The organism is Ideonella alba, from assembly GCF_018069845.1.
Classification (GTDB): Bacteria; Pseudomonadota; Gammaproteobacteria; order Burkholderiales; family Burkholderiaceae_C; genus Ideonella; species Ideonella alba.
Genome location: NZ_JAGQDD010000001.1, coordinates 736,678 through 792,430, shown reverse-complemented (window position 1 = coordinate 792,430; position 55,753 = coordinate 736,678). Strand labels below are relative to the sequence as shown.

General features: G+C 71.6%; 51 protein-coding genes (2 of these 51 running past the window's edge). 33 read left to right on the top strand and 18 right to left on the bottom strand.

Annotated features, from left to right (window positions below):
* On the bottom strand, positions 1–129 hold the 5' portion of the coding sequence (locus KAK03_RS03460; RefSeq protein ID WP_210851769.1) for a DUF1653 domain-containing protein. 102 nt of this gene lie to the left of the window's left edge; only the first 129 of its 231 coding nucleotides appear in the window; its start codon is at positions 127–129; the stop codon falls past the left edge of the window.
* A 110-nt stretch (positions 130–239) separates the two neighbouring features.
* Here KAK03_RS03460 and KAK03_RS03455 point away from each other — a divergent pair, with 110 nt between their 5' ends.
* From KAK03_RS03455 to mobA, 6 genes are all read left to right on the top strand, one after another.
* Positions 240–593: a carboxymuconolactone decarboxylase family protein gene (locus tag KAK03_RS03455; protein WP_210851768.1), complete on the top strand. Its 354-nt coding sequence runs from the start codon at positions 240–242 to the stop codon at positions 591–593.
* A 147-nt stretch (positions 594–740) separates the two neighbouring features.
* Positions 741–1,247 carry a DUF3305 domain-containing protein gene (locus KAK03_RS03450; RefSeq protein WP_210851767.1) on the top strand — a complete coding sequence of 169 codons (507 nt, stop codon included), beginning with the start codon at positions 741–743 and terminating at the stop codon, positions 1,245–1,247.
* A 6-nt stretch (positions 1,248–1,253) separates the two neighbouring features.
* The gene (locus tag KAK03_RS03445; protein WP_210851766.1) at positions 1,254–1,850 is read left to right on the top strand and encodes a DUF3306 domain-containing protein; all 597 of its coding nucleotides are present in this window, start codon (positions 1,254–1,256) and stop codon (positions 1,848–1,850) included.
* Positions 1,756–3,918 carry a 4Fe-4S dicluster domain-containing protein gene (locus KAK03_RS03440; protein WP_210851765.1) on the top strand — a complete coding sequence of 721 codons (2,163 nt, stop codon included), beginning with the start codon at positions 1,756–1,758 and terminating at the stop codon, positions 3,916–3,918. The genes KAK03_RS03445 and KAK03_RS03440 overlap by 95 nt, the downstream gene beginning before the upstream one ends.
* Positions 3,915–4,544 (top strand): TorD/DmsD family molecular chaperone, encoded by a 630-nt coding sequence (locus KAK03_RS03435; protein ID WP_210851764.1) that lies wholly within the window; start codon positions 3,915–3,917, stop codon positions 4,542–4,544. Before KAK03_RS03440 ends, KAK03_RS03435 begins: the two co-directional genes overlap by 4 nt.
* Positions 4,545–4,548: 4 nt before the next feature.
* Positions 4,549–5,151: a molybdenum cofactor guanylyltransferase MobA gene (gene mobA / locus KAK03_RS03430; RefSeq protein WP_210851763.1), complete on the top strand. Its 603-nt coding sequence runs from the start codon at positions 4,549–4,551 to the stop codon at positions 5,149–5,151.
* Between the two features lie 16 nt (positions 5,152–5,167).
* On the opposite strand, the gene KAK03_RS03425 is transcribed toward mobA, so the two are convergent.
* The 4 genes from KAK03_RS03425 to KAK03_RS03410 form a co-directional block, all read right to left on the bottom strand.
* Positions 5,168–5,788: a hypothetical protein gene (locus KAK03_RS03425; RefSeq protein ID WP_210851762.1), complete on the bottom strand. Its 621-nt coding sequence runs from the start codon at positions 5,786–5,788 to the stop codon at positions 5,168–5,170.
* 272 nt (positions 5,789–6,060) lie between these two features.
* Entirely contained in the window at positions 6,061–6,717 is a 657-nt protein-coding gene (locus KAK03_RS03420) for a hypothetical protein (RefSeq protein WP_210851761.1), read from the bottom strand.
* A gap of 277 nt (positions 6,718–6,994) precedes the next feature.
* Positions 6,995–8,272 carry a hypothetical protein gene (locus tag KAK03_RS03415; RefSeq protein WP_210851760.1) on the bottom strand — a complete coding sequence of 426 codons (1,278 nt, stop codon included), beginning with the start codon at positions 8,270–8,272 and terminating at the stop codon, positions 6,995–6,997.
* Between the two features lie 188 nt (positions 8,273–8,460).
* Positions 8,461–9,402 carry a LysR family transcriptional regulator gene (locus tag KAK03_RS03410; RefSeq protein WP_210851759.1) on the bottom strand — a complete coding sequence of 314 codons (942 nt, stop codon included), beginning with the start codon at positions 9,400–9,402 and terminating at the stop codon, positions 8,461–8,463.
* Positions 9,403–9,605: 203 nt separating this feature from the next.
* On the opposite strand from KAK03_RS03410, the gene KAK03_RS03405 reads away from it, so the two are divergent.
* The 14 genes from KAK03_RS03405 to KAK03_RS03340 all read left to right on the top strand — a co-directional run bounded on the left by KAK03_RS03405 (position 9,606) and on the right by KAK03_RS03340 (position 25,017).
* Positions 9,606–10,721 (top strand): FAD-dependent monooxygenase, encoded by a 1,116-nt coding sequence (locus tag KAK03_RS03405; RefSeq protein WP_210851758.1) that lies wholly within the window; start codon positions 9,606–9,608, stop codon positions 10,719–10,721.
* A 31-nt stretch (positions 10,722–10,752) separates the two neighbouring features.
* Positions 10,753–12,474, top strand: a complete 1,722-nt coding sequence (locus KAK03_RS03400; protein ID WP_210851757.1) for a DUF1302 domain-containing protein — start codon at positions 10,753–10,755, stop codon at positions 12,472–12,474.
* 17 nt (positions 12,475–12,491) lie between these two features.
* Positions 12,492–13,838 carry a DUF1329 domain-containing protein gene (locus tag KAK03_RS03395; protein WP_210851756.1) on the top strand — a complete coding sequence of 449 codons (1,347 nt, stop codon included), beginning with the start codon at positions 12,492–12,494 and terminating at the stop codon, positions 13,836–13,838.
* Positions 13,839–13,869: 31 nt separating this feature from the next.
* Positions 13,870–14,904 carry a WD40/YVTN/BNR-like repeat-containing protein gene (locus tag KAK03_RS03390; protein ID WP_210851755.1) on the top strand — a complete coding sequence of 345 codons (1,035 nt, stop codon included), beginning with the start codon at positions 13,870–13,872 and terminating at the stop codon, positions 14,902–14,904.
* A complete protein-coding gene (locus KAK03_RS03385; protein ID WP_375140966.1) occupies positions 14,901–17,330 on the top strand; it encodes an efflux RND transporter permease subunit in 2,430 nt (809 codons plus the stop codon). The genes KAK03_RS03390 and KAK03_RS03385 overlap by 4 nt, the downstream gene beginning before the upstream one ends.
* The gene (locus KAK03_RS03380; RefSeq protein ID WP_210851753.1) at positions 17,330–17,821 is read left to right on the top strand and encodes a nuclear transport factor 2 family protein; all 492 of its coding nucleotides are present in this window, start codon (positions 17,330–17,332) and stop codon (positions 17,819–17,821) included. Before KAK03_RS03385 ends, KAK03_RS03380 begins: the two co-directional genes overlap by 1 nt.
* A gap of 11 nt (positions 17,822–17,832) precedes the next feature.
* Entirely contained in the window at positions 17,833–18,990 is a 1,158-nt protein-coding gene (locus KAK03_RS03375; RefSeq protein ID WP_210851752.1) for an alpha/beta hydrolase family protein, read from the top strand.
* A gap of 41 nt (positions 18,991–19,031) precedes the next feature.
* Positions 19,032–19,973 (top strand): VOC family protein, encoded by a 942-nt coding sequence (locus KAK03_RS03370; protein ID WP_210851751.1) that lies wholly within the window; start codon positions 19,032–19,034, stop codon positions 19,971–19,973.
* Positions 19,966–20,337, top strand: a complete 372-nt coding sequence (locus tag KAK03_RS03365) for a Rieske (2Fe-2S) protein (RefSeq protein WP_210851750.1) — start codon at positions 19,966–19,968, stop codon at positions 20,335–20,337. The genes KAK03_RS03370 and KAK03_RS03365 overlap by 8 nt, the downstream gene beginning before the upstream one ends.
* A 19-nt stretch (positions 20,338–20,356) precedes the next feature.
* Complete coding sequence (locus KAK03_RS03360; protein ID WP_210851749.1) at positions 20,357–21,487, top strand: FAD-dependent oxidoreductase; 1,131 nt, start codon at positions 20,357–20,359, stop codon at positions 21,485–21,487.
* Positions 21,488–21,500: 13 nt separating this feature from the next.
* Positions 21,501–22,658 (top strand): MFS transporter, encoded by a 1,158-nt coding sequence (locus KAK03_RS03355; protein WP_210851748.1) that lies wholly within the window; start codon positions 21,501–21,503, stop codon positions 22,656–22,658.
* Positions 22,655–23,242, top strand: a complete 588-nt coding sequence (locus KAK03_RS03350; RefSeq protein WP_210851747.1) for a cupin domain-containing protein — start codon at positions 22,655–22,657, stop codon at positions 23,240–23,242. Before KAK03_RS03355 ends, KAK03_RS03350 begins: the two co-directional genes overlap by 4 nt.
* Positions 23,239–24,006 (top strand): SDR family NAD(P)-dependent oxidoreductase, encoded by a 768-nt coding sequence (locus tag KAK03_RS03345; protein ID WP_210851746.1) that lies wholly within the window; start codon positions 23,239–23,241, stop codon positions 24,004–24,006. Before KAK03_RS03350 ends, KAK03_RS03345 begins: the two co-directional genes overlap by 4 nt.
* A 66-nt stretch (positions 24,007–24,072) precedes the next feature.
* Positions 24,073–25,017, top strand: a complete 945-nt coding sequence (locus KAK03_RS03340) for an NAD-dependent epimerase/dehydratase family protein (RefSeq protein WP_210851745.1) — start codon at positions 24,073–24,075, stop codon at positions 25,015–25,017.
* A 10-nt stretch (positions 25,018–25,027) separates the two neighbouring features.
* On the opposite strand, the gene KAK03_RS03335 is transcribed toward KAK03_RS03340, so the two are convergent.
* Complete coding sequence (locus KAK03_RS03335; protein ID WP_210851744.1) at positions 25,028–25,459, bottom strand: Cd(II)/Pb(II)-responsive transcriptional regulator; 432 nt, start codon at positions 25,457–25,459, stop codon at positions 25,028–25,030.
* Positions 25,460–25,533: 74 nt separating this feature from the next.
* Between KAK03_RS03335 and KAK03_RS03330 the strand changes: the two genes are divergently transcribed.
* The 6 genes from KAK03_RS03330 to KAK03_RS03305 all read left to right on the top strand — a co-directional run bounded on the left by KAK03_RS03330 (position 25,534) and on the right by KAK03_RS03305 (position 31,232).
* Positions 25,534–26,166, top strand: coding sequence for a cation efflux transmembrane domain-containing protein (locus KAK03_RS03330; protein ID WP_210851743.1), 633 nt, complete (start codon positions 25,534–25,536; stop codon positions 26,164–26,166).
* Positions 26,167–26,260: 94 nt separating this feature from the next.
* Positions 26,261–26,830 (top strand): TetR/AcrR family transcriptional regulator, encoded by a 570-nt coding sequence (locus tag KAK03_RS03325; RefSeq protein ID WP_310738451.1) that lies wholly within the window; start codon positions 26,261–26,263, stop codon positions 26,828–26,830.
* A gap of 72 nt (positions 26,831–26,902) precedes the next feature.
* Positions 26,903–27,607, top strand: coding sequence for an SDR family oxidoreductase (locus KAK03_RS03320; protein ID WP_210851741.1), 705 nt, complete (start codon positions 26,903–26,905; stop codon positions 27,605–27,607).
* The gene (locus tag KAK03_RS03315; RefSeq protein ID WP_310738450.1) at positions 27,604–29,016 is read left to right on the top strand and encodes an MFS transporter; all 1,413 of its coding nucleotides are present in this window, start codon (positions 27,604–27,606) and stop codon (positions 29,014–29,016) included. Before KAK03_RS03320 ends, KAK03_RS03315 begins: the two co-directional genes overlap by 4 nt.
* 31 nt (positions 29,017–29,047) lie before the next feature.
* Positions 29,048–29,614, top strand: coding sequence for a PaaI family thioesterase (locus KAK03_RS03310; RefSeq protein ID WP_210851740.1), 567 nt, complete (start codon positions 29,048–29,050; stop codon positions 29,612–29,614).
* A 133-nt stretch (positions 29,615–29,747) separates the two neighbouring features.
* Positions 29,748–31,232, top strand: coding sequence for a hypothetical protein (locus KAK03_RS03305; protein ID WP_210851739.1), 1,485 nt, complete (start codon positions 29,748–29,750; stop codon positions 31,230–31,232).
* Positions 31,233–31,252: 20 nt separating this feature from the next.
* On the opposite strand, the gene KAK03_RS03300 is transcribed toward KAK03_RS03305, so the two are convergent.
* Positions 31,253–32,527 (bottom strand): hypothetical protein, encoded by a 1,275-nt coding sequence (locus tag KAK03_RS03300; RefSeq protein ID WP_210851738.1) that lies wholly within the window; start codon positions 32,525–32,527, stop codon positions 31,253–31,255.
* Positions 32,528–32,715: 188 nt separating this feature from the next.
* On the opposite strand from KAK03_RS03300, the gene KAK03_RS03295 reads away from it, so the two are divergent.
* Positions 32,716–33,195 (top strand): hypothetical protein, encoded by a 480-nt coding sequence (locus KAK03_RS03295; protein WP_210851737.1) that lies wholly within the window; start codon positions 32,716–32,718, stop codon positions 33,193–33,195.
* Positions 33,196–33,217: 22 nt separating this feature from the next.
* Here KAK03_RS03295 and KAK03_RS03290 read toward each other — a convergent pair whose 3' ends face one another.
* On the bottom strand, positions 33,218–34,030 hold the full coding sequence (locus KAK03_RS03290) for a mechanosensitive ion channel family protein (protein ID WP_210851736.1): 813 nt from the start codon (positions 34,028–34,030) through the stop codon (positions 33,218–33,220).
* A gap of 243 nt (positions 34,031–34,273) precedes the next feature.
* Here KAK03_RS03290 and KAK03_RS03285 point away from each other — a divergent pair, with 243 nt between their 5' ends.
* Both KAK03_RS03285 and KAK03_RS03280 read left to right on the top strand, forming a co-directional pair.
* Positions 34,274–35,974 (top strand): PQQ-dependent dehydrogenase, methanol/ethanol family, encoded by a 1,701-nt coding sequence (locus KAK03_RS03285; RefSeq protein WP_210851735.1) that lies wholly within the window; start codon positions 34,274–34,276, stop codon positions 35,972–35,974.
* Positions 35,971–36,315: a c-type cytochrome gene (locus KAK03_RS03280; protein ID WP_210851734.1), complete on the top strand. Its 345-nt coding sequence runs from the start codon at positions 35,971–35,973 to the stop codon at positions 36,313–36,315. The genes KAK03_RS03285 and KAK03_RS03280 overlap by 4 nt, the downstream gene beginning before the upstream one ends.
* Here the strand turns inward: KAK03_RS03280 and KAK03_RS03275 are convergent.
* The 5 genes from KAK03_RS03275 to KAK03_RS03255 all read right to left on the bottom strand — a co-directional run bounded on the left by KAK03_RS03275 (position 36,302) and on the right by KAK03_RS03255 (position 42,729).
* Complete coding sequence (locus KAK03_RS03275) at positions 36,302–37,504, bottom strand: helix-turn-helix domain-containing protein (RefSeq protein WP_210851733.1); 1,203 nt, start codon at positions 37,502–37,504, stop codon at positions 36,302–36,304. The genes KAK03_RS03280 and KAK03_RS03275 overlap by 14 nt on opposite strands.
* Before the next feature lie 82 nt (positions 37,505–37,586).
* Entirely contained in the window at positions 37,587–38,438 is an 852-nt protein-coding gene (locus KAK03_RS03270; protein ID WP_210851732.1) for an ion transporter, read from the bottom strand.
* 70 nt (positions 38,439–38,508) lie between these two features.
* Positions 38,509–40,392 carry a potassium transporter Kup gene (locus KAK03_RS03265; RefSeq protein ID WP_210851731.1) on the bottom strand — a complete coding sequence of 628 codons (1,884 nt, stop codon included), beginning with the start codon at positions 40,390–40,392 and terminating at the stop codon, positions 38,509–38,511.
* A gap of 47 nt (positions 40,393–40,439) precedes the next feature.
* Positions 40,440–41,141, bottom strand: a complete 702-nt coding sequence (locus tag KAK03_RS03260; protein ID WP_210851730.1) for a winged helix-turn-helix domain-containing protein — start codon at positions 41,139–41,141, stop codon at positions 40,440–40,442.
* Complete coding sequence (locus KAK03_RS03255; RefSeq protein WP_210851729.1) at positions 41,116–42,729, bottom strand: sensor histidine kinase; 1,614 nt, start codon at positions 42,727–42,729, stop codon at positions 41,116–41,118. The genes KAK03_RS03260 and KAK03_RS03255 overlap by 26 nt, the downstream gene beginning before the upstream one ends.
* A gap of 57 nt (positions 42,730–42,786) precedes the next feature.
* Here KAK03_RS03255 and KAK03_RS03250 point away from each other — a divergent pair, with 57 nt between their 5' ends.
* Positions 42,787–43,287, top strand: coding sequence for a DUF2478 domain-containing protein (locus KAK03_RS03250; RefSeq protein WP_210851728.1), 501 nt, complete (start codon positions 42,787–42,789; stop codon positions 43,285–43,287).
* Between the two features lie 69 nt (positions 43,288–43,356).
* On the opposite strand, the gene KAK03_RS03245 is transcribed toward KAK03_RS03250, so the two are convergent.
* The 3 genes from KAK03_RS03245 to KAK03_RS03235 form a co-directional block, all read right to left on the bottom strand.
* On the bottom strand, positions 43,357–45,081 hold the full coding sequence (locus KAK03_RS03245; RefSeq protein WP_210851727.1) for a methyl-accepting chemotaxis protein: 1,725 nt from the start codon (positions 45,079–45,081) through the stop codon (positions 43,357–43,359).
* Positions 45,082–45,276: 195 nt separating this feature from the next.
* A complete protein-coding gene (locus tag KAK03_RS03240; protein ID WP_210851726.1) occupies positions 45,277–45,750 on the bottom strand; it encodes a cyanophycin metabolism-associated DUF1854 family protein in 474 nt (157 codons plus the stop codon).
* A gap of 6 nt (positions 45,751–45,756) precedes the next feature.
* Positions 45,757–48,063: a cyanophycin metabolism-associated ABC transporter gene (locus tag KAK03_RS03235; RefSeq protein WP_210851725.1), complete on the bottom strand. Its 2,307-nt coding sequence runs from the start codon at positions 48,061–48,063 to the stop codon at positions 45,757–45,759.
* Between the two features lie 152 nt (positions 48,064–48,215).
* Between KAK03_RS03235 and KAK03_RS03230 the strand changes: the two genes are divergently transcribed.
* The gene (locus KAK03_RS03230; protein ID WP_210851724.1) at positions 48,216–50,417 is read left to right on the top strand and encodes a cyanophycin synthetase; all 2,202 of its coding nucleotides are present in this window, start codon (positions 48,216–48,218) and stop codon (positions 50,415–50,417) included.
* A 33-nt stretch (positions 50,418–50,450) separates the two neighbouring features.
* Positions 50,451–53,015: a cyanophycin synthetase gene (gene cphA / locus KAK03_RS03225; RefSeq protein WP_210851723.1), complete on the top strand. Its 2,565-nt coding sequence runs from the start codon at positions 50,451–50,453 to the stop codon at positions 53,013–53,015.
* 74 nt (positions 53,016–53,089) lie between these two features.
* Here cphA and KAK03_RS03220 read toward each other — a convergent pair whose 3' ends face one another.
* Entirely contained in the window at positions 53,090–53,596 is a 507-nt protein-coding gene (locus KAK03_RS03220) for a hypothetical protein (protein ID WP_210851722.1), read from the bottom strand.
* A 272-nt stretch (positions 53,597–53,868) separates the two neighbouring features.
* On the opposite strand from KAK03_RS03220, the gene KAK03_RS03215 reads away from it, so the two are divergent.
* On the top strand, positions 53,869–55,635 hold the full coding sequence (locus KAK03_RS03215) for a CocE/NonD family hydrolase (protein WP_210851721.1): 1,767 nt from the start codon (positions 53,869–53,871) through the stop codon (positions 55,633–55,635).
* A 95-nt stretch (positions 55,636–55,730) separates the two neighbouring features.
* On the opposite strand, the gene KAK03_RS03210 is transcribed toward KAK03_RS03215, so the two are convergent.
* Positions 55,731–55,753 carry the end of a hypothetical protein gene (locus tag KAK03_RS03210; RefSeq protein WP_210851720.1) on the bottom strand. The gene runs 469 nt beyond the window's last position, so only the last 23 of its 492 coding nucleotides appear in the window; its start codon lies beyond the right edge, outside the window; the stop codon is at positions 55,731–55,733.

Below are 55,753 nucleotides of genomic sequence, written 5' to 3'. Positions count from 1 at the left end.
GCGGTAGACCACCAGCGGCTGCAGTGTCTCGGAGTGGCGGGCCACCCCGATCACCTCGTATTCGCCGCCCTTGTAGTGGCGGTAGCGGCCCAGCGGGGTGGCGGGCAGCGGGGGCAGGTCGTCGTCCATGGCGGGTGGGTCGCAAAGCCGCGCATCGTACGCGGACTCTGCGCCGGCGCAATATACCCACCGTGGTATTTGATAAGCTCAGGGTTATCGCTGAATCCTGAGGATCCCCCATGGCCGCCATGCCCGACTACACCCAGCTCACCGCCGCCGTGGCGTCGAACCTGCAGCCACTGCGCAAGGACATCGCGCCGGTGATGAAGGCCTTCTCCGAGATCGGCAAGGCCGCGCTCGCGCCCGGCGCGCTGGACGAGAAGACCAAGGAGCTGATCGCGCTGGGCATCTCGGTGGCGGCACGCTGTGACGACTGCATCGGTTTCCATGTGCGCACCCTGGCCCGCCTGGGCGCCAGCACCGCCGAGATCGAGGAAACCCTGGGCGTGGCCATCTACATGGGCGGCGGCCCGTCGGCCATGTACGCGGCCCATGTGATGGCCGCCTGGCAGCAGTTCAGCACGCCGACCTGAGGACCCCCAGGCTGGCCGCTGCGCGGCAGCTCTGACCGTCTTGGACGGCCCGGCGACGGTCAGACGCCGAGGACTTACCCGCAGGCGCCGTCGCCCCTTGACCCTGGCGACAGTTTGTCGGGGCCCGGGCAGCTAGACTGCCCCGCCATGTCCGACACCCCGCCGCCCGAGATCGCCCGCACGCTGACGCTGCGCGTCGCCGTGACGATGCGCCGCGAGCGTGCGCCCAACGCCTGGGAAGACTGGCGACACACGCCGCACGACGTGGCGCTGGACGACGGCACGCTGGGCCACACCCCGCGCCTGCTGCGCGACGACGGCCGCGAGCGGCTGACCTTGCACCCGGGCCTGTCGCTGCTGCTGCACGCCGACGAGGGCGAGGGCTACCACCTCAACCTCAGCAGCGGCGCGCCGGTGTGGTTTGTCATGTGGCGCGGCGCCGAGGACGACCCGTCCGAGGCTGCGCCCGAATTCGTCACCCTGTCCTACAACGAGGCCGGCCGCCTGCTCGATGCGCAGGAGCGCGTGGACAACGTGCCGCTGCCCGCCGAGCTGGTGCAGATGCTGCAGGCCTTCACCAGCGCGCACTACCGCCCCGAGCCCAAGCAGCGCCGCCGCCCGGCGTCGTTCCAGCGCCCGGGCGACCGGCGCTGACACGCCATGGCCAGCAACGACGACGGCTTCCTGTCGCGCTGGTCGCGCCGCAAGGCGCTGGCCCGCGAGGGCGTGGCGCTGCCCGAGCCGCCACCCCCCGCCCCACCGCCGCCGCCCGCCCCGGCACCGCTGACCCCGGTCGTGGCCGCACCACCGGCCGACGAGCCGCCCGCAGAACCCGCCCCGCCGCCCCCGCCCACGCTGGACGACGTGGCCACCCTCACCCCCGAGGCCGACTTCAGCCGCTTCGTCGCCCCCGAAGTCACGCCCGAGGTGCGCAACGCCGCGCTGAAAAAACTCTTCGCCGACCCGCACTACAACGTGATGGACGGCCTGGACATCTACATCGACGACTACGGTCGCCCCGACCCGCTGCCCGCCGGCATGCTGCGCCAGATGGTGCAGTCGGCCGCGCTGGGCCTGTTCGCCGACGAGCCGGCCGACCCGCCGCCGCCCGCCGCCCCTTCCCCGACCGCGCCGGCGGCCTCCCCCGCCGCGCCCCCCGACCATGAAGACCCTGATCTGCGACTGCAACCGGACGATGCCGCTGGACGCCCCGGCCCTGAGCCGGGCGCTGCAGACGAGCCCGACCGCCCGCACTGACGGCCTGGAGACGCTGCACCACACGCTGTGCCGCCGCGAGGCCGGCGCCTTCCAGCGCGCCGCGCGCGACGAGGGCGAGACCCTCATCGTGGCCTGCACGCAGGAGCAGCGCCTGTTCGCCGAGCTGGCCGACGCCACCGAGGGCGCGCGCCCGCTGGCCGAGCGGCCGATCCGCTTCGTCAACCTGCGCGAGCGCGGCGGCTGGTCGAAGGACGCGGCCCAGGCCACGCCCAAGCTGGCCGCGCTGCTGGCGCTGGCCCAGCTGCCCGACCCGGCGCCGGTGCCGCAGGTCACCTACCGCAGCGCCGGCCGCACGCTGGTGATCGGCCCGGCCGAGGCCGCGGTGGCCGCCGCCGAGGTGCTGGCCGCGTCGCTGGACGTGACGGTGCTGGTCAGCGGGCCCGGCGCGCTGCCGCAGAGCCGCGCCTTTGCCACCCACGCCGGCCGCCTGACGCGCCTGAGCGGCTGGCTGGGCGCCTTCCAGGCCGAGTGGGTGCAGGACAACCCGATCGACCTGGAGCTGTGCACCCGCTGCAATGCCTGCATCGCCGCCTGCCCCGAGGGCGCGATCGATTTCTCGTACCAGGTGGACCTGTCGCGCTGCACCAGCCACCGCGACTGCGTGCGCGCCTGCGAGGCCGCCGGCGCGATCGACTTCCAGCGCGACCCGCTCACCGTCAGCGAGCGCTTCGACCTGGTGCTGGACCTGCGCGCCACGCCCGCCTTCAGCCAGCACCAGCCGCCGCAGGGCTATGTGCATGCCGGCCCCGACGAGCGCCGCCTGAGCCGCGCGCTGCGCGAGCTGCCCACGCTGGTGGGCACCTTCGACAAGCCCACCTTCTTCCGCTACCAGCAGCGCCTGTGCGCCCACACCCGCAACGAGCGCACCGGCTGCAGCGCCTGCATCGATGTGTGCTCCACCTCGGCCATCCGCAGTGATGCGTCGCTCAAGGGCAAGGCGCCGGGGCAGACCGGCGGCATCATCGTCGAGCCGCACCTGTGCGCCGGCTGCGGCGCCTGCACCACCGTCTGCCCCAGCGGCGCGCTGAGCTTCCAGACCCCCGGCCCTGCCGACCAGGGCCAGCGCCTGCGCACCCTGCTGGGCACCTACGCCAGCGCCGGCGGCCGCGACGCCGCGCTGCTGCTGCACAGCGAAGGCGCCGGCGCGCGCTGGCTGGACGAGCTGGGCCGCGCCGCCCGCGTGGACCCGCAGATCCACGGCCTGCCCGCGCGCGTGCTGCCGCTGCCGCTGTGGCACAGCGCCAGCACCGGCGTGGACCTGTGGCTGTCGGCCATCGCCCACGGCGCCAGCCAGGTCTGGGTGCTGCTGACCGACGAGGAAGCGCCCGAGTACCGCAGCGCATTGCAGGAACAGATGGCCGTGGCGCAGGCCGTGCTGAACGGCCTGGGCTACGCCGGCACCCACCTGGGCCTGCTGCAGGTGCGCGACGCCCGCGATCTGGCCGCGCTGGACACCGCGGTGCAGGCCCCGCCCGCGCAGACCGTGCGCGAGCGCGCCCGCTTCGGCCTGATGGCCGACAAGCGCACCACGCTGGACGCCGCGCTGGACCACCTGCTGGCCCAGGCCCCCGCCGCCGTGCCCGAGGCCATCGCCTTGCCCGCCGCCGGCAGCCCCTGGGGCACGCTGGCGGTGGACAGCCAGCGCTGCACGCTGTGCCTGGCCTGCGTGGGCGCCTGCCCGTCGGGCGCGCTGAAGGACAACGCCGACGCGCCGCAGCTGCGCTTCACCGAATCGGCCTGCGTGCAGTGCGGCCTGTGCGCCGGCACCTGCCCCGAGCAGGCCATCACGCTGCAGCCGCGCCTGTGGCTGGCCGATGCCGGCCGCGCCCGCCGCCAGACGCGCGTGCTCAACCAGGCCCAGCCCTTCGCCTGCGTGCGCTGCGGCAAGCCCTTCGGCACGCTGCAGGCGATTGAAGCCATGATCACCCGCCTGGGCGCCCACCCGGCCTTCCAGGGCGCCGCCGCCGAGCGCCTGAAAATGTGCGGCGACTGCCGCGTCATCGACCTGCACAGCAACCCGAACGAACAACGGATCACCGACCGATGAGCCCCACCGACCAGCCGATCGCCATCGCCGGCAGCCCCGACGCCGAAGAGGTGGCGCGCGCCGAGCTCTACGGCCTGCTGGCCCGCCTGTGGCTGGCGCCGCCCGATGAGGCCCTGCTGCGCGAATTCGCCGTGGCCGTGACCGAGGCACCGCAGGAAGGCGGCTTCCTGGAGAGCCCCTGGCAGGACCTGGTGGGCGCGCTGCGCAGCGTGAACGTGGCGCAGGCCACCGAGACCTTCGACGCGCTGTTCGGCGGCGTGGGCAAGCCCGAGGTCTTCGTCTACGGCAGCTTCTACCAGGCCGGCTTCCTGAACGAGACCCCGCTGGTGCGCCTGCGCGAGGACCTGGCCCGCCTGGGCCTGACCCGCACCACCGACACCACCGAGACCGAGGACCACATCGCCTACGGCTTCGAGGTGATGCGCTACCTGATCGGCGGCGACGATGCCGCGGTGTGCAACCTCGAGCAGCAGCGCCGGTTCTTTCGCGCCCACCTGCAGCCCTGGGTGGCACAGCTGTGCGACACCGTGCAGGCCCACCCCGGCGCCGGCTGGCTGGCCGCGCTGGCCGGCATGACCCGCGCCTTCATCGAGGTCGAGACCCAGGCCTTCGACATGGTGGAGTGAGGACATGAGCAGCATTGCCCCCGAGGACATCACCGGCCTGATCCTGGCCGGCGGCCGAGGCAGCCGCATGGGCGGCGTCGACAAGGGCCTGCAGAACCACCGCGGCCTGCCGCTGGCCATGCACGCGCTGCTGCGCCTGCAGCCACAAGTGGGCGCAGTGCTGATCAACGCCAACCGCAACCTGTCGGCCTATGAATCCATGGGTGCCGAGGTCTGGCCCGACGCCGTGCCCGACTACCCCGGCCCGCTGGCCGGCTTCCTGGCCGGCCTGGAGCACTGCGACACGCCCTGGCTGCTGACCGTGCCCTGCGACACGCCCCACTTCCCCACCGACCTGGCCGCCCGCCTGGCCCAGGCCGCCCACGCCGCCAACGCCGACGTGGCCATGGCCGCCACCCGCGACCCCGACGGCACCCTGCAGCGCCAACCCGTCTTCTGTCTGCTGCGCGCCAGCCTGCTGGAAAGCCTGGTGCAGTTCATCCAGAGCGGCCAGCGCAAGATCGACCGCTGGACCGACCAGCACCGACATGTGGAGGTGGTGTTCGAGGACGCCGCGGCGTTTGACAACGCCAACACGCCGGAGGAACTGCGGCGGCTGCAGGGCTGACCCGCCGGCCGCGCGATCAGCCCCGCCGGCCCAGGTCCTCCAGGTTCCTGGACCGCTCGCGATCCAGCTCATCGGACAGCGCATCCCAGCTGCCGCGGTGCAGCGCGCCCTTCAGCACACTGCCCCCCAGCGCCCAGCACAGCGCCCACACCGCCAGCAGCACGCCCCACGAGATCAGCGTGCCCAACGGCCGGTAGTCGCCCCCCTGCCAGGCCAGCTCACCCCGCCGCCACAGCCACCCGCCCAGTACCGCCGGCGCCACCAGCAGCACGCCGGCCAGCGCCTTGCCCCAGGCCGGATACAGCTTGCCCAGCGGCGCCAGCACCGTGGGCAGCATGATCGCCAGGAACAGGAAAAAGCCCTCAGCCGGCATCACGAACCACAGCACCAGCAGCAGCACCGCGGCACCGGCCGCGACCATCAGCAGCTCGTTGCGCGGTGAGCGGCTGCGGCCCGCCTGGGTGGCCACCGCGGCAGACTGGCGCGCCTGTTCGCGCCGCTGCAGTTCCGCCTGCGCCACCTCGCGCGCCTGCGGCAGCAGGTCGGGGTCACTGAGGCGGCGTTGCAGTTGGGCGGTGGAGGCTTGGCGGTAGAGGGCTTCGAGTTGGGTTTGGCGGGGGTCTGGGGGTGGGGGCATGGGGGGACGCTAGCACCGATGGCGGAGGTAGGGCTGGGGTGGTTCAGGCGCGGTGTGGCTCGGTGTGCTCGGCGCCGCGGAGATGTTGGTGGCGCGTTGAACAGCCGCTTCAGACTGCGTGCAGCCGGTCGCTGAGGGCGGACGCATCCAGCTGCGTTCGAACTTGCAGTCCTACGAATTCGCGCCCAGCCTGCCCAATAGCGGCCGCTCGAAGCTGAAGCCGAGTACCCAGATGAAGGAGATAGGTTCGCAGCACACTCGTGCGCCTGTGGCTACCTTCCTGACGACGAACGAACCAACGCGGAACGAAACCCCTCGTCAGCGGCGAGATTTCGCAGGCTAGCGCCAAAGGCGTTGATGGCGAGGGTGTCGAAACCACCTGCTACGGTCTCTTGTGCCTCGAACGCCCCCTGAGTGGTCGCACTGAAGACAACGCGGCGTTCCGTGTTGCTGAACACCTCCCACTTGACCTCCACAAAGACGGATCCCTTGGCCACAGTCGGGTCGCCCACCTTCAGACTCGGGTGACCAACGAAGGGAAAGCACACGTTCGAGTGCACCTTCAGAACAGACGCGCCAAGCGTGTAATCCGGCTGTTCTTCCGTGAACACAGACTCTGGTGCCTTCTGAAGGCGATAACGAAGAGGTTCTAGCACCCCAGTAAAGCTACGCACGAGATTCAATCGCGAGAAGGGCAATACATCCGTAGCCAGTTGGCGCGGAGGAGCCTCTTTACACCACCAACCGTACTGCACGTTCGCAATGGAATCGGCTTGCTGCATCTTCGGTACCACTGGCCCGAGAGCAAGCACCCCAGTTTCAGTACCGACCGGAACGGCCAAGGGAACAAGAATCGCAGGGCGTTGAACCGGGGGGACAGCGCAGCCGACAAGGCTGAGAGCCAACAGGACGATCTGACCGAGTTTCATGATTGCCTTGACGAGCCTGACTTGAGTGTATGGGGATCCCATGACGACTTCTCTTGAGCATTTGAGCATGTGTCCGGGCCGCGAACAGGGTTGGCAATGCCTGGGACCAGATACGCGTCAACGGCCGCTCTGATCGCGACCGCGGGCCTATCGCGCCGCCACGCTGACTGGCTCGGCAATGCTTGGTCGGCGCTATTCGACCCATCTGCGACATTCGCTGTCGTGATCGCAGCGTCCGAGAGCGGACGGCCGACCGGCCGTCGTCTAACACCACCGCTCAGTCGTACGCATCAGCGCTACCGCCCACCTCAGCGATCAGGTCCTCCCAGGGCCACTTCACAGTGGCAAAGCGCCGATAGAGCAGGAGTTGTCGGTCGACAAGGCTGATCTTCTCGTTCTGCCCGTCGTAGGCCAGTACAAGCGAACGACCATCTTGGTCAACCTGGAGCGCTGCAAACTTCGCCAGCACTGAGCGCAGATTGGGAAGCTGCACTCGCGGCTCTGCGGCGTGCGCCTTGCGGTAGATATCTTTGGCTGGAATGCCGGCAAGTAGCTCTCCGTCGGTCGCTTCCATGATCACCTTCAGCGCGTGCGCATAAATGCCAGTAGCATTTTTTCGCTGCCGCACGCCTTCGCAGACCCTCTTAGCGAAGCTCTGATAGAGCTGGTTTAGCTGTTCAGCAGTATGCATGGCCGCGTCGGAAATCTTGTCGACGTTGTCCAATTCGATTTCCATACCGCTCGGGGCAGCATCATAGATTTTCAGCTCGTCGAGATACCGCAGGGCCAGCTTCTGAAGCAAGCCCACGCTTTGGTAGGCGATCTCAGCAAGTTGGGTCGAGACGGCGTCCGTAGGGCGAATGCTGAGGGCGGCACATCCCTTCGTGAACACCTGCTTGAGTTCAGCTTCACTCCAGGTGACGGGCAGTTCCTCAATCCGATCGGCCAAGTCCGAGTTCAGAGTGATCAGCATGTTGTCGTCGATCCACACGCCGACCACAACTACCAGGGTCTTGTAGTCCCACAGGGTCTTCAAGTCGAACGCAAACTTCTGCTGCTCAGTGATCGGCAGGTAGTGGAAGTCCTCGATGACCAGCTTTCGCCCAGACTCCCGAATCGTGTCCGATATGAACCTAAGGTCGGTAACATTGCGACCGACCACTGCCTCCTTCGTCGAAGTGTCGTTGCCGTACGTGCCCTCGGTCGACGCAGAGGCCTTCGCAAAGAGCGCGAAACCGCCCTCAACGGAGCCGCCAACTTTGCCACCCAGTTTGCTCGTGACCGTGCGGTCAACCTCCAAGCGGACGCCGAGGGCAGCCAGTGCGTCTCGGTATACGTCAGTTGTTGTGTACGACAAACGGCACTGCACTACGATGGGGTTGTCGAGCACCTTCTTGCGGAGCCATGACTTGCCGCACTTGGATGCACCACGAATCGCGATGTGCATCTGCCCACGATCGACGAGAGTTCGGAACTCCGAGTCGAGCGCGCCGCGGTCGATATACGAAGCGTCAACCACGTCCGACTGAATACCAAATACTTGGTGCGTTTTCATTGGCAGGATCCTATCGAAGTCCGTATGGTATTGCGGGCATGCATCCGGACATCAGTCGTTCGCGACCTGCCGCTACTGGCGGTCAGCAGCCAGCCCAATTGAGCGCGCGACAGTCGGCAACCGCTGCAGAGCCGCCCGTTGATCCCGCCGTGTCCTCGGCCACCCACAACCGGCCAACCCCAGCCGTACTAGGCAGCCACTGCGACCCCGTCTGCCCTCTCCCCATCCATCCTCCCCACCGCCCTCCTGAACGCATCCCTCAACCACACCAACCCCGGATCCTGCGTCTTGTACTTGTGCCACTGCATCGCCTGCTGCATGCCCTCGATGGGCAGCGGGGGTTGGCGGATGGCCAGGGGCCAGGTGGTGGCGAAGCAGTGGGCCAGGCGGGCGTGCACGGTGGCGACCAGGTCGGTGCCGCAGACCAGGGCGGGCATGGCGGCGAAGCCGTAGGACATGACGGCCACGCGGCGGGTGATGCCGTAGCGCTTGACGAACCACGATTCGAACGAGTCGCCGGTGCCGCCGGGGGGCTGCATGATGATGTGGCCGGCGGCCAGGTAGCGCTCGAAGGTGAACTCGCCCTGGGCCAGCGGACTGTGGGCCCACAGCAGGCAGACGAAGTGCTCCTCCACCAGCAGTTCCTCGGGGTGGTCGGGTGACATGAAGCCGCGGGGGATGACCAGCAGGTCGGCCTCGCCGCGCTCCAGGGTGCGCTGCGGGTTCATCACCTGCGGCAGGAACTCGAAGCGCACGCTGCAGCGCTCCTGCGCGCACAGCGCCAGCAGGTGCGGCGCGATCACCATCTGCGTGTAGTCGGACAGGCAGATGCGGAACAGCCGGTCCGACGCGGTGGGGTCGAAGCGCGGGCGGCTGGCAATGGTGCTGTCGATGCGCACCAGCACGTCGCGCACGGCGTCGTGCAGCGCCTCGGCGCGCGGCGTGGGCTCCATCTTGCGGCCCACCTGCACCAGCAACTCATCTTCAAAGTAATCACGCAGCCGCGACAGCGCGCTGCTCAGCGCCGATGGCGTGAGGTGCAGCCGCTCGGCGGCGCGCGTGATGCTGCGCTCGGTCAGCAGCGCATCCAGCGCCACCAGCAGGTTCAGGTCCAGTCGGTTCAAGCGCATGGCGTGCCGGGATAACCCTTGATCGTTAGATGCCGTTGAAACGTCGCTTGCATCGAAGTCATTTTTCATGATGGTCGCCAGTCCCTAACCTCTCGCTTACCCGCTTTCCTACAACGACTGGAGACAACGAATGGCCCTGGGCCAGGCGATGGGCGAACTCGCGCCCACAAACACCAACGCACTGCGGCGCAGGGCCTGAGACCATGGCCACGCTGCGTCGCATCGGCATTGCGGGCGCCGGCCTGTCGGGCCTGGCAGCGGCCCTGGCCGCGGCCCGCGCCGGGGCGCAGGTCGAGGTGTTCGAGGCCGCTGCGCGGCTGGCCGCACCGCCGGCCTCGATCGACGTGGTGCCGAACATGCTGCGTGACCTGGCGGCGCTGGGCGTGGCCGAGGCCTGCGTGCGCAAGGGCTTTGCGTACACCTCGATGGTCTGCGTCGATGCCGCCGGCCGCACCCAGTTCGAGATCCCGGCGCCGTCGCTGGCCGGTGCGGCCTGCCCGGCGGCCATGGGCATGGGCTACGCCGACCTGCTGGCCACGCTGCACGAGGCCTGCGTGGCGCAGGGCGTGCGCCTGCACTGGGGCGCCCGGGTCGAGCGCAGCAGCACCCACGCCGGCCAGGCCCGGCTGTCCGGTGCGGCGGGGCTGCTGTGGCAGGGCGACCTGGCCATCGTGGCCGGCGCCGCGTCGATGCTGCAGTCCGAGCCCCCGCTGGGCGCCACCAGCCAGCGCTTGCCGCAGCGCTGGGACCATGTGCTGGTGGCGCGCCCGCGCGGCATCGACCGCCTGACCTGGTGCGTGGGCACCAGCGGCCTGAAGGTGCTGGTGGTGCCCACCGGCGTGGCCCAGGCCGGCCTGGCGGTGCTGTGCGACGACACGCCCGGCGCCCGCCCCGCCGCCACGCCGGCCGCGCTGCGCCAGCGCCTGCAGCAGATGGGCGGCGCGCCCGCGGCCATGGCCGCGCTGGTGCGTGACGACGCCACCGTCATCAGCCGCCCGGTGCAGACCGGCCTGCTGAGCGGCCCCTGGCACCGCGGCGCGGTGCTGCGCATTGGCGCCAGCGCGCACCTGCTGCCGCCGCACTTTGGCCAGGCGGCGGCGCAGTCCATTGAAGACGCGGCCGTGCTGGGCAGCCTGCTGCCCACCGCCCCCGACCGGCGCCGTCTGCTGGCGCAGTTCCATGCGCGCCGCACGGCACGGGCCGCGCAGGTCCACGCCATCACCACCCAGGCCGCGCTGTGGGACCTGCACCCCGAGCCGGCCACTGATTTCCCGGCGCTGGCCCAGCAGCTGGCGCCCATCGTCGAGCACGCGGCCTGACCGCCCCCACCACACCGCCACCGAGGAGACCATGAAGAAGACCCTTTCACACCCCCCGACGCTGCGGCTCGGAACCCTGGCGCTGGCCGCGGCCCTGGCCACGCAGGCCCACGCCATCGAGATCGACACCGGCGACGCCGACTGGTCGGTCCGCTGGGACAACACGCTGCGCCTGAGCACCAAGCTGCGCACCGGCGCGGCCGACCCGGCGCTGACCGAGTCCTTCCGCCAGATCCCCACCGGCGCGCCGCCGCCGGCACCGGCCACCTTCAGCTTTCCGCAGGCGCTGAACTTCAACGCCGGCGACCAGAACTTCCAGAAACGCGGCCTGGTGTCGGCGCGGCTGGATGTGCTGTCGGAGTTCGACGCGATCTGGCGCCGTGATTTTGGTGTGCGCCTCAGCGCCGCCGGCTGGTACGACGATCGCCTGCACCGCGCCACGCAGGCCGACAACGACCCCACGCTGGGCCAGACGCCGCCCAACGCCTTCCCCGCGCGCACCCGCCGCATCGCCGGGGGCGATGGCGAACTGCTGGATGCCTTCGTCTTCGGCGGCTGGACGCTGGACAACGGCATGAAGCTCACCGCCCGCCTGGGCCAGCATGCGCTGCAGTACGGCGAGAGCCTGTTCTTTGGCGACAACGGCATCGCGCGGGCCCAGGGGCCGGTGGACATCGACAAGCTGCTGGCCTCGCCGAACGCGCAGTTCAAGGAGATCGTGCGGCCGGTGCCGCAGCTCTCGGCCCAGCTGCAGCTATCGCCCGCGATGACGCTGGGCGCCTATGTCCAGTTCCGCTGGGACTCTGACCGCGTGCCGCCGGCTGGCAGCTACTTCTCCACCGCCAACATCCCCTGGGGCTCGCAGCAGCCGGAGTTCGTCAACATCCCCAACGTGGGCAACTTCGTGCTGACCCCGGGCACCGACACCCAGCCCGGCCATGGCGGCCAGTTCGGCCTGCAGCTCAAGTGGCGCCTGGACGAGACCGACCTGGGCTTCTACGCCGCCCGGTTCCACGACAAGAGCGGCCAGCTCTACGGCAACATCAACCCGGCCGGCACGCCCAGTCCCTTCGGCACGCTGCCGGGCACCTGGTTCTACGCCTTCCCGAAGAACGTCAAGACGGTGGGTGCCAGCTTCTCGCGCACCGTGGGCGACTTCAACCTGGCGGGCGAGGCGTCGCTGCGCGACGACATGCCGCTGTGGAGCCAGAACATGATCTACGCCGGTGGCGTGGGCCAGCCGCAGCCGCGGCCGGCGCTGGGCCGCACCGCGCACCTGAACCTGTCCACGCTGGCCAGCTTCGGCCCCAACGCGCTGGCCCAGGAGTCGACCTTCGTGGCCGAGCTGGCCTGGAACCGCGTGCTGTCCAAGACCGACCCCGACCATTCGCTGGACGAGGGCCGCACGCGTGACGCCACCGCGCTGCAGTTCATCTACACGCCCAGCTACCGCCAGGTGCTGCCGGGTCTGGACCTGAACCTGCCGCTGGGCCTGCGCTATGTGGTGGACGGGAACTCGGCCGTCACCGGCGCCGGCTGGGGCGCCCGGGGCACCGGCAACGCCACCGTGGGCCTGGAGGGCACCTACCTGGGCCTGTGGCAGTTCGCGCTGAACTACACGCACTTCATCGGCCCGGCCGTGCCTTTTGTGGATCTCTCGCCGCTGCTGAGCGGTGGCCATGCGATCTACGGCCTGGGCAACCCGCTGGCCGACCGCCACTTCGTCGCGCTGTCCGTGCGCCGCACCTTCTGATCCAACGGAGCCTTTGCATGAAGTTCCACCACATCGCCCTGGCTGCCGTGCTGGCTGGCCACGCCGGCCTGACGCTGGCCGCCGCCACGCCTGACGAGGCCGCCAAGCTCAAGACCACGCTGACCCCCTTGGGCGCCGAGCGCGCCGGCAACGCCGACGGCAGCATCCCCGCCTGGAGCGGCGGCTACACCACGCCGGTGGCCGGCTTCAAGAACGGCGGCCGCCGCGGCGACCCCTTCGCCGCCGAGAAGCCGCTGTACTCGATCACCGCCGACAACCTGGCCCAGCACGCCGCCAAGCTCAGCGATGGCACGCAGGCGCTGCTCAAGAAGTACCCCAAGACCTTCCGTGTGGACGTCTACAAGACCCACCGCACCGCGGCCGCGCCGCAGTGGGTCTATGACGCCACGTTCAAGAACGCCACCAGCGCGAAGCTGGACGGCGAGGTGGTCAAGGGCGCCTATGGCGGCATCCCCTTCCCCATCCCCAAGAGCGCCAAGGAGATCGTCGCCAACAACGAGCTGCACTGGCGCGGCGAGGCCTGGCAGTCCGACTTCCGCGGCTACCTGACCACCGCCAGCGGGCAGCGCGTGCTGTCGGTCGAAGGCGTGGGCGACTTCCAGATGCCCTATTACGCCCAAGGGCAGGAGGACAAGTTCGGCGGCGACTACTGGCTGATCCGCCTGGTCAACAGCGGCCCGCCGGTGCGCGCCGGCGAGGCCATCACCGGCCGCCAGAACCTGGACCAGGACAAGACCCAGGTCTGGGTCTACCTGACCGGCCAGCGCCGCGTGCGCAAGCTGCCCAACGCCTGCTGCGACACGCCCACACCGGCCACCAGCGGCGTGGCCAGCTTCGACGAGGTGGACGTGCTCTCGGGCCGCACCGACCGCTTCGACTGGAAGATCGTCGGCAAGCAGGAGATGCTGATCCCCTACAACAGCAACCGCCTGCACACGCCCGCCAAGGACAGCGACGTGCTGCTGGCCAACCACCTGAACCCCGACCACGTGCGCTGGGAGCTGCACCGGGTGTGGGTGATCGAGTCGACGCTCAAGCCGGGCCAGCGCCACCAGGCGCCCAAGAGCCGCTACTACGTGGACGAGGACACCTGGGTGGCCGTGCTGGGCGACCGCTGGGATGCCAACGGCCAGCTGTGGAAGACGCTGTGGTCGCACCCGGTGGTGATGCCCGACCTGCCCGCCACCACGCCGCAGCAGCAGTGGGGCTTCAACGACCTGGTCTCGGGCGCCTGGTACGCCAGCGGCGTGGTCAACGAGAAGCCCGTGCACTACAAGGCCGTGCCGCGCAAGCCCGACAGCTACTTCACCGGCGACGCGCTCGCGGGCGAAGGCGTGCGCTGAAAGGCCGGTCGTGAATCTGCTTGTGAGGGCTGTGGTCCGACTGATCCTGGCGCTGGCCCTGACCCCGCCGGCCCTGGCTGCCCAGGCACCGGTGGTCGAGGCGCTGCAACGCCCCGCGCTGACGGTGCGCCAGCCCGAGCGGGCGGTGCTGCTGTCGGTGGCCCGCGCCGGTGAGCGCCTGGTGGCCGTGGGTGAGCGCGGCATCGTCGTGCTCAGCGACGACGCCGGCGCCCGCTGGCGCCAGGTGCCCTGCCCGGTCAGCGTGACCCTGACCATGGTGCGCTTTGCCGATGCCCGCCACGGCGTGGCCGTGGGCCACGGCGGCGCGGTGCTGACCACCGCCGACGGCGGCGACAGCTGGCAGCTGCGCCTGGACGGCCGGCGCGCCGCGCAGATCGCGCTGCAGGCCGCCACCACGCCCGAGGCCCGGCGCGACGCCGAGCGCCTGCTGGCCGACGGCCCCGACAAGCCCTTCCTCGATGTGCTGCTGTGGGATGCGCGCCGCCTGCTGGCGGTGGGCGCCTACGGCCTGGCCTTCCACAGCGCCGATGGCGGCCAGACCTGGCAGCCCTGGATGGCGCGCGTGCCCAACCCCAAGGGCCTGCACTGGTACGTGGCGCGGCGCCAGGGCGACACGCTGCTGCTGGCCGGCGAGCAGGGCCAGATCGTGCGCTCCGACGACGGCGGTGCCAGCTTCCACGCGCTGGCCTCGCCCTACAAGGGCAGCTGGTTCGCTGGCGAGCTGCTGGCCGATGGCCGCGCGCTGCTGGCCGGCCTGCGCGGCAATGTCTGGCGCCAGACCGACGGCGGCGCGGGCTGGCAGGCCATCGCCAACCCGGTTCCGGCCTCGATCACCGCGATCGCCGCCAGCGGCCCCGACTGGCTGCTGGCCAGCCAGGCCGGCGCCGTGCTGCGCCTGCAGGGCGACGCGCTGGTGCCGCTGGACACCGCGCCGCTGACCTTGCCCGCCGCGCTGCTGGCCGCTGGCCCGGGCCGCGTGATCGCCGTCGGCGTGACCGGCATCCAGCCTCTGACGACTCCTGGCGCCACCACCCCGGCGAAATGACCATGTCCGCAGTCTCCCCCCCGACCAGCGCGCCGTCGCTGGCCGCGTTCGATCCGCAGTCGGGCTCGCTCGTCGAGCGCCTGCTGTTCAACAACCGCCGGCTGATCGTGCTGCTGTGCGTGCTGCTGACCGCGCTGCTGGGCTGGCAGGCCACCAAGCTGCAGCTGCAGGCCAGCTTCGAGAAGACCATCCCCGCCAGCCACCCCTTCATCCAGAACTTCCTGCAGTACCAGGGCGAGCTCAGCGGCCTGGGCAATGCGGTGCGCATCGGCGTGGCCACCACCCAGGAGACGATCTACGACGCCCGCTACCTGGACACGCTGCGCCGCCTGTCCGACGAGGTGTTCCTGATGCCCGGCGTGGACCGGGCGCGGATGAAGTCGCTGTGGACGCCGTCCACCCGCTGGGTGGGCGTGACCGAGGACGGGCTGGAAGGCGGCCCGGTGATCCCCGACGGCTACGACGGCTCGCCCGCCAGCCTGCAGCAGCTGGGCGCCAACATCGCCCGCTCCGGCGAGATCGGCCAGCTGGTGGCGCGCGACCTGCGCTCCAGCGTGATCTTCGTGCCGCTGCTGGCCCAGGACGCGCAGGGCCAGGCGCTGGACTACGCGCAGCTGTCCACGCGGCTGGAGGCGCTGCGCCTGAAGTACGAGGCCGAGGGCGTGCGGCTGCATGTCACCGGTTTCGCCAAGATCGTCGGCGACCTGATCGACGGCGTGCGCGCGGTGCTGGTGTTCTTTGCCGTGGCGGTGCTGATCGCCGCGGCCATGGTGTTCTGGTACACGCGCTGTGCCCGCTCCACGCTGCTGGTGGTGCTGGCTTCGCTGGTGGCGGTGGTGTGGCAGCTGGGCCTGCTGCCCACGCTGGGCTACGCGCTGGACCCGTACTCGATCCTGGTGCCCTTCCTGGTGTTTGCCATCGGCATGAGCCACGGCGCACAGAAGATGAACGGCATCATGCAGGACGTGGGCCGCGGCATGCACAAGCTGGTGGCCGCGCGCTACACCTTCCGCCGCCTGTTCCTGGCCGGCCTGACCGCGTTGCTGGCCGACGCGGTGGGCTTTGCGGTGCTGCTGGTGATCGACATCCAGGTGATCCGCGAGCTGGCGGTGGCGGCGTCGATCGGCGTGGGCGTGCTGATCTTCACCAACCTGATCCTGCTGCCCATCCTGCTGAGCTACACCGGCGTCAGCCAGGCCGCCGCCGAGCGCAGCCTGCGCGCCGAGCAGGCCGACGCCGCGGGCGCGCGCAAGCACCCGCTGTGGGCTTTCCTGGACCGCTTCACCCAGCGCCGCTGGGCGGGCATCGCGGTGGGGCTGGCGCTGCTGCTGGGCCTGGGCGGCTACGCCGCCAGCACCCGGCTGCAGATCGGCGACCTGGACCCGGGCGCGCCCGAGTTGCGCGCCGACAGCCGCTACAACCGCGACGTGGCCTTCATGAACCAGGCCTACGGTGCGTCCAGCGACGTGCTGGCGGTGCTGGTGCGCACGGCCGACGGCCAGTGCTCGAAGCTCGACACGCTCAACAAGATCGACGCGCTGGAGTGGCAGCTGCGCCAGCTCGACGGTGTGGAGTCGACCAACACGCTGGCGCTGCTGAACCGCCGCGTGCTCTCGGGCCTCAATGAGGGCCAGCCGCGCTGGTACGAGTTCCTGCCCAACCAGGACATGCTCAACACCGTCACCGCCGGCGCGCCGCGCGGCCTGTACAACGACGCCTGCGGCCTGCTGACGGTCTATGTCTACCTGCGTGACCACCAGGCCGACACGCTCGCGCGCGTGGTGGCGCATGTGCAGGCCTTCGCGCAGGCCAACGACAGCGCAGACGCGCAGTTCCTGCTGGCCGCCGGCTCGGCCGGCATCGAAGCCGCCACCAACATCGTCGTCAAGGACGCCTGGCGCCTGATGCTGCTGCTGGTCTATGGCGCGGTGGTGGGGCTGTGCTTCGTCACCTTCCGCTCGTGGCGGGCGGTGGTGGTGGCGGTGCTGCCGCTGGTGCTGACCTCCTTCCTGGCCGAGGCGCTGATGGTGGCGCTGGGCATGGGCGTGAAGGTGGCCACGCTGCCGGTGATCGCGCTGGGCGTGGGCATCGGCGTGGACTACGCGCTGTACGTGCTGTCGGTCACGCTGGCCCAGTTGCGCGAGGGCAAGAGCCTGTCCGAGAGCTACTACCGCGCGCTGCTGTTCACCGGCAAGGTGGTGATGCTCACCGGCGTGACGCTGGCCGTGGGCGTGGTCACCTGGGTGCTCAGCCCCATCAAGTTCCAGGCCGACATGGGCCTGCTGCTGGCCTTCATGTTCCTGTGGAACATGCTGGGCGCGCTGGTGCTGGTGCCCGCCCTGGGTCATTTCCTGCTGAAACGGCAGGCCCACCCGGCCGAGGACTCGGCCGCCTTCATGGGTCGCCTGCGCGCGACACACTCCTGATGAACAGACTCTCCCTGCTGGGCGCGCTCGCCCTGGCGGCCATCGGGCCGACCGTGCATGCCGCCGATGGCCCCGACGCGGTGTTCGACCGCTACGTGGCCGCGGTCCATGCCGGCGACATGGCCGCGGTGCGCGCGCTGATCGCGCCCGATGTCGAGCGCTCGGACTTCGTGGGCTGCCGCCCCGAGATGAGCCACCCCGACTGCCTGGCCCACTACATCGAGGCCACGGTGGTGCGGCCGAAGGCGCGCCTGAGCGTGCTGCGCCGCCAGACCGAGGGCGACACCCTCAGCGTGACCGTCGAGGTGCGCAGCCCGCTGTACACGCAGGCCGGTGTGGAGCGCATCGTCGGCCGCGACATCGTGCGGGCCCAGGGCGGCCTGATCCGCGCCTTCCGCTTCGTGCCCGATTTCTCCGACGAGGCCACCGCGGTCTTCTTCGGCACGCTGGGCATCGGCCCGCGCGCCGCGAAGCCCGCCCAACCCTCCTGAACACCGTCACCATGTTCAAGTACTTCCCCACCAACTACGTCTGGAACCTGTCGGTCGATCTGGCGATCGAGATGGGCGCGCGCATCGGCGAGATCGAGGCCATGTGCGCCCCGCTGCAGGAAGCCGCCAAGGCCCCGGATACCGCCGGCACGCAGGCCTTTCGCGAGACCTGGGTGCGCATGGCCGACCGCCTGTGCGAACTGGCCGACGAGGACAAGGCGCGCGGCCGTCTGCTCTCGGCCGGCGAGAAGATCAGCCGCGCGGCCAGCTACCTGATCACCGCTGAGCGCCTGCAGGCCCATGACGCCCCCGGCCGGCTGGACCTGTACCGCCGCCACCTGGCGCTGTTTGCCGAGGGCGCGCGCCTGTCGGGCGAGCGCGTCGAGCGCGTCGAGATCCCCTACGAGGGCACCCACCTGGCGGCGCTGTATGTGCCGGCCGAGGGCGTGCAAGGCCCGGCGCCGCTGCTGGTGCAGGTCAACGGCCTGGATTCGACCAAGGAGATGAAGCAGCGCGTGGGCCTGCCGGCCTGGCTGGCCCGGCGCGGCGTGGCCTCGCTGGTCGTCGACCAGCCCGGCACCGGCGAGGCGCTGCGCCTGCAGGGCCTGACCGCCCGGTTTGATGCCGAGCACTGGGCCAGCCGCGTGGTCGACTGGCTGGAAACCCGGCCCGAGATCGACGCCAAGCGCATCGGCCTGGAGGGCGTCTCGCTGGGCGGCTACTACTGTCCGCGCGCGGTGGCCTTCGAGCCGCGCTTCGCCTGCGGCGTGGTCTGGGGCGCCAACCACGACTGGCGCGACGTGCAGAAGCGCCGCCTGGCGCGCGAAGGCAACCTGCCGGTGCCGCACTACTGGGCCCATGTGTGCTGGGTGTGGGGCGCGAAGGACATCGCCGACTTCATGCGCATCGCCGAGAACGTGCATCTGGACGGCGTGGTCGAGCGCATCCGCGTGCCCTTCCTGGTCACCCACGGCGAGCAGGACTCTCAGATCCCGCTGAAGTGGGCCGAGCGCACCTACGAGCAGCTGGTGAACAGCCCGAAGCGCGAACTCAAGGTCTTCACCGAGCGTGAAGGCGGCGTGCAGCACTCCAGCTTCGACAACAGCATCAACGCCGGCCACTACATCGCCGACTGGGTGGCCGAGACCCTGGGCGGGCGCCTCGCCTGAGCGCCACCCCGACTCCCCCACCGCTGACACAGGACCCCACCATGAACATCATCGGCATCGACGCCCTGCTCTTCGGCGTCGACGACCTCCGCGCCTGCCGCGCCTACCTGCAGGACTACGGCCTCACCGAAGCCGCCCCGGGCCGCTTCGAGGCGCTGGACGGCACCGCGGTGCTGATCGCCCCGGCCAGCGACACCACGCTGCCGCCGGCCCCGGCCCCGGGCTGCCAGCTGCGCAAGACGGTCTTCGGCGTCGCCGACGCCGCCACGCTGGACGCGATCGCCGACGAACTGGGCCGCGACCGCGCGGTGCGCCGACTGGCCGACGGCTCGATCGAGTCGGTGGACGACGACGGCTTCGTGCTGGGCTTCCAGGTCTCGGTGCGCCGGCCGGTGGCCACGCTGGGCGAGTTCGCCAACGCGCCCGGCGCGCCGATCCAGCGCGCGGTCAACACCCTGGGCGTGCGGGCCGACGCGCCGCCCATCCGCCCGCGCACGCTGTCGCACATCGTCTATTTCGTGCCCGATGCGGCGCGGGCCGAGGCCTTCTATGTGCAGCGCCTGGGATTCCGCTGCACCGACCGCTTCGTCGGCGTGGGCCCCTTCCTGCAGCCCGCGGGCACGCTGGACCACCACACGCATTTCCTGATCCAGGCGCCGGCCTTCATGAAGGGGGTGGAGCACTTCACCTTCCACTTCAGCGGCCCGACCGAGGTGATGCAGAACGGGTACCGCTTCATCGAGAAGGGCTACCAGCCCTTCTGGGGCCCGGGGCGGCACCAGCTGGGCTCGAACTGGTTCTGGTACTTCAACAGCCCCTTCGGCTGCCACATGGAGATGGACGCCGACATGGACCTGCACGACGCCAGCTGGCAGCCGCGCCAGGCCGAGCTGAGTGCCGACAGCTCGCAGGCCTTCCTGCTGGGCTACCGCCGCAAGTGGGCGCCGGGGCCGGACACGTCGGAGAGGGGCGACTATGCCTGATGCCACGATCGCCGCTGGCCCGCTGTGGCTGTGCCAGGCGGACGAGCTGGCAGCCATCCCCGAAGGCCGCGCGCGCGGCTTCGACCCGTGCCAGACCGGGCAGGACAGCGTCTTCGTGGTGCGCCACGCTGGCCGCCTGCATGCCTGGCGCAACGCCTGCCCGCACATCGACGGCGCACCCATGGCCTGGCGCAAGGACGCCTACACCAACGCGGCCGGCACCCACATCGTCTGCTCGGCGCACGGCGCGCAGTTCGAGCCGGCCACCGGGCGCTGCGTGCAAGGGCCCTGCCTGGGGCAGGCGCTCAGCGCGATCGAGATGGACATCCGCAGCGACGGCAGCGTCTGGCTGCGCGCGCACTGACACACCACAAGGACGAGACATGGCAGCAGTGAACAAGGTACTGGTGATCGGCGGGGGCTTCTCCGGCATGGCAGCGGCCATCCAGATGCAGCGCGCCGGCATCGCGGTGGACCTGGTCGAGATCGACCCCGGCTGGTGCCCGCTGGGCGCGGGCATCACGATCAACGGCGCCACGCTGCGGGCGCTGCAGACGCTGGGCGTCTACCCCGGGTTTGTCGATCAGGGCTGGGTGTCGGACGGTCTGGACCTCTACTCGGCCGCCGGTCAGAAGCTGGCCGAGCTGCCCACGCCCCGGCCGGTGGGCTCGGACGTCAGCGGCGGCGGCGCGATCATGCGGCCGGCACTGGCGCGCCTGCTGTCCGACGCCACCCGCGCCAGCGGCGTGGCGGTGCGCACCGGCTGCAGCTTCACGACGATCGAGCAGGACAGCGACGCGGTGACCGTGGCCTTCACCGACGGCACCCAGGGCCGCTACGACCTGGTGGTGGGCGCCGATGGCGTGCACTCGCGGCTGCGCGGCCTGCTGTTTCCCGAGGTGCCGCCGCTGGGCTACCTTGGCCAGGGCGTGTGGCGCGCGGTGATGCCGCGGCCGGCCGAGGTGGTGCGCCCGCGCATGTGGTTCGCGCAGCACCTGAAGCTGGGCGTGAACCCGGTGTCGGCCAGCCACATGTACATGTTCATCACCGAGGACCGGCCGACCAAGGCGCACATCGATCCCGCCACCTGGCCGGCGGTGTTCCACGGCCTGATGCAGCCCTTTGCCGACCCGCTGGTGCAGTCGCTGCAGCCCCATGCGCTGCTGCCCGAAGCCGCGATCGACTACCGCCCGCTGGCCAACCTGCTGGTGCCCACGCCCTGGAACCGCGGCCGCGTGGTGATGATCGGCGACACCGTGGCGGCCACCACGCCGCACCTGGCCTCGGGCGCCGGCATCGGCATCGAGAGCGGCATCGTGCTGGCCGAGGAACTGGCCCGCCACGACACGCTGCCGCCGGCGCTGGACGCCTTCCATGCGCGCCGCTTCCCGCGCTGCGAGATGGTGGTGCGCAACTCCGAGCGCCTGTGCCGCATCGAGGTGGAGGGCGGCGACAAGGCCGAGCACGCGCGCATCATGCGCGAGTCGATGGCCGCGCTGGCCCAGCCCATCTGACCGGAGCCGACGCATGACCCGCACATCGTCGATCCCGGGCGTGGCCGCGCTGATGGTGGCGCACTGCGCCGGCATGGTGGACCTGGTGGCCCTGCCAGTCTGGGTGGGCACGCTGATCGGCCGCTACGGGCTGGACCCGCAGCAGGCCGGCCTGCTGGCCACGCTGTTCCTGGCCGGCGCCGTGGTGGCCAGCAGCGCGCTGGCGCCGGTGTTCCACCGCGTGTCCTGGCGCCTGGTGGCCACGGCCGGGTTTGCGGTGGCCGCCGGCAGCTTCTGGTGGGCCTCGGGTAGTGCTGCCTTCAGCACGCTGGCGCTGTGCCATGCGCTGGCGGGCATGGCCACCGGTGCGGCGCTCAGCGTGACGCACGGCACCATCGCCCGCAGCGCCCACCCGCACCGGCTGTTTGCCGGGGTGGGGGCGGCGCTGGGCGTGTTCGCGGTGGTCTTCCTGGGCGCCACGCCGCCGCTGGTGGAGCGCCTGGGCGGACCGGTGCTGTTCGCGGTGTTTGCCGGCGTGATGGCGGTGGCGGCGGTGGTGTCGCTGCTGGCCTTTCCGGTGCCGGACCGCGCGCTGGGCCCGGCGCACGAGGACGCCGCACCGGCGCCGATGCCGCGGGCGGTGTGGTTCGGCATCGCCGGCATCGCAGGCATGGGCCTGGTGCAGTCGATGACCTTCAGCTTCCTGGAGCGCGTGGGCACCGAGCGTGGCTTCGGCCTGGCGGCGATCACCGGCGTGCTGGTGGCGCTGGGCGTGGTCAACCTGTTCCCCGCCGCGCTGGCCGGCGCACTGGAGCGCCGCTGGCCGGCACGCCGCGTGCTGCAGGCCGGCCCGGTGCTGCAGGCGCTGCTGGTGGTGGTGATCATGAACAGCGCCCGCTTCGAGCCCTATGCGGCGGCGGCGTCGGTGTTCGCGGCGGTGATGATCTTCACCCACACCTTCGCCTTCGGCCTGCTGGCGCAACTGGACCGCAGCGGCCGTGCGCTGGCCGCCACGCCGGCGATGCTGATGACCGGCGCGGCGATCGGGCCGATCCTGGGCGGCACCCTGGTCAAGGGCTTCGGCTATGGCGCGCTGGGCGTTGCCGCGCTGCTCATCGGCGCCTGCGCGCTGGCCAGTTTCCTGCGGCTGCCGGCGCCGGCCGCGCCGCGTCAACCACAAGGACAAGCATGAGCCTTCCCCCCATCCACCGTGTCGTCACCGGCCACCGGGCCGACGGCCGGGCCGTGGTGGTCCAGAGCGGACCGCTGCCCCGGGTCGAGGAGATCGCCGCGATCCCCGGCACCGTCTTCCACGAGGTCTGGAGCACCGCCGGCACCCCCGCGCCGGTGGACAACGGCCCCGACCCCACGCTGGGTCCGCTGATGCTGCCGCCGCCACCTCAGGGCACGCGCATGCGCTTCGTCGACATCCCGCCCGACACCGCCGAGTTCCTGGCCCAGGGCGCGGCGCGCATGAAGGCGGCCTTCAGCCAGATCGGCGACGAGGCGGCCTCCACCGTGCAGGCGCAGTCGCCGCACCCGCTGATGCACCGCACCGAGTCGGTGGACTACGGCATCGTCATCGACGGCGAGATGACCCTGGTGCTGGATGAGGGCGAGGTGCTGCTCAGGCCGGGCAGCGTGGTGGTGCAGCGCGGCACCAACCACGCCTGGGCCAACCGCTCGGGGCGCCCCTGCCGGATGCTGTTCATCCTGGTGGATGGCCGCTACGACCCGGCGATCGCCGCGGCGCTGGCGGCCCACGGCGCCGCATGAGCCCGGCCACGCTCTTCGACCTGCACGGGCAGACCGCGCTGGTCACCGGCGCCACCCAGGGTCTGGGCTGGGCGATCACGCAGGCGCTGGCGGCGCACGGTGCGCGCGTCCTGGTGTCCGACCGGGATGCCGGCGCCTGCGCGCGCGCCGCCACCGCGCTGCAGGAGCAGGGCCACACGGCCGCCGCACTGGCCGCCGACCTGGCGGATGCGGCGCAGGTGGCCCAGCTGTGCGCGCAGGCCGGCGCGGTGGATGTGCTGGTCTGCAATGCCGGCATCCAGGGCCCGGCCGGGCCGCTGGCCGCGGCCACCGACGCCGACTGGCAGCAGGTGCTGGACATCAACCTGCGCGCCGCCGCGCGCCTGAGCAGCGGCCTGATCCCGGCGATGGCCGCGCGCGGGCGCGGCAGCGTGGTGTTGATGTCCAGCATCGCCGGGCTGCGGGGCAACGGCGCGATCGGCCTGTACGGGTTATCCAAGGCCGCCATTGCCCAACTGGCGCGCAACCTGGCGGTGGAGTGGGGCCCCAGCGGCGTGCGCGTGAATGCGGTGTCGCCGGGGCTGATCCGCACGCCGCTGGCGGCGTCGCTGCTGGCTGACGAAGACTTCATGCAGCGGCGCCTGCAGACCACACCGCTGCGGCGGGTGGGCGAGCCCGACGAGATCGCCGGCGTGGTGGTGATGCTGGCCAGCGCGGCCGGCGGCTTCATCACCGGGCAGAACCTGGTGGTGGACGGTGGCACCACGATCAGTGATGGGAGTTGAGATGAGCCTTGCCCAAGTGCCCCATCGCGCGCACGATCGCGTGCGCGCCTGCGGAGGGGCTTGACCATGCGCGTGCTGGTCACTGGCGCCCAGGGCTTCATCGGCCGCCATCTGGTGCAGCGCCTGCTGCGGCAGGGCCTGGGCGGGCGGGCGGTGGGCACGCTGCTCGTGTCCGACCTGCGGCTGGACGAGCTGCCGCACGACCAGCGCCTGCTGGCCGTGCCCGGCTCGATCGCCGACGCGGGCGTGCTGGAGCGCGCGCTGGCGGCGCCGGTTGATGCGGTGTTCCACCTGGCCAGCGTGCCGGGTGGCGCGGCGGAGCGCGACCCGCAGCTGGGCCAGCGCGTGAACCTGGACGCCACGCTGCGCCTGGTCGACCTGCTGCGCGGGCACGGCAACGGCCCGCGGCTGGTCTTTGCCAGCACGGTGGCGGTGTACGGCGACCCGCTGCCCGCGGTGGTCGACGAAGCCACGCCCGCCTGCCCGGTGCTGAGCTACGGCGCCCAAAAGCTGGCCGCCGAGATCCTGCTGGCCGACGCCGCGCGCCGCGGCTGGGTCCAGACCTGCTCGCTGCGCCTGCCCGGCGTGGTGGCCCGGCCCGGCAGCGGCGAGGGGCTGATCTCGGCCTTCATGAGCCAGCTGTTCTGGCGCCTGCGCGACGGCCAGCCCTGCGAGCTGCCGGTGAGCGCCGACGGCACCGCGTGGTGGATCTCGGCCCCGGCCTGCGTTGACAACCTGTTGCATGCCGCGACGATCGACCCGGCGCGGCTGCCGCCCGGCCGCGTGGTGCAGATGCCGGCGCTGCAGCTGTCGATGGCCGAGGTGGTCGAGGCCCTGGTGCAGGCCCACGGCGAGGACCGCCGCGCGCTGGTCAGCCACCGCCCGCAGGCGATGGTGCAGCGGCTGTTCGCCTCGCAGCCGCCGCTGCACACGCCGCGGGCGCTGGGCCTGGGCTTTCGCCACGACGGCTCGGCGGCCGAGCTGGTGCGCCAGGCCACCGTGCTGGCCTGACGCAGCAGGCTCAGCCCGGGCTGGCCGGGTGGCAGGCGCAGGGCTGCTGCCCGGCCGCGGCGGCAAAGGCCTGCAGGATGGCGCAGGGGTGCGAGGCATCGCCATCGCAGCTGCGCCGCAGATCCACCAGCTGGCGCTCCAGCGCGCGCAGCGCCTGCATGCGCTGGCGCACCAGCGCGATGTGGCCGTCGAGCAGCTCGTTGACCTGGGCGCAGGCGCCCTCGGGCTCGGCCGCGTAGCGCAGCAGCTGGCGCACCTCCTGCAGCGGGATGTCCAGCGTGCGCAGGTGGCGCACGAAGTTCAGCTGGGTGAGGTGGCGTTCGGCATAGCGGCGGTAGCCCGAGGCCTCGCGCGGCGGCGCCTCCAGCAGGCCTTCGCGTTCATAGAAGCGCACCGTCTGCACATCGCAGCCGGCGCGCGTGGCAAGTTCACCGATCTTCATGGCCGAGGCGCTTGACTCTATAGTGGCTACAGGGTTTTCAATCCTCGCACAGCCTCGAGAAACCCTTCACCACCATGTCCGCCCACTGCTGCCACGACACCGCCTGCACCGCCCCCGCCACCGACCCGCGCTGGCGCCGCGCGCTGTGGATCGCGCTGGTGCTCAACGCCGCGATGTTCGTCATCGAACTGGGCGCGTCGTGGTCCTCGGGCTCGGTGTCGCTGCTGGCTGATTCGATCGACTTCTTCGGCGACGCCGGCAACTACGCCCTCAGCCTGGCGGTGCTGGGCCTGGGGGCCGCCGCCCGCTCGCGCGCCGCGCTGTTCAAGGCCGCCTGCATGGGCCTGTTCGGCGTGGGCGTGCTGACCCGCGCCGCCTGGATGCTGGGCAGCGGCGCCGTGCCCGAGCCCGCCACGATGGGCGGCGTGGGCCTGCTGGCCCTGGCCGTGAACGCCGGCGTGGCCGTGCTGCTCTACCGCTTTCGCAGCGGCGACGCCAACATGCGCTCGGTCTGGCTGTGCTCGCGCAACGACGCGCTGGGCAACCTCGCCGTGATGCTGGCCGCGCTGGGCGTGCTGGGCACCGGCTCCGCCTGGCCCGACCTGGTGGTGGCGGGCGTGATGGGCGGCCTGGCCCTGAGCGGGGCGTGGAGCGTGGGGCGGCAGGCCCAGGCCGAACTGCAGGGGCGACCGACGCCGGCGCACTGAACCCATCGGTCCGTGCGGCCCCGGGGAAAAGGCAGGCCGTCGGCGGCGATTGACAAGCCAATATGATGGACGTAATATGACGACCATCATGTCCATGTCCGCCAGCCGCAAGGAACTTACCCACGACCGCATCCTGGACGTCGCCGCTCGCGCCATCCGGCGCGCGGGCTACGACGGCGTCGGACTGGCCACCATCATGAAGGAGGCCGGCCTGACCCACGGCGGCTTCTACGCCCACTTCGCCTCCCGCGACGCGCTGCTGGCCGAGGCCACGCAGCGCGCCGGCCGCGACACCGGCGCCGTGCTCGCCGAGCGGCTGCGCCAGGCGCAGGCCGCTGGCGTGAGCGCGTTCTCCGCGCTGGTGAACACCTACCTGGGCGACGCCCAGCTCGAGAACATCGAGTGCGGTTGCATCGTCGCCGCCCTGGCGGCCGAGATCCCGCGCCAGGCGGACGAGGTGGCAAGTGCCGCCCGCGCCCGGGTGCTGGGCCTGGTCGATCTGGTGCGCCGCTGCCTGCCGGCCGGCGTCGACCCGGCGCAGGCCCAGGTGGTGGCCGCCACCATGGTGGGTGCCTTGCAGCTGGCCCGCACGCTGCAAGGCCAGGCCGGCAGGGCCTGGCTGGCCAATGTGCGGAACAGCCTGATCCAGCAGTACGACGCCTGAAGCGTCGGCAGGAAGCCGCCGGCGCCTGCATGTTCGCCGGCAAATATGATGATCATCATCTAAAGGAAAGTCATGAAACTCGACAACGCCACCGTCCTCATCACCGGCGCCAACCGCGGCATCGGGCTGGCCTTTGCCAAGGCCGCCCTGGCGCGTGGCGCGCGCAAGGTCTACGCCGGCGCGCGCGACCCGGCCAGCGTCTCGCTGCCTGGTGTCACGCCGCTGCGGCTGGACGTGAACGCGCCCGGCGACATCGCCGCCGCCGTGGCACAGGCCAGCGACGTGAACCTGGTCATCAACAACGCCGGCATCGCGCAGTTCGGTGGCTTCCTCGACACCGATGCCGAGGCCCGTCTGCGCCGCCAGCTGGAGACCAATGTCTTCGGCGTGATGCGCGTGAGCCAGGCGTTCGCGCCGGTGCTGGCGGCCAACGGCGGCGGCGCACTGCTGAACGTGGCCTCCATCGCCAGCTGGATCACCAGTCCGGCGCTGGCCGGCTACGCGCTCACGAAATCCGCGGCGTGGAGCCTGAGCAATGGCCTGCGCCATGAGCTGCGGGGCCAGAAGACGCAGGTGCTGACGCTGCACATGGCCTTTGTCGACACCGACATGACGCAGGGCATCGACGCACCCAAGTCGACGCCGGAGCAGATCGTCGCCCGGGCCCTGGACGCGCTCGAAGCCGGCGCCGAGGAGGTGCTGGCCGACGAGCTGACCCAGCAGGTCAAGCTCGGCCTGTCGGCGCATCCCGGCGTGTACCTGCAGGCTCGGGAGTGAGCGTGGGCGGCGCCGTCGACACCCCTCGCCCGCCCGCCGGGGTCGCGGCATCGCCGTGGCCCGTGTTCTGGGTCGCCAGCCTCGCCACCTTCCTGGTGTCGCTCGACACGACGATGCTGTTCGCGGCCTTCGATCCGCTGCGGCACGCCTTTGCCGACGCCACCCCGGCCGAGCTGTCGTGGGTGCTGAACGCCTACACGGTGGTCTACGCGACGATGCTGATCCCCGCGGGCGGCCTGGCCGACACGCATGGTCGCAAGCGCGTCTTCCTGATCGGCGTGGCGCTCTTCCTGGCCGCTTCGGCCGCCTGCGGGCTGGCCGCCAGCGTGGGCTGGTTGATCGCGGCGCGGGTGCTGCAGGCTGTCGGCGCGGCGCTGCTGACGCCGGCGTCGCTGTCCATCGTGCTGGCGGCGTTTCCGCAGAGCCGGCGCGCGGTGGTGGTGAGCCTGTGGGGCGCCGTCGGCGGGCTGGCCGCCGCGGTGGGGCCGAGTGCCGGGAGTGTCGTCATCGACCACTTCGGCTGGCCCTGGGCGTTCTACATCAACCTGCCGCTGGGTGGCCTGGCGCTGTGGCGTGGTGCGTCGATGCTGCAGGAATCGCCAACGTCCGGCGTTCAACGGCGCGTGGACGGCGTGGGCATGGCGCTGCTGATGCTGTCGGTGGGGGCTGTCACCCTGGCGATCGTCGAATCCAGCGCGCCGGCATGGACCCGCATGGAACTCCTGGTCCTGGCGGCCACCGGGGGCGTGGCCGCTGGCGCCTTCGTGGCGTGGGCACGCCATGCCCGCGCACCGCTGGTGGACCTGGCGCTGTTCCACCACCGCACCTACCGCTATGTGAACCTCGCGACGCTGGTCTTCGGCACGGCGTTCTCGATGATGTTCCTGACCTTCTTCTTCTTCATGATGAACGTCTGGCACCTCAGCCTGCCGCAGGCCGGGCTGGCGGTCACGCCCGGACCGCTGCTGGTGATGCCGACCGCCATCCTCACCGGCCGACTGGCGACGCGGCTGGGCCATCGTCGCTTCCTGGTCGGCGGTTCGCTGCTGTACGCCTGCAGCAGCCTGTGGTTCCTGCTGGTGCCCGGAACCGAGCCGCAGTACCTGACGCACTGGCTGCCCGGGCTGATGATGAGCGGCATCGCCGTCGGCCTCGTGTTGCCATCGCTGTCCGCCGCGGCCGTGAACCGCCTGCCGGTGGCGCACTACGCGGTGGGCAGCGCGGTCAACCAGGCCACGCGCCAGATCGGCTCGGTGCTCGGCGTGGCACTGACCGTGGCCCTGCTCGGCCATGCGGCGCTGCAACGCGCCGACTTCAATGCCTTGTATCTCGTGCACGGCACCCTGGCGCTGCTCACGGGCCTGCTGTGCCTGCCCGTGGACACCAGGCCGCGCGCGGCGCAGCCGTGAACACCCTTCCCCACCATCGATGGAGAGTCACATGACCAAGGAGACAGGAACGCAGGCCACGCTGGATGCCTGGCAGGCCCAACTGGAGCAGGTGCGTCAACGCCGGCGTGAGCGCGGCGGCGGACAGGCCGGACTGGCCCAGCCGCACCAGGTTCAGGGCATGACTGGCCTGCAGGTGATGACCGCCTTGCTGGAAGGAGAGCTGCCCCATCCGTACATGGCGGACACCTTCGACTGCGAACTGGTCGAGGTGGGTGAGGGGCACGCGGTCTTCCAGGCGACGCCGCAGCTGAAGCACTACAACCCGCTGGGGTCGGTGCATGGTGGCTGGTATGCGACCTTGCTGGACTTTGCGCTGGGGTGCGCCGTGCAGACCATGCTGCCCGCCGGACGCGGCTACACGACCAGCCAGATCAACCTGCACATCGTCCGCGCCGCCCACACGAAGACGGGGCCGCTGCGATGCGTGGGCACCGCGCTGCACGTCGGTCGCCAGGTGGGTACGTCCGAAGCGCGCATCGTCGGCCCCGACGGCAAGCTCTACGCCCACGCCACCACCACCTGCGCCATCTTCGAGTCGCCCCGGGCGGCGGCTTGACCCGGCTGCGGGCGTGCCGCGCCGCGCGCCCCGGCATCGCCGGTGATGGTGCTTGACGCGCGGGGCCTTCGCGCCCAGAGTCACCCATCGGCCGACCTGCGAGTCCCCTCCGCGCCGATCCACAGGAGCGCGCATGAGCCAGGGCCCGGACCTCTCTCTGATGTACTTCGTGCTGGGCATCCCCGCGCTGGTGGGCCTGGCTGCGGTGGTGACGCGGCGGCTGGTGGTGCGGCGGGTGCGCCAGCTGATGATGGCCTCGTCGGGCCAGGGTGCCGCTGCGGCGCCGGGCGCGCCTGACGCAGCGCTGGCGCTGCCGCCGGCGCCGCCAGGGTGGCGCCTGGTCGATGCCCACAGCCGCCCGCCCGACGCCATCGCCTCGCGCGAGTTGCTGACCGCGCGCGCCCGGGCGGACTTCGGCACCGCCTTCAGGCACGAGTTGGCCATTGCCGCGGCCTATGTGCTGTTCCCGCTGGCGGTGTACAACTGGCCGGGCGAGGGCACGCCGGATGTGTCGGTGCTGGCCTTCATCGTCAGCCTGATGGCGATGCTGTCGCTGCCCTTCCTGGCCATGGTGCGCTACGCAGGCTTTCGCAGCCAGTTCCGCGCCCATGTGCCGGGCCTGGCTGGTGTGCTGCGGCCGTTCGCCACCCACGGGCTGGCAATCGCCCAGCCGCCCTGGCGGGCGCCGATCTGGGGCCTGTTCATGGGGCTGGCCGGGGTGCTGGTGGTGTCGGCCCTGCTGCAGGACAGCCCCGCGTGGCGCACCGCCCTGGGCTATGGGCTGGCAATGGCCGCCCATGTCGCCCTGGTCTGGCGGCTGATGGACCGGGCGCGGCGCACCCCGAACGCAAAGCTGCTGGTGCTGCGGGTCTTCGGCATCGACGAGGCCGCGCTGTTCACCTTCGAGGGCCTGCTGCAGTACTGGCGCCACTTCGGGACCTTCTTCACCGTCGTCGACCCCAGCTTCATCCACAGCCAGCACCGGCAGGGCAGCGGGATGTTCCTGGCGGTCATCGGGTCGGCGGCGGTCACCCTCATGATCGCGGCCAATGTGCCGCAGCCGGCCCTGTGGTGCGGGCTCCTGCTGGCGGCCGTGGTGGTGGCCGCGGCGGTGCATCTGCGCTGGCGCCTGCAACAGGTCGAGCGCCAGTTCCTGCGCAGCCCGGACGATGTGGCGGCCCGCCTGCAGCGCCTGGAGGCCTGGCCGCGTCAGCTGGACCTGAGCTTCCGCAGCCTGCCGATGATGTGCCACGACGACGTCTGGCAGACGGCGGTGCACCAGACCGCCCGGGTCAGCTCGGCGGTACTGATGGATCTGCGCGGCTACTCGGCCGATCGCCAGGGCTGCCGCTACGAGGTGGCCTTCCTGCTGGACACGGTGCCGCTGGCGCAGATCGTCTTCCTGGCAGACCCGCCGGATGTCGAACGCATCCAGGCGCTGATCCTGGAATGCTGGCGCACGCTGGGCGCCGCGTCGCCCAACCGCGCGGCAGCGGCGCCGCAGGTCACGGTCTACCTGGCTTCGGCCCAGGATGACCGGGACATCCAGGGCATCCTCGACCAGCTGCTGCTGGCCTCGCAGCAAGACGACCAGACCCCGGCCGCGGCCGCGGCTTAGCCTGGGGCGGTGTCAGCCGCTCAGCGCCCGAAGATGCCCTTGAGCAGGTCCTTGGCATTGGGCAGCTTGTTGCCCTCCTCCTGCGGCGTCGGCGCCTGCTCGGCGGGCATGCCGCGCGTGGGCATGCCGCCTTCCATGCCCAGCATCGCGGTGCTCTGGCTCTTCACGCGCAGCTTGACGGCCCATTGCGGCTCCCAGGCCTGCCTGGGGTCGGTGGGGCGTGGCGGGTGGGCCAGGTTGAGTTCGCTGCCGTAGGCGATGGCGCGGAGCATGCCGCCTTCGCCGCTGAACACGCCCTTGGGCACGGTGCACTGGCTGGTGGTGGGCGACAGCAGCACCTTCTCCTTGAGCCAGCGGTCGACCGCGGCGTTGGTCTGGTAGTCGAACAGGCCGAAGCCGGTCTCGGGCACCTCGGCGCTGGTCCACAGCACCATCTCGTTCTTGCCGCGCGCGCCCATGCCGGCCAGGAACTGGGCGCGGGCGGTGGGTGGCGGGGTCCAGGTCAGGGCCCAGGCGCCGTCGGCATTGCGCTGGGCCAGCTCGATGGCCGGCATCAGGTCCTGCTGGGCGCCCACCTGGAACCGGAAGGCCTCGGGCACGCCCTGGCCGCTGAAGGCGTGCTCGCCCACCAGGCTGGCCTGTGGCGGCACCATGCGGCTGTCGGCGGGGCTGGGCCAGACCGGGCGGCCGGTGGCCTGGTGGGTGCCGCGCTGCGTGGCGCTGCGCACCTGGAAGAACTTCGCCAGGTCGGCCGGCGTGGCGGTGGCCATGTCCAGCACCTTGGGCTGGCCGGCGCGCACCGTGTCGCCACAGCCCCAGTAGAGGAAGATCCGGCCCTCGGGCTTCTCGTAGCGGGGCTCCTCGTTGCGGTCCTCGCCGTGCTCAGGCGGCAGCGTGCCCTTGGTCTCGCGCGGGGCCTGCAGCTTCAGCGCCGGGCTCAGGAAGCCGGCGGGCACGGCCTGCTGGGCCTCCTGCAGCTGCGGGTTGGCGCGCGTCATCAGCGTCACATCCACCCAGCGGCCCGCCTGGCCGACCTGGGTGTTGCCGAAGCTGTTCTTGCCGCCCCCGCCGCCGAACAGGCCGCCCAGCATGGCCATCGGGTTGGGCGCACCGGCCCCACCGCCCATGCCCCCCATGCCGCCCATGCCGCCGTAGGTGGCCACATCGATCCAGGCCTGCGACTGCGGCGGCTTGACCACCTGCTGCGCCAGCGCATGGCCGGCCACCATGGCGGCGGCCAGCGCGATCAGGGACGGACGGACAACACGCATCGTGAACTCCAGCGAATGAACCATGCCCTGACGCTAAGCCCGCGGCACCGGCAACGCCATCCCGAGCTTGCGCCAGCTTGCGCCAGCACAAGCTGCGTGGGGGCGGCGGCGGTTTGTCGGGGTCCCGACAGGCCTGCAGGTGCGCGCCCCCAGGGCAGGCGGCCTGGCATTGCCCGTGCTTGGCAACCGCCCTCAACCCCCACGAGACCTGCATGAACCTGTTCACCGGCGAGGCCAGCGAGGCCTTCTTCGGCAGCGAGGTGCCCGCCGCGCTGCAGCCCCTGCTGCGCGAAGCCCGCGAGGCACCGGCCGCCGAGCGCGCCAGCCGGCTGTGGGCGGCGCAGGCCTGTGCGCCGCAGGCGCTGGCCGTGTACTACCTGCTCTACAAGCACCATGCCGGCCGGCGTGAATTCGCGCTGGCCGAGCGCGCCGCGCGTGCCGGCCTGGCCGAGGCCGCGCGCCAGGCCGCGCTGCCGCCCGACTGGCGCGATGTGCAGGCGCTGGACGGCCCGGCCGACCACGGCCCGCGCCGCTTCTGGCTGTTCACGCTGAAGGCGCTGGCCTTCATCCGGCTGCGCAGCGGCGACACCGACGAGGCCCGCGCGCTGCTGGCCCGGCTGGCCCGGCTGGACCCGCACGGCGCGGTGGGCGGCGAGGTGGTGGCGCGGCTGCTGGAGGCCGCGCAGCGCTGATCAGGCGTGCCTCAGGCGCGCATCAGGCCTGGACGATGCGGGTGATCTGCGAGGGCGTGGGCGCCGGCCAGCCGGCCTGCTGCGCGGTGCGCACGATGGCCTCGTTGGTGTCGAAAAAGACCTGCCAGTAGTGCTCGTTGGCGCAGTAGGGGCGCACCGCGATCACGCAGCCGTTGAGGTTCATGTCCAGCAGCGAAACCTCGGGCGGCTGCTCGGTGGACACGTTGGGGATGGCGGCCACCGCGGCCTTCAGGCGGGCGACGGCGTCCAGCGGGTCCACGCCCACCGCCAGCTGCGCGGTGCGCTCGACGCGGCGCACCGGCAGCGCGCTGAAGTTCTGCAGCGTGTCGCCGAAGATCTTGCCGTTGCCCACCAGGGTCATCACGTTGTCGGGCGTGACGATGGTGGTGGCGAACAGGCCCAGTTCGCGCACCGTGCCCAGCACGCCGCCCACGCTGACGAAGTCGCCCACCTTGAAGGGCCGCAGCACCAGCATGAAGGCGCCGGCAGCGAAGTTGCCCAGCATGCCGCTCCAGGCCGCGCCGATGGCCACGCCGGCGCCGGCCAGCAGCGCCGCGAAGGAGGTGGTCTGGATGCCGAAGTAGCCCAGGATGCCCAGCACCAGGGCGATGTTCAGCGCCACCGCGACGATGTTGCCCAGGTACTTGGTCAGCGTGGGGTCGACGTGGTTGCGGCCCATCGCCGCCTGGATCATGCCGACCACGCGGCCGATCAGCCAGCGGCCGATGACCCAGAAGGCCAGCGAGGCCAGCACCTTGATCGCCAGTTCGGCGACGGTGGTGCTGAGGAATTGGTGAAGGCTGCTGAAGTCCATGCGGGGCTCCTTGGGGAGAAGGCCCGCATCGTCGGCCCTGCGCGGTGTCACGGCGATGACGAGCGGTGGCATCGCGCCACCTTGTCATGCCGCTGTGGCGCGCGCACCGCGCCCGGCGCTCGGATTGCGCGCGGGGCGATCGTCGCGAAACGGGACAACCAGGCACTAGGGTTGGCACGGGTTGGTGCGACGAGGCCCGGCCGCCCTACCCTGGCGCCCATTGCCCAGGCCAGGAGACCCCCGATGCAAGCCACCCGAACCCCGATCGCCGCCGCCCTGATCGCAGCGCTGATCGCCCTGTCCGCCGCCCCGGCGACAGCGCAGACCCTGGCCGACCTGCGCCAGGACGCCGCCACGCCGGCCGACGTCAGCACCTACGGCATGGGCTGGGGCCAGCAGCGCCACAGCGCGCTGGCGCAGGTCACGCCGGCCAACGTGGGCCGGCTGGTGCCGGTCTGGAACCTCAGCCTGGACAACTCGGCCAACGCCTCCAGCCAGCCGCTGCTGATCAATGGCGTGATGTACCTCGCCACGCATTCCCACACCCTGGCGCTGGACCCGATCACCGGCCGCCAGAAGTGGAAGACGCCGATCGAGCTGCCGGCCGACATCAACGGCTACCTGTGCTGCGGCATCCAGTCGCGCGGCCTGGCGGCCCTGAACGGCGTGCTCTACCGCACCACGCTGGACGCCCATGTGGTGGCCATCAACATGGCCGACGGCAAGCAGCTCTGGAAGGTCAAGGCGGCCGACTACAAGCAGGGCTACAGCATGACCCATGCGCCGCTGATTGCCGGCGACACGCTGATCACCGGCATCTCGGGCGGCGAGTACGGCACGCGCGGCTTCCTGGACGGCTGGGACCTGAAGACGGGCGCGCGCAAGTGGCACCGCTGGACCACCGCCGCCGGCAGCGACAAGGGGGCCGAGACCTGGGCCCCCGGCATGGCCGAAACCGGCGGCGGCCCCACCTGGCTGACCGGCACCTACGACCCCGACCTGGACCTGGTCTACTGGGGCGTGGGCAATGGCGCGCCCTGGAACGCCGCGATGCGCGGCGGCGACAGCCTCTACACCGGCTCGGTGCTGGCGCTGCGCCCGTCCACCGGCGAGATCGCCTGGCACTACCAGTTCTCGCCCGCCGACCCCTTCGACTACGACGGCGCCAATGAGCTGGTGCTGGCCGAGCTGCCCATCAACGGGCAGACCACCAAGGTCCTGATGCAGGCCAACCGCAACGGCTTCTTCTACGTGCTGGACCGCCGCAACGGCCAGCTGCTGAAGGCCGACCCGTTCGCCCGCACCATCAACTGGGCCAGCGGCGTGGACATGAAAACCGGCCGCCCGGTGCCCACCGCGATGACCGAGTCGGTGCGCAGGAACCCCGAGATGGCCGAGGCGGTCGAGGTGTGGCCCAGCGCCTATGGGGGCAAGAACTGGATGCCGATGAGCTTCGACCCGAAGCGCCAGCTGGCCTTCTTCAACACCGTGGACCTGGGCATGAAGGTGCGCTACACCAGGCAGGAGCGCCCGGGCGGCCCGAACTGGTGGCTGGGCCTGGAGCTGCAAGGCTTCGTCGCGCCGGCCGACGGCCACCGCGGCGCGCTGGTGGCCTGGAACCCCATCACCGGCAAGAAGGCCTGGGAGGTGCTGCTGAAGTCGCCCAACTGGGCCGGCGTGCTGACCACTGCACCGGGCCTGGTCTTCACCGGCACGCAGACCGGCCAGTTCAAGGCCTATGACGCGGCGAACGGCCGGGAGCTGTGGAGCTTCCAGACCGGCTCGGGCATCTCGGGCCTGCCCATCACCTGGGAGAAGGACGGCCGCCAGTACATCACGGTGACCAGCGGTGCGGCCACGGTGTATGGCGCGCTGTCGGGCGACGCCGAGCTGGCCAACGTGCCGGCCGGCAGCTCGCTGTGGACCTTCGCGCTGCCCCGATGACGCGTGCGCTGATCCTGGCTGCCGCGCTGACGGCGGCCGCCCCGCTGCAAGCGCAGGAGGCCGCCTCGGCGGTGGCTGCGGCGTCCGCCGCGCCGGCCGTGCCGAGCGCCGAGGCCGGCCGCCGCGCCTACACCAGCACCTGCGCCCGCTGCCACGGCATCAACCTGGCCGTCACCAGCAGCGCCTACTTCGACCTGCGGACCTTTCCGAAGGACGAGAAGGAGCGCTTCATCCAGTCGGTGACGAACGGCAAGCGCCAGATGCCCGCCTGGGGCGGCATCGTCAAGCCAGAGACGATGGAGTCGATCTGGCTGTACATCGGCAGCGTCAATGGCTGGTGAGGTCGCCGCCGGAGGGCAGGCGGCGGTAAACCCAGCCGCGTGACACGCCCAGCACCCGGGCGGCCTCGGAGAGGTTGCCGCCGCAGGCCTGCAGGGTGCGCTGCAGCAGCTCGCCCTGCGCATCGCGCACCGTGGCCGTGGTGCTTGGCGCCTGCGCCGCAGCGGGGGGCGCCTGGGCGGGCGGCGCGGCCGAGGGCTCGGGCGCTGGCGCGGGGACCCTGGACAGGCTCACCCAGCCGCGACGGCGGGTCTCGCCACGCCCCTCGCTGCGCGCCCACAGCACCAGACCGCTGGGCAGCGGCAGTGGGCTGGCGTCGTCGCTGGGCAGCGCGGCCAGGGCGTCCAGGCCCTGGCCCAGCACCGCCTCGGCCTGCAGCGGCTCGCCTGGCAACGCGCGATCGGGCAGCCCCAGCAGGCGCGCCGCCTGGCCGTTGAGCCAGGCCACACGGCCCTGGCTGTCGATGCCCAGCAGACCGGCGGCCGAGGACTCCAGCAGCGGCAGCGCCACCTGCAGGCGCAGCACCAGGTGCTCGCCGGCCTGGGCCAGCAGCAGGCGGTTCTCGATCGCGCCGGCGAGGTGGCCGACCACGGTCGCCGCGTCAAAGCCGAAGGCGATCGCCTCGCTGGAGATGTCGAGCACGCCAGCCAGCCGGCCCTGGGTATCGCGGATCGGCACCGCGGCGCAGTGCATCTGGCGCACGCCGTCGAAGAAATGCTCGGCGCCGATCACGCTGACCGGCGCGCCGGTGCGCACCACCACGCCGGGCGCGGTGGTGCCCACCGCCTCCTCGGACAGGTCGACACCCAGGCGGGCGGCCACCGGGATCAGGTGCTCGTGCGGACGGCCGGCGCAGGTGGCACCGATCATCACGCCGCTGCCGTCGGTCAGCATGGCGGCGCAGCTGGTGGTGCCCAGCAGGCGCTGCAGCTGCGGCAGCTCGGCCTGCCAGGCGTCATGCAGGTGGCGGTTGCGCTGCAGGGCCAGGCGGGTGCGGCTTTCGGTCACCGGCTGGAACTCGACGGCGCGGTGCGGGCCGTCATGCAGGCGCTGGCAGCGTGCCCAGGACTGGAACACCGCCTCGCTGACGACGCCCGCCGGCGACACCCCATCCTCGAAGTAGCGCCGCCGCGCCAGCTCGACGATCTGCAGGCGGTCGGCAAAGAAGGGGCGGTCGGGGGCGTTCCTCATCGTCGGCGGGCTCGGGATGCAGCCGAATGTACCGCCGCCCCGACGGCGATTCCAGCCCGGAAAACGCCGGGGCGAGCCGCACTCAGCGCTGGTAGGGCGGCAGCGTGGCGCCGCAGTCGCGGCAGAAGCGCGCGGTGGCCAGGTGGCCCTCGCTGAGGCACTCGGGGCAGGTGCGGGTGGTGGGCTCCAGGCGCTGGGCGGTGAACTCGGCGCTGACGATGCCGGTGGGCACCGCCAGCGTGCCCCAGCCCAGCAGCATCATCACCGAGGCGATCAGCCGGCCCAGGTCGGTCTTGGGCGTGATGTCGCCGAAGCCCACGGTGGTCATCGTGGTGATCGCCCAGTACACGCCGGTGGGCACGCTGGTGAAGCCGTTGGCCGGCCCCTCCACCACGTACATCAGCGTGCCCATCACCAGCACCACCATCAGCACGAAGGACAGGAAGACGAGGATCTTGCGCCGCGACAGCCACAGCGCCCGGCCCAGCGCGCCGTACTCGGCCACGTAGGCGCCCAGCTTGAAGATCCGGAACACCCGCAGCAGGCGCAGCACACGCACGTCCAGCAGCGCATGCAACCCCGGAAAGAAGAAGGCCAGGTAGGTGGGCAGCACCGCCAGCAGGTCGATGATGCCGAAGGCGCTGCGCGCATACACCCACGGGTGGCGCACGCAGGCCAGGCGGGCCAGGTACTCCAGCGTGAAGACCAGCGTGAAGCTCCACTCCAGCACCGTGAAGACGGCGGCGTAGCGCTGGTGGATGGACTCGACGCTGTCGAGCACCACCACCGCCACGCTGAGCAGGATCAGGGCGATCAGCGCGATGTCGAAGGCGCGGCCGGCACGGGTGTCGGCCTCGAAGATGATGGTGTACAGGCGCAGGCGCCAGCCGGTGTCGGGGCGGCCGGGCTCGCGTGCGGGGGTGGGAGCGGGCATCCCGCCAGCATAGCGCCGCCAGGTCAGGGGCCGGGATGCCTGCGGGCCGGGGCGCGGGGCTGCAGGCCGCTCAGATCTGCACCCGCGTACCCAGCTCCACCACGGCGTTGTCCGGCAGGCGGAAGTAGCTGGCGGCGCTGCCGGCGTTGCGGCTCATCCAGGCGAAGAGCTTCTCGCGCCAGCGCGCCATGCCGGCGCCGTCGGTGGGCACCACCGTCTCGCGGCTGAGGAAGAAGCTGGTCTCGAACACCGGCACCGGCAGGCCCTGGGCGGCGCAGCACTGCAGGGCCGCGGGCACGTCGGGCGTCTCCATGAAGCCGAAGCGCAGCGTCACGCGCCAGAAGCCCGGCACCAGCGGCTCCACCTCGGCGCGCTGCGCGTCCGCCACCACCGGCGTGTCGGTGAAGCGCACGGTCAGGATCAGGTTGCGCTCGTGCAGCACCTGGTTGTGCTTCAGGTTGTGCAGCAGCGCCTGCGGCACGGTGGCCGGGTCGGCCACCGCGTAGACCGCGGTGCGGCTGGCACGCGGCACCGCGCCGGTGTCCAGGTGGCGCAGGAAGTCGTCCAGCGCCAGGCCGTCGGCGCGGATGCTGCGCACCATCAGCGCGCGGCCGCGGGCCCAGGTGCTCATCAGCAGGAACAGCGCGCCGCCCATGGCCAGCGGGAACCAGCCGCCGTCGAACAGCTTGACCGCACAGCCGGCCACCAGCAGCGCGTCGACCGCCAGGAAGAAGGCGGTGGCGCCCCAGGCCAGCGGCGCCGGCAGCCGCCAGGCGTGGCGCACGACGAAGAAGGTCATCAGCGTGGTGATCAGCATGGTCAGCGTCACCGCGATGCCGTAGGCCGAGGCCAGCGCCGACGAGCTGCCGAAGTGCAGCACCGCCGCCAGCACGCCCAGCAGCAGCAGCCAGTTCACACCCGGCAGGTAGATCTGGCCCGAGGTGGCGGCCGAGGTGTGGTGGATGCGCATGCGCGGCAGGTAGCCCAGCTGGATGGCCTGGCGCGTCATCGAGTAGGCGCCCGAGATCACCGCCTGCGAGGCGATGATGGCCGCCAGCGTGGCCAGCACCAGCGCCGGCAGCAGCAGCGGTTCCGGGAAGAGGCGGAAGAAGGGGTTCTCCAGCGCGCCGGGGTCACGCATCAGCAGCGCGCCCTGGCCCAGGTAGTTCAGCGCCAGCGCCGGCAGCACCAGCGCGCTCCAGGCCAGCTGGATCGGGCGGCGGCCGAAGTGGCCCATGTCGGCGTACAGCGCCTCGGCGCCGGTCAGCGCCAGCACGATCGCGCCCACCGCCAGCAGCACGCCGGGGCCGCGGTCGATCAGGAAGCTGGCGGCCTGGCGCGGGTCCAGCGCGGCCAGGATGGCGGGCTGCTGCAGGACCTGGTGCAGGCCGCTGACGGCCAGCACCAGGAACCACAGCACGATCACCGGCCCGAAGGCGCGGCCGACCACCGCGGTGCCGAAGCGTTGCACCGCGAACAGGGCCACCAGCACCAGCAGGCTCAGCGGCACGATCCAGTCGTGCAGCGAGGGCGCCAGCACCTCCAGGCCCTCCATCGCGCCCAGCACCGAGATCGCCGGGGTGATGATGCTGTCGCCGTAGAACAGCGTGGCGCCGAACAGGCCCAGCACCAGCAGGCCGGCGCGCAACCCGGCGCGGCCTTCCACCGCATGGGCGGCCAGCGCGGTCAGGGCCATCACGCCGCCCTCGCCGCGGTTGTCGGCGCGCAGGATCAGCACCACGTACTTCAGCGTCACCACCAGCATCAGCGACCACAGGATGGCCGACACCGCGCCCACCAGGTGGGCGTGGTCCAGCGGCACGCCGCCGGGGCCGAAGATCTCCTTGACGGTGTAGAGCGGGCTGGTGCCGATGTCGCCGAAGACGACACCGATCGCGGCCAGGGTCAGGGCGCCCAGGGGTTGGGGCGCGTGGGCATCGTGGGTCTTGTCCATGGCCCGCATGGTGCGGGCGGGCGCATCAGGAGCGCATAAGGAACGCCTCAGCCGGCCGGTGGCATCAGCCGGTAGCCGACGCCGGGCTCGGTCAGCAAGCGGCGCGGCGCGGCGGGCTCGTCCTCGAGCTTGGCGCGCAGCTGCCCCATGTACAGGCGCAGGTAGTGGGTGTGCTCGGTGAACTCGGCGCCCCAGACATCGGCCAGCAGCTGGCGGTGGGTGACCACCTGGCCGGCGTTGCGCACCAGGCGCGCCAGCAGATTGAACTCGGTGGGCGTGAGGTGCACGTCGGCCCAGTCACCGCCCTGCCGGCGCTGCACGCGGTGCGCGGCCAGGTCGACGCGCAGGCCGTCCTGCTCGTAGCGCGTGACCACCGGCGTTGCGGCGTGGCCGCGGTGGCGCCAGGCCACGCGCATGCGCGCCAGCAGCTCGCCCAGCGCGAAGGGCTTGACCAGGTAGTCATCGGCGCCGCCGTCGAGCAGGCCGATCTTGCCGGCGTCGTCCTGCCGCGCCGAGATGACGATGACCGCGAAGGCGTGGCGCCGCCGCACCTCGGCCAGCAGCGCGGCGCCATCGCCGTCGGGCAGGCCCAGGTCGAGCAGCAGCATGTCGGGCAGGCTGTCATGCGCCAGCAGCGCGCGCGCCTCGGCCACGCTGGCGGCGTGGCGCACCTGGTGGCCCTCCACCTCCAGCGCGTCGCGCAGCGTGGCGCCCAGCGCGCGGTCATCCTCGACCAGCAGAACCTTCATCGGGCAGCACCAGGGGTTCGGGATCGGGGCCGACAGGGGCCTCGTGCAGCGGCAGCAGGCATTCGAAGGCGCTGCCGCCGTGGCCGCGCCGGCGCAGCTTCATGCTGCCGCCATGGGCCTCGGCGATGGCGCGGCAGACCGCCAGGCCGACACCGGCGCCGCGCGCCGCGCGGGCCGACTCGGGGCCACGGCGGTAGACCTCGAAGACCTGCTCGCGCTCGGCCGGCGGCAGGCCGGGGCCGCGGTCGCGCACCGCCAGCAGCAGCTGCTCGCCCTGGCGCCGCGCCAGCAGCTCGATGGGGCTGTCGCCCGGGGCATAGGCCAGCGCGTTGTCGACCAGGTTGTCCAGCAGCTGAGCCAGCAGCACCGCGTCGCAGCGCAGCAGCGGCAGACCGGGCTCGGTGCGCGCATGCAGCCGGGTGGTGCTGCCGCGGGCTCGCCACTGGCCTTCGGCCTCGCGCTGACGCGCACGGTGCAAGGCGGCGCCGACGATCTCCTCCGGCGACTCCCAGTCCAGCCGCAGCGTCACGCCGGGGGCATCCAGGCGCGCCAGCTGCAGCGTGTTGTCGGTCAGGCGGGCCAGCTGCGTGGCCTGGTCGCGGATGGTCTGGGCCAGCGCGCGGCGCTGCTCGGCCGAGCGCTGCGCGCCCTGGTCGATCAGCGAATCGGCGGCGCCCAGGATGGTGGCCAGCGGCGTGCGGTAGTCGTGCGACACCGCCGCCAGCAGCGCGTTGCGGGCCTGCTGGGTGCGGGCCTCGGCGCGGGCCAGGTCTTCGGCCTCGCGCGACTGGCGGCGCTCCAGCGCCTGGCCCAGCTGGTCGCACAGCGCCTGGGCATGGCGGCGGGCGTCGTCGTCGATGCGGCGCACCGCCTCGCCGCGCAGCAGGGCCGCGCCCAGCACCGCGGCGCGGCCACGCAGCGGCAGGTACCACTGCGGCAGGTGCTGGTGGCGGCCGGTGCCGGGGCCCATGGCCTCGCGCTGGCGCAGGCAATGGGCCAGGCCGGCGGTTTCCTCGGCATCGGTGGCGCCCAGCGCGAACAGGCGCGGGTCGGCGGCGTCGACGGGCGAGGGCTCGCCGGGGCGCAGCCCGGCGCCGCGCAGCACCCACAGCGCGGCCGGGCCGCCGGCCAGGTCGGACAGCATCTGCTGCAGCTGAGCCGCCTCGGTGACGGGCTCGTCGCAATCACGCGTGGCCTCGCCCCACTGGCGCAGCTGCTCGGCGCGGCGGGCCCAGCGCCGGGCCTCGGCCAACTGGCGGCGCAGCGCAGCGCTGAGCGCCGCCACCACCCAGGTCACCACGGCCATGCCGACGAGCAGCCAGACATGCTCGCTGCCGTCCACCGTGAAGCTGCCGCGCGGCGGCACGAAGGCCCAGTTGAAGCCCAGCACCGACGCGGCACTGACCAGCAGCGACCAGCCCACCGGCAGCCAGGGCGTGGCCAGCGCCGAGCCGGCCACCAGCAGCAGCGACATCGTGGCCAGGTCCAGCCGGCCATCGAGCAGCAGCAGGCCGAGCCAGGTGACGGCCCAGACCAGCAGGCCCGGCAGCAGTCGGGTGGCGGCAGGGGGCTCGGAATGCATGGGCATGGGGGCAGCTTGGCGGTCGGCGCGTCAGGAAAGCATATGTCTGGCTATGATCCTGCCATGCACCTCGCCGCCCTGCAGCACAACGGTACGCTGGACATGGATGCCCTGCTGGCCGACACCGCCGCGCGCGCCCAGGCCGAGGGCCTGCGGGTGCGCGGCCTGATGATGACCTGGCCCGATGGCGCCGCCGCCTGTGGCGCGATGGTGCTGAAGGACGTGCAGACCGGCGAGTCCTTCCTGGTCTCGCAGGACCTGGGCCCGGGCGCCACCGGCTGCCGCGTCGACACCCAGGGCTTCGCGCGCGCCAGCGTGGTGCTGCGCCGCGCGCTGGACGAGCAGCCGCCGCCCGACCTGGTGGTGATCAACCGCTTTGGCGGCCTGGAGGCCGAGGGCGAGGGCCTGGCCGATGAGCTGATGGCCCTGCTGGCCGCCGGCGTGCCGGTGCTGACCGCCGTGGCCGACAAGCATGCCCAGGCCTGGGCGCGCTTCAGCGGCGGCTGGCCGCTGCTGGACCCGCAGGAGCTGCCGGACTGGCTGGCGGCGTTGCCGGGCCGCTGACAGGGCCGCTGAAGGGGCCGCTGACAGGACCGGGCCACCGGGCCGGGCCACCGCCCGGCCTGTGATCGATCAGAAGGTGGCCCAGTCGCCGTCGTCAGCACTGGCGGTGGCCGCCACTGGCGCCGGGGCGGCCGGGCGCGCTGCGGCGGCTGGGGTGCTGCGCTTGGGTGCCGCAGGGGCCGCCGGTGCCGCGCGAGGGGCCGGTGCCGGGCTGGGCGCCAGCGTCACGGCACCGATGCGAAAGCCGGCCACCACGCCGCTGAGGCGGCCCGCCTGCTCGCGCAGGCTTTCGGCGGCGGCGGCACTCTGCTCCACCAGCGCGGCGTTCTGCTGCGTCATCTGGTCCAGCTCGGTGATCGCGCGGTTGACGTCGCCAATGCCCTGGCTCTGCTCGGCGGCGGCCGAGCTGATCTCGCCGACCACGTCGGTGACGCGCTGCACCGAGGCGACGATCTCGTCCATCGTGCGGCCGGCGTCGCCCACCAGGCGGGCGCCGGACTCGACCTTCTCGACCGAGGTGCCGATCAGGGTCTTGATCTCCTTGGCGGCCGAGGCCGAGCGCTGCGCCAGGCTGCGCACCTCGCCGGCCACCACCGCGAAGCCGCGGCCCTGCTCGCCGGCGCGCGCGGCTTCCACCGCGGCGTTCAGCGCCAGGATGTTGGTCTGGAAGGCGATGCCGTCGATGACGCCGATGATGTCGGCGATGCGCTGGCTGGACTGGTTGATCTCGCCCATCGTCGAGACCACCTGCGAGACCACCTCGCCGCCCCGGCGGGCGGTGTCGGCGGCCGAGGTGGCCAGCTGGTTGGCGGTGCGGGCCGAATCGGCGCTCTGGCGCACGGTGGCGGTCAGCTGCTCCATCGCCGAGGCGGTCTTCTCCAGGTTGGAGGCGGTCTGCTCGGTGCGCTGGCTGAGGTCGGCGTTGCCGCTGGCGATCTCGCCCGAGGCGGTGCCGATCGAGTCGGTGGCCTGGCGGACCTGGCCCACCATCTGGCGCAGGCCGGCCAGCATCTGCGACAGGCCGTCGAACAGGCTGCCGGCCGGGGCCGCGGGGATCGGCACGTCCAGCCGGCCCTGGGCCACCTCGGCCACGATGGCCCGGGCCGCGGCGGGGTCGCCGCCCAGCGTCAGGCGCACGCTGCGCGCCAGCGTCCAGGCCAGCGCCACCAGCAGCGAGGTGGTCAGCAGCACCGCCACGGCGCCGCGGATCACCGTGGCGCGCACCTCGGCGAAGACGTCGTCCATGTACAGGCCCGAGCCGACCATCCAGTCCCAGCCGGGGACCTTGACCACGTACTGCAGCTTGGGCACCGGGGTGTCGGAGCCGGGGCGCGGGAACCAGGTGTCCACGAAGGCGCGGCCGTCGGCGCTGTTACGCAGGCCTTGCTGGAGCAGGCCCAGCACGTCGCCGCCGCGGCCGTCCTTGATCTTGCCCACCATGTTCTGGCCGTTCCACTCGGGCTTGATCGGGTGCATCACGCCGGTGCCGTCGAGCGCCCAGATGTAGAAGTAGTCGCTCTTGCCGTCGGCACCACCGTAGCGGGCGCGCTTGACGGCCTCGGCCGCCGCCGCCTGGGCGTCGGCCTGCGAGAGCTTGCCGGCCGCCGCCTGGTCCTGGTAGGACTGCACCAGGCTGGCCAGCGACTGCACCGCGGTCACCAGTTGGGCCCGACGGCCCTGCTCGATGTGGCGGGCGTCCATCCAGACGGCCAGGCTGGCCGTGCCCAGCACGGCGACCAGGGCCACCGCCAGCAGCAGGCGGACCTTGTGTTGGAAAGAGAGGTTGGCGAACATCGGCCCATGTCTCCGGCAGCCTGGACGTGCCGCTGGGCGGCCTTCTCGCGGCCGCACCGGCGCTGCTCCCGCCACGGCCGCGGCCAGCCGCCCTTGGGGGCAGCTGACACACCAAGCGTTACTGTGCCGCGCGCCGGGCCCGGACAAAGCCGGCAAAAGCGCCCGCGCAGGCCGGCAAATCGGCCGCCGCGCCGCTCAGAGGAAGCGTTCGAGCAGCTTCTTCGAATGCCGGTCCAGCGCCAGCAGGTCGGGCACCTCGAAGACCACGCCGTGGCCGCTGGTGATCAGCAGCCGGCCGCGCTCGGGCAGGCGGCGGATGTCTTCCTCCACCTTCAGCACCAGCGTGGCCGGGCCGCGGTCGGTCTCGACGGTCCAGGTGCTGGGCGTGGAGAAGGTGGACACGGCGACGATGCGCTGGATGCGCGGCACGAACTCGCGCGCGGCCAGTTCGTCCTCGATCAGCCGGCGCGGCGCGTCTGGCAGGGCCGAGAGCCGCTCGATCCAGACCAGCTCATGGCCGGCGGGGCCGACCAGCGAGACGCCCTCGTCAGGCGCGGCGATCGGGAAGGCACGCACGGGCAGCACACCGACGTGCTCGCTGCCGTCGGCCAGCGTGCAGACCAGGCGGCCCAGCGGGTTGCGGGTGAGGGTGAAGGCGGGGGTGCTCATCGTCGATCAGGCGCCGGTGTGGGCCGAAGGTTGCGGCTGGCGAGCCAGCAGCACGGCGTCGTGGTCGGAGCCCTCGTCGTCCTCGGCCTCGGCCTTGCGGGCCTGGGCTTCGTAGAGGCGCCAGTAGTGGCCCTGGCGCGCCATCAGCTCGTCGTGCGGGCCGACCTCGACGATCTCGCCGCGGTCCATCACCACCAGCCGGTCGGCCTTGCGCAGCGTGGACAGGCGGTGGGCGATGGCGATCGTGGTGCGGCCCTGCACAAGGTTGTCCAGCGCCTTCTGGATTTCCTTCTCGGTCTCGGTGTCCACGGCCGAGGTGGCTTCGTCCAGGATCAGGAACTTCGGGTCGATCAGCAGCGCGCGGGCGATGCTGATGCGCTGGCGCTCGCCGCCGGAGAGGCCCTGGCCGCGCTCGCCCACCAGCGAGTCGTAGCCCTGCGGCAGGCGCAGGATGAAGTCGTGCGCATGGGCGGCGCGCGCGGCGGCCACGATCTGCTCGCGCGTGGCATCGGGCCGGCCGTAGGCGATGTTCTCGGCCACGGTGCCGAAGAACAGGAAGGGCTCCTGCAGCACCAGGCCGATGTGGCTGCGGAAATCGGCCACGGCGATGCGCCGCAGGTCGATGCCGTCCACCTTGATCGAGCCGTCCGTCACGTCGTAGAAGCGGCAGATCAGGTTGACCAGGGTGCTCTTGCCCGAGCCGCTGTGGCCGACCAGGCCGATCATCTCGCCGGGCCGGATCTCCAGGTTCAGGCCGCGGATCACCGAGCGGTTGCCGTAGCGGAACGAGATGTTCTCCATGGTCACGCCGCCGCTCAGGCCGCCGGGCGGCAGCTTGGCCGGCTCGGCCGGGTCGGGCACGTTGGAGACGTGGTCCAGGATGTCGAAGATGCGCTTGGCGCCCGCCGCCGCCTTCTGGGTGACCGAGACGATGCGGCTCATCGAATCGAGCCGGCCGTAGAAGCGGCCGATGTAGGCCAGGAAGGCGCTGAGCACGCCCACCGTGATCTGGCCCTGGCTGACCTGCCAGATGCCGAAGCCCCAGACCACCAGCAGGCCGATGTCGGTCAGCAGCGCCACGGTGGGCGTGAACAGGCTCCAGACCTTGTTCAGGCGGTCGTTGACCTGCAGGTTGGCCTGGTTGGCGGCGCGGAAGCGGTTGGCCTCGCGGCGCTCGGCGGCGAAGGCCTTGACCACACGGATGCCGGGGATGGTGTCGGCCAGCACGTTGGTGACGTCACCCCAGGCGCGGTCGATCTTCTCGAAGCCGGTGCGCAGGCGGTCGCGCACGGTGTGGATCATCCAGGCGATGAAGGGCAGCGGCACCAGCGTGACCAGGGCCAGCCAGGGGTTGACCGAGAACAGGATGATCGAGGTCATGCCCAGCATCAGCACGTCGGTGGCGAAATCCAGCGCGTGCAGCGACAGGAAGACCGAGATGCGGTCGGTCTCGCTGCCGATGCGGGCCATCAGGTCGCCGGTGCGCTTGGCGCCGAAGTAGTCCAGCGACAGGCCCAGCAGGTGTTCAAAGGCCGTCGTGCGCAGGTCGGCGGCGATGCGCTCGGAGACCAGCGCCAGGATCCAGGTGCGCGCCCAGCCCAGGCCCCAGGCCATCAGGCCCGAGCCCAGCAGGCCGGCGAGCAGCCACATCACGTAGGTGGGATCGATCTTCTGGCCGTTCTGGAACGGGATCAGCACCTCGTCCATCAGCGGGATGGTCAGGTAGGGCGGCACCATGTGCGCGGCGGTGGAGGCCAGCGTCAGCAGGAAGCCGGCCAGCAGCTGGCCGCGGTAGGGGCGGGCGAAGCGCCACAGGCGCAGCAGCACCCAGGTGCTGGGCGGGGTGTTGAGCTCCCGGGTGCAGATCGGGCACTCGTCGGAGTCGTCGGGCAGGGTGTTGCGGCAGGAGGGGCAGCGGGTCGGGTCGTCGCCCTCGGGCGCATGGCCGTGGGCGCGCGCTTCCTGCAGCTGCTCGAAGCGCTTGACCAGGCGCAGCGCCTGCACGTTGGCGCCCAGCGTGAAGCGCCAGCGCTGCTGCAGCACCTCGCCCTGCACCAGCTCCAGCGTGCCGACGCCGGCATGGTCGGCGTGGCGCAGGGTCTGGCCGTCGGCCAGCGGGATCGCCTGCCAGGGGCCGTCGCCGCTGCGGCTGAGCAGCTGGCGCTCGGTCAGCAGCAGCCAGCCGCCGGCAAAGTGCAGGTCCTCGTCCAGGTCAACCGCGAGCTGGGCGAGCACGTTGTCCCGCTCATCGAGCGGTGCTCCCAGGGGCACGGTCGGTCGGGGGGTCTGGGCGTCGGAATGGGCGTGGGGCATCGGGGCTGGCGGGCGGGAAGACCGCCTCTGGCGCTGATTTTCCGCGATTTGCGACACCCGGGCCCGCCCGGACACCATGCCCGCCGCCTCGGTTCACAATCGGGGCGAGGCCCCGACGGGTCCACCCCCCACCTGAAGCCACCCACCACCCCATGACAGCGCGTCCCCGAGAGATCCAGCTTCAACGCATCACCTACCTGCGCGGCCCCAACATCTGGACCTACCGCTCCGTGCTGGAGGTCTGGCTGGATCTGGGTGAGCTGGAAGACTGGCCCTCGAACAAGCTGCCCGGCTTCAACGCCCGCCTGCTGGCCCTGCTGCCGGCGCTGGCCGAGCACCACTGCGGCGTGGGCGAGCGCGGCGGCTTCCTGCAGCGCCTGGACGAAGGCACCTGGGCCGGCCACATCCTCGAGCACTGCGTGATCGAGCTGCTGAACCTGGCCGGCATGCCCACCGGCTTCGGCCAGACCCGCAGCACCAGCCAGCACGGCGTCTACCGCATGGTCTTCCGGGCCCGCGACGAGCAGGTGGCCCGGGTGGCGCTGGCCCAGGGCCATGCGCTGCTGCATGCGGCCATCCGCGACGAGGCCTTTGATGTGGACGCCGCGGTGGCCGCGGTGCGCGATGCGATCGACGACTCCTTCCTGGGCCCGTCCACCGCCTGCATCGTCTCGGCGGCTACCGACCGCCGCATCCCGCACATCCGCCTGAACGACGGCAACCTGGTGCAGCTGGGCCACGGCGCCCGCCAGCGCCGCATCTGGACCGCCGAGACCGACCTGACCTGCGCCATCGCCGAGAACATCGCCGGGGACAAGGACCTGACCAAAACCATCCTGAAGGCCTGCGGCGTGCCGGTGCCCGAGGGCGTGTCGGTGTCCAGCGCCGACGAGGCCTGGGAGGCCGCGCAGGACATGGACGCCCCGGTGGTGATCAAGCCCAGCGACGGCAACCACGGCCGCGGCGTGACGCTGGACCTGACCCAGGAGGCCGACGTGCGCGCCGCTTTCGAGCTGGCCGACAAGCATGGCTCCGAGGTGCTGGTGGAGCGCTACATCCGCGGCAACGAGCACCGCCTGCTGGTGGTGGGCGGCAACGTGGTGGCGGTGGCCCGTGGCGAGAGCGCCTGGATCACCGGCGATGGCCGCAGCACCGTGACCGAGCTGATCGACAGCCAGATCAACTCCGACCCGCGCCGCGGCACCACCGAGGCCCATCCGCTGAACCGCCTGGACATCACCGAGGACGAGGTCATCGTGCTCGACCTGCAGCGCCAGGGCCTGACCGGCGCGTCGGTGGTGCCGGCCGGCAAGCGCGTGCTGGTGCAGCGCAACGGCAACGTGGCGATCGACTGCACCGACGAGATCCACCCCGACGTGGCGCACCACGTGTCGCTGGCGGTGCGCGCGGTGGGCCTGGACATCGCCGGCGTCGACCTGGTCTGCGAGGACATCGGCCAGCCGCTGGAAGCGCAGGGCGGGGCGATCGTCGAGGTCAATGCCGGCCCCGGCCTGCTGATGCACCTGAAGCCCGCGGTGGGCCAGCCCCGCCCGGTGGGTCAGGCCATCGTCGACCACCTGTTCCCGCCCGAGGACGACGCCGCCCACCCGGGCCGCATCCCCATCGTCGGCGTGGCCGGCAGCCGCCATGGCGCGCTGATCGCCCGCGCGGTGGCCTGGCTGATCCACCTGACCGGCACGCCCACCGCGCTGGCCTGCCGCGACGGCCTGTTCCTGGGCAGCCGCCGCATCGAGCGCGCCGGCAAGCAGTTCTGGGACGCCAGCCACCGCCTGCTGATGAACCGCGAGGCGCGCGCCGCGGTGTTCGAGAACGACGCCGGCCTGATCCTCGGCGACGGCCTGCCCTACGACCGCTGCCAGGTGGGCGTGGTCACCGACACCGACGGCTGGCAGGGCCTGGCCCACCACGATGTGTTCGACGCCGACGCGATGTTCAAGGTGCTGCGCACCCAGATCGACGTGGTGCTGGCCGACGGCGTGGGCGTGCTCAACGCCGCCGACCCGCGCATCGCCGGCATGGCCGAACTGTGTGACGGCGAGGTGCTGATGTACGCCGTGGACGGTCCCGAGGGCCTGCCCGCCGCGCTGACCGAGCACCTGGCGGGGGGCGGCCGCGCGGCGGTGCTGCAGGCCGGCCGGGTGACGCTGCGCTCGCCCCAGGGCGACCTGAACGGCCCCGACCTGCACGGCGTGCTGGGCCGCAAGGGCCGCGGCGGCGACGCCGGCCTGGCCGAGGCCCTGCTGGCCGCCGTGGCCGCCGCCTGGGGCTATGGCATCACCCCAGAACTGATCGCCGCCGGCCTCGAGACCTTCGAGCTCAACGCCGCCGCCTGACACCACACGACCCGCCCCACAAGAAGTCGAACCATGGACATCTCCCGCATCCGGGCCCTGCGCGGCCCGAACCTCTGGAGCCGCCACACCGCCGTCGAGGCCATCGTCGCCTGCTCGTCCGAGGAGCGCGCGCTGACCACGCTGCCGGGCTTCGAGGACCGCCTGCGCGCGCTCTTCCCCGGCCTGGGCGGCCTGCGCCGCCAGCCGGACCAGGTGTCGCTGGCCCATGTGCTGGAAGCCGCCACGCTGGCGCTGCAGTCGCAGGCCGGCTGCCCGGTGACCTTCAGCCGCACCACCGCCACCGTCGAGGACGGCATCTACCAGGTGGTGGTCGAGTACACCGAGGAGGAGGTCGGCCGCCGCGCGCTGGCCGCCGCCGAGGCGCTGATCCAGGCCGCGCTGGCGCCGCAAGGCAGCTTTGACGCCGCCGCCGCGATCGCCGCGCTGCGCGAGCTGGACGAGGACGTCCGCCTGGGCCCGTCCACCGGCTCGATCGTCAACGCCGGCCTGGCCCGCGGCATCCCCTACCGCCGCCTGACCCAGGGCAGCCTGGTGCAGTTCGGCTGGGGCAGCAAGCAGCGCCGCATCTGGGCCGCCGAGGTCGACTCCACCAGCGCGGTCAGCGAATCCATCGCGCAGGACAAGGACCTGACCAAGACCCTGCTGCGCGCCGCTGGCGTGCCGGTGCCGCTGGGACGCCCGGTCGACTCGGTCGACGAGGCCTGGGAGGTGGCCGAGGAGATCGGCCTGCCGGTGGTGGTCAAGCCGCAGGACGGCAACCAGGGCAAGGGTGTGACCGTCAACATCACCAGCCGCGAGCACCTGGAGCTGGCCTACAAGGCGGCCGAGGAGATCGGCCAGCCGATGGTCGAGAAGTTCCTGCCCGGCAGCGACTACCGCCTGCTGGTGGTGGGCCACAAGCTGGTGGCCGCGGCCCGGCGCGACCCGCCGCTGGTGATCGGCGACGGCGAGCACACGGTGCGCCAGCTGGTCGAGCAGGTCAATGCCGACCCGCGCCGCGGCGACGGCCACGCCACCTCGCTGACCAAGATCCGCTTTGACGACATCGCGGTGGCGAGGCTGGAGATCCAGGGCCTGACGCCCGAATCGGTGCCGGCCAAGGGCCAGCGCGTGATCCTGCGCAACAACGCCAACCTGTCCACCGGCGGCACCGCCACCGATGTGACCGACGACGTCCACCCCGAGGTGGCGGCGCGCGCGGTGGCGGCGGCGCAGATGATCGGCCTGGACATCTGCGGCGTCGATGTGGTGTGCGAGAGCGTGATCCGCCCGCTGGAAGAGCAAAGCGGCGGCATCGTCGAGGTGAACGCCGCGCCGGGCCTGCGCATGCACCTGTCGCCGTCCTTCGGCAAGGGCCGCGCGGTGGGCGAGGCGATCATCAACCACCTCTACCCGCCCGGCGAGGACGGTCGCATCCCGGTGGTGGCCGTCACCGGCACCAACGGCAAGACCACCACCGCGCGCCTGATCGCCCACCTCTTCGCCGCCAGCGGCCTGCGAGTGGGGATGACCAACACCGATGGCGTGCACGTCAACGGCCGCCAGATCGACTCGGGCGACTGCTCGGGCCCGAAGAGCGCGCGCAATGTGCTGATGCACCCGGATGTGGACGCCGCGGTGTTCGAGACCGCCCGCGGCGGCGTGCTGCGCGAGGGCCTGGGCTTCGACCGCTGCCAGGTGGCGGTGGTCACCAACATCGGCGCCGGCGACCACCTGGGGCTGAACTACATCACCACGGTGGAAGACCTGGCGGTGCTCAAGCGCGTCATCGTGCAGAACGTGGCGGCCAGCGGCTTCGCGGTGCTCAACGCCACCGACCCGCACTGCGTGGCGATGGCGCCCGAGTGCCCGGGCGGCGTCATCTACTTCTCGGCCGACCGCCACCACCCGGTGCTGGCCACGCACCGCGCCCAGGGCCAGCGCTGCGTCTACATCGACGACGGCCACCTGGTGGCCGCCGAGGGCAGCGCGCGCGAGGCGATCGCGCTGCGCGACATCCCGCTGACCCGCCACGGCACGATCGGCTTCCAGGTCGAGAACGCGATGGCCGCCACCGCCGCGGCCTGGGGCGCCGGCCTGCACTGGGACGCGATCCGCGCCGGGCTGTCGAGCTTCGTCAACGATGTCGACGGCGCGCCCGGCCGCTTCAACGTGATGGACTACCGTGGCGCCACGCTGATTGCCGACTACGGCCACAACCCCGATGCGATGCGCGCGCTGGTCTCGGCGGTCGAGGCGATGCCGGCCAAGCGCCGCTCGGTGGTGATCAGTGGGGCGGGTGATCGCCGCGACGAGGACATCCGCGAGCAGACCCAGATCCTGGGCGCTGCCTTCGACGAGGTCATCCTGTACCAGGACGCCTGCCAGCGCGGCCGCGAGGACGGCGAGGTCCTGGGCCTGCTGCGCCAGGGCCTGGAAGGCGCCGCGCGCACCCGCCAGGTGGATGAGATCCGTGGCGAGTTCGTGGCCATCGACACCGCGCTGGCGCGGCTGCAACCGGGCGACCTGTGCCTGGTGCTGGTCGACCAGGTCGAAGAGGCGCTGGCCCACCTGGCCAAGCGCTGCGCTGAGGGCTGATGCCGGGCTGAAACGCGCGCGGCGCCCGCAGGCGCCGCGCGGCAGGAGCGGGGCTGCTGACCCCGCGCCGGTCATCACTTCTTCAGCAGCCGGACTTCGGTGTTGAAGTTGTGCAGGGCGCTCGCGACGCTGGTGTAGACGTGCGTGGTCACGGTGTGCGTACCGGTGGTCACCGACACGCCACCGCGGTGGCTGAAGCTGGTGAAGCCGGTCGTCGGGACGCGGGTCAGGAACGGGCAGTTGTCGGTGCTGACGCCGTCCACGCGCAGGCAGATCGCGCTCGAGGCTTCGCTGGCCGTCGGCGCGACCTGCGCCTCGGCCACGACCATCACATAGCAGCCGGCGGTGGCGGTGCAGTTGACGGTCTGGGTGCTGCCGTACTGGGTGATGGTGGCCGCCGGGATGGCCGTGCCGCCGGCATTGCCGACCTCGTGGTAGACCTTCAGCAGCTTCAGGGGCGTCGAGAAGGCCTCGGGCTGGGCCTTGGCCTTGTCGGCGCCAGAGCCGGCCATCGCCAGCGAGGACAGGGTCAGCAGCGCGGTGGCGGCGAGGGTGAGGATCGGGGTCTTCGAGCGGATCATGGTGGACTCCTGTGTAGGCGGTGGAAGCCGGTCCCTGCGCCCTCCCCGTCTTTCGGGGCCCTCCGGCCTCGGGATCTGCCAACGCCAGTGTCGGAAATGCCGCCAGTGCAAACAATGCCCTGGACAGGGGGGGCGTGTTGTGGAAGCCAGGCCGTGGGGACCTCAAACAGGGGGGATGGTGGCCGCGCGGGCCGATCCGGCTGCTGGCGCTTCCCCTGTCGCGAAGACCGATCGCACCTGTTAGCGTTCCGCGCTGACAAGGAGTTGCAAGCATGTCCCCTTTCTCGAAGCCCCTGGCCGCCCTGCTCGCCCCGCTGCTGTGGCTGGCCAGCCACGCGACAGCAGCCGAGCGCCCCTGGGTGCAGGGCCAGCGCACCGTGCCCTACTTCGCCAACGCGATCAAGGAAACGGTGCTGGTCGATACGGGCTTCGACCGCGACAACAACGGCGTGGTGGACACCATCCGGGTCGAGATCACCCGGCCCGAGACCGCGCCGGGCGTGCGCCTGCCACTGATCATCCACGCCTCGCCCTACTACTTCAAGCGCAGCCGCGGCGCCTGGGAGCCGGCCTTCTTCTCCACCCGCGGCTATGCAGTGGCCACGGTGGCCTTGCCGGGCACCGACTTCTCCACCGGCTGCGATGACGTCGGTGGCGACTTCGAGGTCAAGGGCACCAAGGCAGTGATCGACTGGGCCAATGGCCGGGCCGTGGGCCGCTACCTTGATGGCAGCACGGCCGACGCCACGCAGTGGACCAACGGCCAGTCCGGCATGATCGGTGTGTCCTGGGATGGCACCATCGCCAATGCGGTGGCCTCGACGGGAGTCAAGGGTCTGAAGACCATCGTGCCGGTGGCGGCCATTTCCAGCTGGTACGACTACACCCGCAGCCACGGCATCCCCTACTACACCGAGCATGTCAGGTTCCTGCACGAGTACGTCAGCAACTTCGACAGCAGCACCTGCAGCAACCTGACGCCTGAGCTGCAGGCCCGGTCGGATGACCTGAGCGGCAGCTACAACCGGTGGTGGTCGGTGCGCGACTTCCGGCTGGATGCCTCGAAGATCACCGCCAGTGTCTTCGTGGTGCATGGCCTGACCGACGAGAACGTCAAGACCGGCCAGTTCGGGCTGTGGTGGGACGAGCTGGCCCGCCACGGCGTGGCGCGCCGCCTGTTCCTGCACCAGGGCCAGCATGTCGAGCCCTACAGCTCGTTCGGCAGCACCTACACGACACCGCTGCTGGCCTGGTTCGACCACTACCTGCAGGGCCTGGACAACGGCATCCCCACCGCGCCGCAGGCCATCATCCAGCGCGAGAACGGCACCTGGTCGACGGACGCCACCTGGCCGCCCGAAGGCACGACGATGCACACGCTCAAGCTCAGCGCGCCGCTGGCCCGACGGGCACCGGCGCTGAGCACCGCATCGGCCACGGTGGGCACGGCCGAGCGCTACCTCAGCTTCACCCAGTCCTCGGCCTATTCGACCGACAGCATCGTCAGCAACCCCACGCAGGCGCGCAGCGACCGCCTGGTGTTCCTGTCCAATGCGCTGGCGGCGCCGCTGCGCCTGGCGGGCACCACCACGGTCACGCTGCGGGTGCAGGTCAACCAGCCCACGGCCGGCCTGCAGGCGCGGGTGGTCGACTACAACGGCAGCTCGGCCTATGTGGTCACGCGCACCATGGCCGACGTGGGCCACCACAGATCGCTGTCGGTCAAGAAGACGCTGGTGCCGGGCGAGTGGTACACGATCAGCTGGACACTGAACACCGATGACCGCATCTTCGCCACCGCCCACAACCTGGGCATCGTGATCAGCGCCGAGCAGGCCAATCCGCTGATCGCCTACCAGCCGGTGACGGTGACGGTGGACACGCAGCGCTCCTCGGTCACGATGCCGCTGCTGGGCGACCTGGGCAGCCTGGCGTCGGTCAAGGCGGTGGCCCCGATCTCGGCGGCGACGATCGAGTCGCCGATGCGCCTGCTGGACCGCGAGGAATTCATCCGCGAGTTTGTCGAGGGCAGCCGCTGATCGGTCCGAGCCCCTGAAACAGACACGGCGCCCCGCGGGGCGCCGTGTTCCTGTCCGGGTGGGTGTCAGGCTGCGTGTTCACGCAGCCGTGACACTCACTTGTACAGCTTGACCTCGG

Bases quoted from the DNA above. Each gene is read 5' to 3' on its own strand.
- KAK03_RS03455 (WP_210851768.1), top strand. From the start codon at position 240: ATGGCCGCCATGCCCGACTACACCCAGCTCACCGCCGCCGTGGCGTCG.
- KAK03_RS03450 (WP_210851767.1), top strand. From the start codon at position 741: ATGTCCGACACCCCGCCGCCCGAGATCGCCCGCACGCTGACGCTGCGC.
- KAK03_RS03445 (WP_210851766.1), top strand. From the start codon at position 1,254: ATGGCCAGCAACGACGACGGCTTCCTGTCGCGCTGGTCGCGCCGCAAG.
- KAK03_RS03440 (WP_210851765.1), top strand. From the start codon at position 1,756: ATGAAGACCCTGATCTGCGACTGCAACCGGACGATGCCGCTGGACGCC.
- KAK03_RS03435 (WP_210851764.1), top strand. From the start codon at position 3,915: ATGAGCCCCACCGACCAGCCGATCGCCATCGCCGGCAGCCCCGACGCC.
- mobA (WP_210851763.1), top strand. From the start codon at position 4,549: ATGAGCAGCATTGCCCCCGAGGACATCACCGGCCTGATCCTGGCCGGC.
- KAK03_RS03425 (WP_210851762.1), bottom strand. From the start codon at position 5,788: ATGCCCCCACCCCCAGACCCCCGCCAAACCCAACTCGAAGCCCTCTAC.
- KAK03_RS03420 (WP_210851761.1), bottom strand. From the start codon at position 6,717: ATGAAACTCGGTCAGATCGTCCTGTTGGCTCTCAGCCTTGTCGGCTGC.
- KAK03_RS03415 (WP_210851760.1), bottom strand. From the start codon at position 8,272: ATGAAAACGCACCAAGTATTTGGTATTCAGTCGGACGTGGTTGACGCT.
- KAK03_RS03410 (WP_210851759.1), bottom strand. From the start codon at position 9,402: ATGCGCTTGAACCGACTGGACCTGAACCTGCTGGTGGCGCTGGATGCG.
- KAK03_RS03405 (WP_210851758.1), top strand. From the start codon at position 9,606: ATGGCCACGCTGCGTCGCATCGGCATTGCGGGCGCCGGCCTGTCGGGC.
- KAK03_RS03400 (WP_210851757.1), top strand. From the start codon at position 10,753: ATGAAGAAGACCCTTTCACACCCCCCGACGCTGCGGCTCGGAACCCTG.
- KAK03_RS03395 (WP_210851756.1), top strand. From the start codon at position 12,492: ATGAAGTTCCACCACATCGCCCTGGCTGCCGTGCTGGCTGGCCACGCC.
- KAK03_RS03385 (WP_375140966.1), top strand. From the start codon at position 14,901: ATGACCATGTCCGCAGTCTCCCCCCCGACCAGCGCGCCGTCGCTGGCC.
- KAK03_RS03380 (WP_210851753.1), top strand. From the start codon at position 17,330: ATGAACAGACTCTCCCTGCTGGGCGCGCTCGCCCTGGCGGCCATCGGG.
- KAK03_RS03375 (WP_210851752.1), top strand. From the start codon at position 17,833: ATGTTCAAGTACTTCCCCACCAACTACGTCTGGAACCTGTCGGTCGAT.
- KAK03_RS03370 (WP_210851751.1), top strand. From the start codon at position 19,032: ATGAACATCATCGGCATCGACGCCCTGCTCTTCGGCGTCGACGACCTC.
- KAK03_RS03365 (WP_210851750.1), top strand. From the start codon at position 19,966: ATGCCTGATGCCACGATCGCCGCTGGCCCGCTGTGGCTGTGCCAGGCG.
- KAK03_RS03360 (WP_210851749.1), top strand. From the start codon at position 20,357: ATGGCAGCAGTGAACAAGGTACTGGTGATCGGCGGGGGCTTCTCCGGC.
- KAK03_RS03355 (WP_210851748.1), top strand. From the start codon at position 21,501: ATGACCCGCACATCGTCGATCCCGGGCGTGGCCGCGCTGATGGTGGCG.
- KAK03_RS03350 (WP_210851747.1), top strand. From the start codon at position 22,655: ATGAGCCTTCCCCCCATCCACCGTGTCGTCACCGGCCACCGGGCCGAC.
- KAK03_RS03345 (WP_210851746.1), top strand. From the start codon at position 23,239: ATGAGCCCGGCCACGCTCTTCGACCTGCACGGGCAGACCGCGCTGGTC.
- KAK03_RS03340 (WP_210851745.1), top strand. From the start codon at position 24,073: ATGCGCGTGCTGGTCACTGGCGCCCAGGGCTTCATCGGCCGCCATCTG.
- KAK03_RS03335 (WP_210851744.1), bottom strand. From the start codon at position 25,459: ATGAAGATCGGTGAACTTGCCACGCGCGCCGGCTGCGATGTGCAGACG.
- KAK03_RS03330 (WP_210851743.1), top strand. From the start codon at position 25,534: ATGTCCGCCCACTGCTGCCACGACACCGCCTGCACCGCCCCCGCCACC.
- KAK03_RS03325 (WP_310738451.1), top strand. From the start codon at position 26,261: ATGTCCGCCAGCCGCAAGGAACTTACCCACGACCGCATCCTGGACGTC.
- KAK03_RS03320 (WP_210851741.1), top strand. From the start codon at position 26,903: ATGAAACTCGACAACGCCACCGTCCTCATCACCGGCGCCAACCGCGGC.
- KAK03_RS03310 (WP_210851740.1), top strand. From the start codon at position 29,048: ATGACCAAGGAGACAGGAACGCAGGCCACGCTGGATGCCTGGCAGGCC.
- KAK03_RS03305 (WP_210851739.1), top strand. From the start codon at position 29,748: ATGAGCCAGGGCCCGGACCTCTCTCTGATGTACTTCGTGCTGGGCATC.
- KAK03_RS03300 (WP_210851738.1), bottom strand. From the start codon at position 32,527: ATGGTTCATTCGCTGGAGTTCACGATGCGTGTTGTCCGTCCGTCCCTG.
- KAK03_RS03295 (WP_210851737.1), top strand. From the start codon at position 32,716: ATGAACCTGTTCACCGGCGAGGCCAGCGAGGCCTTCTTCGGCAGCGAG.
- KAK03_RS03290 (WP_210851736.1), bottom strand. From the start codon at position 34,030: ATGGACTTCAGCAGCCTTCACCAATTCCTCAGCACCACCGTCGCCGAA.
- KAK03_RS03285 (WP_210851735.1), top strand. From the start codon at position 34,274: ATGCAAGCCACCCGAACCCCGATCGCCGCCGCCCTGATCGCAGCGCTG.
- KAK03_RS03280 (WP_210851734.1), top strand. From the start codon at position 35,971: ATGACGCGTGCGCTGATCCTGGCTGCCGCGCTGACGGCGGCCGCCCCG.
- KAK03_RS03275 (WP_210851733.1), bottom strand. From the start codon at position 37,504: ATGAGGAACGCCCCCGACCGCCCCTTCTTTGCCGACCGCCTGCAGATC.
- KAK03_RS03270 (WP_210851732.1), bottom strand. From the start codon at position 38,438: ATGCCCGCTCCCACCCCCGCACGCGAGCCCGGCCGCCCCGACACCGGC.
- KAK03_RS03265 (WP_210851731.1), bottom strand. From the start codon at position 40,392: ATGGACAAGACCCACGATGCCCACGCGCCCCAACCCCTGGGCGCCCTG.
- KAK03_RS03260 (WP_210851730.1), bottom strand. From the start codon at position 41,141: ATGAAGGTTCTGCTGGTCGAGGATGACCGCGCGCTGGGCGCCACGCTG.
- KAK03_RS03255 (WP_210851729.1), bottom strand. From the start codon at position 42,729: ATGCCCATGCATTCCGAGCCCCCTGCCGCCACCCGACTGCTGCCGGGC.
- KAK03_RS03250 (WP_210851728.1), top strand. From the start codon at position 42,787: ATGCACCTCGCCGCCCTGCAGCACAACGGTACGCTGGACATGGATGCC.
- KAK03_RS03245 (WP_210851727.1), bottom strand. From the start codon at position 45,081: ATGTTCGCCAACCTCTCTTTCCAACACAAGGTCCGCCTGCTGCTGGCG.
- KAK03_RS03240 (WP_210851726.1), bottom strand. From the start codon at position 45,750: ATGAGCACCCCCGCCTTCACCCTCACCCGCAACCCGCTGGGCCGCCTG.
- KAK03_RS03235 (WP_210851725.1), bottom strand. From the start codon at position 48,063: ATGCCCCACGCCCATTCCGACGCCCAGACCCCCCGACCGACCGTGCCC.
- KAK03_RS03230 (WP_210851724.1), top strand. From the start codon at position 48,216: ATGACAGCGCGTCCCCGAGAGATCCAGCTTCAACGCATCACCTACCTG.
- cphA (WP_210851723.1), top strand. From the start codon at position 50,451: ATGGACATCTCCCGCATCCGGGCCCTGCGCGGCCCGAACCTCTGGAGC.
- KAK03_RS03220 (WP_210851722.1), bottom strand. From the start codon at position 53,596: ATGATCCGCTCGAAGACCCCGATCCTCACCCTCGCCGCCACCGCGCTG.
- KAK03_RS03215 (WP_210851721.1), top strand. From the start codon at position 53,869: ATGTCCCCTTTCTCGAAGCCCCTGGCCGCCCTGCTCGCCCCGCTGCTG.